Origin of the sequence: Brevibacillus reuszeri (genome assembly GCF_001187725.1) — a bacterium.
Lineage (GTDB): Bacteria > Bacillota > Bacilli > Brevibacillales > Brevibacillaceae > Brevibacillus > Brevibacillus reuszeri.
Genome location: NZ_LGIQ01000009.1, coordinates 141,410 through 199,080, shown reverse-complemented (window position 1 = coordinate 199,080; position 57,671 = coordinate 141,410). Strand labels below are relative to the sequence as shown.

56 protein-coding genes, 2 pseudogenes and 4 riboswitches (2 of these 62 running past the window's edge) are annotated in these 57,671 nt (G+C 44.8%); of the genes and pseudogenes, 9 read left to right on the top strand and 49 right to left on the bottom strand.

All coding sequences use genetic code 11. The features are described 5' to 3' along the window. The 5 genes from ADS79_RS15500 to ADS79_RS15480 form a co-directional block, all read right to left on the bottom strand. A protein-coding gene (locus ADS79_RS15500; protein ID WP_049739339.1) for an acetylornithine deacetylase crosses the window boundary here: on the bottom strand, window positions 1-460 show its 5' end (the start). 836 nt of this gene lie to the left of the window's left edge; only the first 460 of its 1,296 coding nucleotides appear in the window; its start codon is at window positions 458-460; its stop codon lies off the left edge, out of view. Then, window positions 453-1,223 carry a thiazole synthase gene (locus ADS79_RS15495; protein ID WP_049741006.1) on the bottom strand — a complete coding sequence of 257 codons (771 nt, stop codon included), beginning with the start codon at window positions 1,221-1,223 and terminating at the stop codon, window positions 453-455. The genes ADS79_RS15500 and ADS79_RS15495 overlap by 8 nt, the downstream gene beginning before the upstream one ends. 5 nt (window positions 1,224-1,228) lie before the next feature. Further along, a complete protein-coding gene (gene thiS, locus ADS79_RS15490; RefSeq protein ID WP_049739338.1) occupies window positions 1,229-1,432 on the bottom strand; it encodes a sulfur carrier protein ThiS in 204 nt (67 codons plus the stop codon). A 241-nt stretch (window positions 1,433-1,673) separates the two neighbouring features. Then, window positions 1,674-1,784: riboswitch (TPP riboswitch) on the bottom strand. A gap of 39 nt (window positions 1,785-1,823) precedes the next feature. Next, window positions 1,824-2,207, bottom strand: a complete 384-nt coding sequence (kapB, locus tag ADS79_RS15485; RefSeq protein ID WP_049739337.1) for a sporulation phosphorelay system protein KapB — start codon at window positions 2,205-2,207, stop codon at window positions 1,824-1,826. A 41-nt stretch (window positions 2,208-2,248) separates the two neighbouring features. Beyond that, the gene (locus tag ADS79_RS15480; RefSeq protein ID WP_049739336.1) at window positions 2,249-3,460 is read right to left on the bottom strand and encodes a serine-tRNA(Ala) deacylase AlaX; all 1,212 of its coding nucleotides are present in this window, start codon (window positions 3,458-3,460) and stop codon (window positions 2,249-2,251) included. A 101-nt stretch (window positions 3,461-3,561) separates the two neighbouring features. Between ADS79_RS15480 and ADS79_RS15475 the strand changes: the two genes are divergently transcribed. Then, window positions 3,562-3,948 carry a DUF2203 domain-containing protein gene (locus ADS79_RS15475; RefSeq protein WP_049739335.1) on the top strand — a complete coding sequence of 129 codons (387 nt, stop codon included), beginning with the start codon at window positions 3,562-3,564 and terminating at the stop codon, window positions 3,946-3,948. A gap of 32 nt (window positions 3,949-3,980) precedes the next feature. Here the strand turns inward: ADS79_RS15475 and ADS79_RS15470 are convergent, their stop codons facing one another. From ADS79_RS15470 to ADS79_RS15450, 5 genes are all read right to left on the bottom strand, one after another. Beyond that, window positions 3,981-4,250 (bottom strand): hypothetical protein, encoded by a 270-nt coding sequence (locus tag ADS79_RS15470; RefSeq protein ID WP_409362431.1) that lies wholly within the window; start codon window positions 4,248-4,250, stop codon window positions 3,981-3,983. Window positions 4,251-4,309: 59 nt separating this feature from the next. Continuing rightward, on the bottom strand, window positions 4,310-5,593 hold the full coding sequence (locus ADS79_RS15465) for a glycoside hydrolase family 18 protein (protein ID WP_049739334.1): 1,284 nt from the start codon (window positions 5,591-5,593) through the stop codon (window positions 4,310-4,312). 66 nt (window positions 5,594-5,659) lie between these two features. Continuing rightward, window positions 5,660-6,001: a thioredoxin family protein gene (locus ADS79_RS15460; RefSeq protein WP_141261107.1), complete on the bottom strand. Its 342-nt coding sequence runs from the start codon at window positions 5,999-6,001 to the stop codon at window positions 5,660-5,662. A gap of 222 nt (window positions 6,002-6,223) precedes the next feature. Further along, on the bottom strand, window positions 6,224-7,114 hold the full coding sequence (locus ADS79_RS15455) for an NAD(P)-dependent oxidoreductase (RefSeq protein WP_049739333.1): 891 nt from the start codon (window positions 7,112-7,114) through the stop codon (window positions 6,224-6,226). Window positions 7,115-7,140: 26 nt separating this feature from the next. Next, a complete protein-coding gene (locus ADS79_RS15450; protein WP_049739332.1) occupies window positions 7,141-8,592 on the bottom strand; it encodes an aldehyde dehydrogenase family protein in 1,452 nt (483 codons plus the stop codon). Window positions 8,593-8,718: 126 nt separating this feature from the next. Between ADS79_RS15450 and ADS79_RS15445 the strand changes: the two genes are divergently transcribed. Further along, window positions 8,719-10,851 (top strand): helix-turn-helix domain-containing protein, encoded by a 2,133-nt coding sequence (locus ADS79_RS15445; protein WP_049739331.1) that lies wholly within the window; start codon window positions 8,719-8,721, stop codon window positions 10,849-10,851. 75 nt (window positions 10,852-10,926) lie between these two features. On the opposite strand, the gene ADS79_RS15440 is transcribed toward ADS79_RS15445, so the two are convergent. The 5 genes from ADS79_RS15440 to ADS79_RS15420 form a co-directional block, all read right to left on the bottom strand. After that, a complete protein-coding gene (locus ADS79_RS15440) occupies window positions 10,927-12,423 on the bottom strand; it encodes a long-chain-fatty-acid--CoA ligase (protein ID WP_049739330.1) in 1,497 nt (498 codons plus the stop codon). 90 nt (window positions 12,424-12,513) lie between these two features. Continuing rightward, window positions 12,514-13,773 (bottom strand): MFS transporter, encoded by a 1,260-nt coding sequence (locus ADS79_RS15435; RefSeq protein WP_049739329.1) that lies wholly within the window; start codon window positions 13,771-13,773, stop codon window positions 12,514-12,516. Between the two features lie 32 nt (window positions 13,774-13,805). Then, window positions 13,806-15,278, bottom strand: coding sequence for a serine hydrolase domain-containing protein (locus ADS79_RS15430; protein ID WP_049739328.1), 1,473 nt, complete (start codon window positions 15,276-15,278; stop codon window positions 13,806-13,808). 26 nt (window positions 15,279-15,304) lie between these two features. Then, window positions 15,305-16,603, bottom strand: a complete 1,299-nt coding sequence (locus ADS79_RS15425) for a CapA family protein (protein WP_049739327.1) — start codon at window positions 16,601-16,603, stop codon at window positions 15,305-15,307. Between the two features lie 45 nt (window positions 16,604-16,648). Further along, a complete protein-coding gene (locus ADS79_RS15420) occupies window positions 16,649-17,536 on the bottom strand; it encodes a MurR/RpiR family transcriptional regulator (protein WP_049739326.1) in 888 nt (295 codons plus the stop codon). A 431-nt stretch (window positions 17,537-17,967) separates the two neighbouring features. After that, a riboswitch (cyclic di-AMP (ydaO/yuaA leader) is annotated at window positions 17,968-18,126 on the top strand. Between the two features lie 7 nt (window positions 18,127-18,133). Here ADS79_RS15420 and ADS79_RS15415 point away from each other — a divergent pair. Further along, window positions 18,134-18,721: a CAP domain-containing protein gene (locus ADS79_RS15415; RefSeq protein ID WP_049739325.1), complete on the top strand. Its 588-nt coding sequence runs from the start codon at window positions 18,134-18,136 to the stop codon at window positions 18,719-18,721. Window positions 18,722-19,055: 334 nt separating this feature from the next. Here the strand turns inward: ADS79_RS15415 and ADS79_RS15410 are convergent, their stop codons facing one another. The 4 genes and pseudogenes from ADS79_RS15410 to ADS79_RS15405 all read right to left on the bottom strand — a co-directional run bounded on the left by ADS79_RS15410 (window position 19,056) and on the right by ADS79_RS15405 (window position 21,082). Continuing rightward, on the bottom strand, window positions 19,056-19,802 hold the full coding sequence (locus ADS79_RS15410) for a hypothetical protein (RefSeq protein WP_049739324.1): 747 nt from the start codon (window positions 19,800-19,802) through the stop codon (window positions 19,056-19,058). A gap of 79 nt (window positions 19,803-19,881) precedes the next feature. Beyond that, entirely contained in the window at window positions 19,882-20,094 is a 213-nt protein-coding gene (locus tag ADS79_RS36675; RefSeq protein WP_084765906.1) for a matrixin family metalloprotease, read from the bottom strand. A gap of 21 nt (window positions 20,095-20,115) precedes the next feature. Then, window positions 20,116-20,526 (bottom strand): annotated as a pseudogene (locus tag ADS79_RS36670) (NUDIX hydrolase). Window positions 20,527-20,764: 238 nt separating this feature from the next. Next, window positions 20,765-21,082: a hypothetical protein gene (locus ADS79_RS15405; protein WP_049739323.1), complete on the bottom strand. Its 318-nt coding sequence runs from the start codon at window positions 21,080-21,082 to the stop codon at window positions 20,765-20,767. A 547-nt stretch (window positions 21,083-21,629) separates the two neighbouring features. Here ADS79_RS15405 and ADS79_RS36665 point away from each other — a divergent pair. Then, window positions 21,630-21,863, top strand: a complete 234-nt coding sequence (locus ADS79_RS36665; protein ID WP_420835286.1) for a DUF7674 family protein — start codon at window positions 21,630-21,632, stop codon at window positions 21,861-21,863. Window positions 21,864-22,025: 162 nt separating this feature from the next. Here the strand turns inward: ADS79_RS36665 and ADS79_RS34400 are convergent, their stop codons facing one another. Next, window positions 22,026-22,235: a hypothetical protein gene (locus ADS79_RS34400; RefSeq protein ID WP_084765904.1), complete on the bottom strand. Its 210-nt coding sequence runs from the start codon at window positions 22,233-22,235 to the stop codon at window positions 22,026-22,028. Window positions 22,236-22,719: 484 nt separating this feature from the next. Between ADS79_RS34400 and ADS79_RS15400 the strand changes: the two genes are divergently transcribed. Continuing rightward, window positions 22,720-23,133 (top strand): hypothetical protein, encoded by a 414-nt coding sequence (locus tag ADS79_RS15400; protein WP_049739322.1) that lies wholly within the window; start codon window positions 22,720-22,722, stop codon window positions 23,131-23,133. Between the two features lie 458 nt (window positions 23,134-23,591). Beyond that, a complete protein-coding gene (locus ADS79_RS34395) occupies window positions 23,592-23,675 on the top strand; it encodes a YjcZ family sporulation protein (protein ID WP_084765902.1) in 84 nt (27 codons plus the stop codon). A 465-nt stretch (window positions 23,676-24,140) separates the two neighbouring features. Here ADS79_RS34395 and ADS79_RS36125 read toward each other — a convergent pair whose 3' ends face one another. The 3 genes from ADS79_RS36125 to ADS79_RS35335 form a co-directional block, all read right to left on the bottom strand. After that, window positions 24,141-24,347 (bottom strand): hypothetical protein, encoded by a 207-nt coding sequence (locus tag ADS79_RS36125; RefSeq protein ID WP_049739321.1) that lies wholly within the window; start codon window positions 24,345-24,347, stop codon window positions 24,141-24,143. A 49-nt stretch (window positions 24,348-24,396) separates the two neighbouring features. Beyond that, window positions 24,397-24,648 carry an ATP-dependent DNA ligase gene (locus tag ADS79_RS36545; RefSeq protein WP_307725644.1) on the bottom strand — a complete coding sequence of 84 codons (252 nt, stop codon included), beginning with the start codon at window positions 24,646-24,648 and terminating at the stop codon, window positions 24,397-24,399. Window positions 24,649-24,723: 75 nt separating this feature from the next. Continuing rightward, window positions 24,724-24,876, bottom strand: coding sequence for a fibronectin type III domain-containing protein (locus tag ADS79_RS35335; protein WP_161807296.1), 153 nt, complete (start codon window positions 24,874-24,876; stop codon window positions 24,724-24,726). 1,065 nt (window positions 24,877-25,941) lie between these two features. On the opposite strand from ADS79_RS35335, the gene ADS79_RS15390 reads away from it, so the two are divergent. Continuing rightward, a complete protein-coding gene (locus tag ADS79_RS15390) occupies window positions 25,942-26,343 on the top strand; it encodes a MerR family transcriptional regulator (protein ID WP_049739320.1) in 402 nt (133 codons plus the stop codon). Between the two features lie 13 nt (window positions 26,344-26,356). Beyond that, complete coding sequence (locus ADS79_RS15385; protein WP_049739319.1) at window positions 26,357-27,313, top strand: aldo/keto reductase; 957 nt, start codon at window positions 26,357-26,359, stop codon at window positions 27,311-27,313. A 518-nt stretch (window positions 27,314-27,831) separates the two neighbouring features. Here the strand turns inward: ADS79_RS15385 and ADS79_RS15380 are convergent. The 15 genes and pseudogenes from ADS79_RS15380 to ADS79_RS15315 all read right to left on the bottom strand — a co-directional run bounded on the left by ADS79_RS15380 (window position 27,832) and on the right by ADS79_RS15315 (window position 45,390). Next, on the bottom strand, window positions 27,832-28,473 hold the full coding sequence (locus ADS79_RS15380; protein ID WP_049739318.1) for a CPBP family intramembrane glutamic endopeptidase: 642 nt from the start codon (window positions 28,471-28,473) through the stop codon (window positions 27,832-27,834). 95 nt (window positions 28,474-28,568) lie between these two features. Continuing rightward, complete coding sequence (locus tag ADS79_RS15375) at window positions 28,569-29,006, bottom strand: MarR family winged helix-turn-helix transcriptional regulator (protein WP_049739317.1); 438 nt, start codon at window positions 29,004-29,006, stop codon at window positions 28,569-28,571. A 1,279-nt stretch (window positions 29,007-30,285) separates the two neighbouring features. Continuing rightward, complete coding sequence (locus tag ADS79_RS15370; RefSeq protein ID WP_049739316.1) at window positions 30,286-31,554, bottom strand: aconitase X; 1,269 nt, start codon at window positions 31,552-31,554, stop codon at window positions 30,286-30,288. Between the two features lie 29 nt (window positions 31,555-31,583). Further along, complete coding sequence (locus tag ADS79_RS34955) at window positions 31,584-32,006, bottom strand: aconitase X swivel domain-containing protein (protein WP_049739315.1); 423 nt, start codon at window positions 32,004-32,006, stop codon at window positions 31,584-31,586. Between the two features lie 35 nt (window positions 32,007-32,041). Continuing rightward, the gene (locus tag ADS79_RS15360; RefSeq protein WP_049739314.1) at window positions 32,042-33,757 is read right to left on the bottom strand and encodes a gamma-glutamyltransferase; all 1,716 of its coding nucleotides are present in this window, start codon (window positions 33,755-33,757) and stop codon (window positions 32,042-32,044) included. Window positions 33,758-33,821: 64 nt separating this feature from the next. Then, window positions 33,822-35,447 (bottom strand): peptide ABC transporter substrate-binding protein, encoded by a 1,626-nt coding sequence (locus tag ADS79_RS15355; RefSeq protein ID WP_049739313.1) that lies wholly within the window; start codon window positions 35,445-35,447, stop codon window positions 33,822-33,824. A 37-nt stretch (window positions 35,448-35,484) separates the two neighbouring features. Continuing rightward, window positions 35,485-35,889 carry an acyl-CoA thioesterase gene (locus ADS79_RS15350; RefSeq protein WP_049741003.1) on the bottom strand — a complete coding sequence of 135 codons (405 nt, stop codon included), beginning with the start codon at window positions 35,887-35,889 and terminating at the stop codon, window positions 35,485-35,487. A 163-nt stretch (window positions 35,890-36,052) separates the two neighbouring features. Next, window positions 36,053-36,997: a 3-hydroxyacyl-CoA dehydrogenase family protein gene (locus ADS79_RS15345; RefSeq protein ID WP_084765896.1), complete on the bottom strand. Its 945-nt coding sequence runs from the start codon at window positions 36,995-36,997 to the stop codon at window positions 36,053-36,055. Between the two features lie 91 nt (window positions 36,998-37,088). After that, window positions 37,089-38,048, bottom strand: a complete 960-nt coding sequence (locus ADS79_RS15340) for a beta-keto acid cleavage family enzyme (protein WP_049739311.1) — start codon at window positions 38,046-38,048, stop codon at window positions 37,089-37,091. 448 nt (window positions 38,049-38,496) lie between these two features. Then, entirely contained in the window at window positions 38,497-40,119 is a 1,623-nt protein-coding gene (locus ADS79_RS15335) for a sigma-54 interaction domain-containing protein (RefSeq protein WP_409362439.1), read from the bottom strand. Window positions 40,120-40,961: 842 nt separating this feature from the next. Next, entirely contained in the window at window positions 40,962-41,309 is a 348-nt protein-coding gene (locus ADS79_RS15330) for a hypothetical protein (protein WP_049739309.1), read from the bottom strand. Between the two features lie 63 nt (window positions 41,310-41,372). Beyond that, window positions 41,373-41,591 (bottom strand): annotated as a pseudogene (locus tag ADS79_RS36120) (IS5/IS1182 family transposase); the annotation flags it as partial. A 133-nt stretch (window positions 41,592-41,724) separates the two neighbouring features. Continuing rightward, window positions 41,725-43,248 carry a carboxypeptidase M32 gene (locus tag ADS79_RS15325; RefSeq protein WP_049739308.1) on the bottom strand — a complete coding sequence of 508 codons (1,524 nt, stop codon included), beginning with the start codon at window positions 43,246-43,248 and terminating at the stop codon, window positions 41,725-41,727. 405 nt (window positions 43,249-43,653) lie between these two features. Then, window positions 43,654-44,811: a GNAT family N-acetyltransferase gene (locus ADS79_RS15320; RefSeq protein WP_236699995.1), complete on the bottom strand. Its 1,158-nt coding sequence runs from the start codon at window positions 44,809-44,811 to the stop codon at window positions 43,654-43,656. Between the two features lie 225 nt (window positions 44,812-45,036). Next, the gene (locus ADS79_RS15315; RefSeq protein WP_236699994.1) at window positions 45,037-45,390 is read right to left on the bottom strand and encodes an SH3 domain-containing protein; all 354 of its coding nucleotides are present in this window, start codon (window positions 45,388-45,390) and stop codon (window positions 45,037-45,039) included. A gap of 168 nt (window positions 45,391-45,558) precedes the next feature. Here ADS79_RS15315 and ADS79_RS15310 point away from each other — a divergent pair, with 168 nt between their 5' ends. Further along, on the top strand, window positions 45,559-46,029 hold the full coding sequence (locus tag ADS79_RS15310) for an SgcJ/EcaC family oxidoreductase (RefSeq protein ID WP_049739306.1): 471 nt from the start codon (window positions 45,559-45,561) through the stop codon (window positions 46,027-46,029). A 200-nt stretch (window positions 46,030-46,229) separates the two neighbouring features. On the opposite strand, the gene ADS79_RS15305 is transcribed toward ADS79_RS15310, so the two are convergent. The 11 genes from ADS79_RS15305 to ADS79_RS15260 form a co-directional block, all read right to left on the bottom strand. Beyond that, on the bottom strand, window positions 46,230-46,706 hold the full coding sequence (locus tag ADS79_RS15305; RefSeq protein WP_049739305.1) for an acyl-CoA thioesterase: 477 nt from the start codon (window positions 46,704-46,706) through the stop codon (window positions 46,230-46,232). A gap of 20 nt (window positions 46,707-46,726) precedes the next feature. Then, complete coding sequence (gene metE / locus ADS79_RS15300) at window positions 46,727-49,015, bottom strand: 5-methyltetrahydropteroyltriglutamate--homocysteine S-methyltransferase (protein ID WP_049739304.1); 2,289 nt, start codon at window positions 49,013-49,015, stop codon at window positions 46,727-46,729. Window positions 49,016-49,283: 268 nt separating this feature from the next. Next, window positions 49,284-49,480, bottom strand: a riboswitch (cobalamin riboswitch). Between the two features lie 151 nt (window positions 49,481-49,631). Next, entirely contained in the window at window positions 49,632-50,966 is a 1,335-nt protein-coding gene (locus ADS79_RS15295) for an SMI1/KNR4 family protein (RefSeq protein ID WP_049739303.1), read from the bottom strand. Between the two features lie 134 nt (window positions 50,967-51,100). Further along, on the bottom strand, window positions 51,101-52,051 hold the full coding sequence (gene nrdF, locus ADS79_RS15290; RefSeq protein WP_049739302.1) for a class 1b ribonucleoside-diphosphate reductase subunit beta: 951 nt from the start codon (window positions 52,049-52,051) through the stop codon (window positions 51,101-51,103). Between the two features lie 20 nt (window positions 52,052-52,071). After that, window positions 52,072-53,103 carry a serine hydrolase domain-containing protein gene (locus ADS79_RS15285; RefSeq protein WP_236699993.1) on the bottom strand — a complete coding sequence of 344 codons (1,032 nt, stop codon included), beginning with the start codon at window positions 53,101-53,103 and terminating at the stop codon, window positions 52,072-52,074. Window positions 53,104-53,171: 68 nt separating this feature from the next. Further along, window positions 53,172-55,256 carry a class 1b ribonucleoside-diphosphate reductase subunit alpha gene (gene nrdE, locus ADS79_RS15280; RefSeq protein WP_049739301.1) on the bottom strand — a complete coding sequence of 695 codons (2,085 nt, stop codon included), beginning with the start codon at window positions 55,254-55,256 and terminating at the stop codon, window positions 53,172-53,174. Next, window positions 55,243-55,602, bottom strand: coding sequence for a class Ib ribonucleoside-diphosphate reductase assembly flavoprotein NrdI (nrdI, locus tag ADS79_RS15275; RefSeq protein WP_049739300.1), 360 nt, complete (start codon window positions 55,600-55,602; stop codon window positions 55,243-55,245). Before nrdI ends, nrdE begins: the two co-directional genes overlap by 14 nt. Window positions 55,603-55,826: 224 nt before the next feature. Further along, window positions 55,827-56,028: riboswitch (cobalamin riboswitch) on the bottom strand. Window positions 56,029-56,089: 61 nt separating this feature from the next. Then, window positions 56,090-56,428: a DUF2085 domain-containing protein gene (locus ADS79_RS15270; protein ID WP_049739299.1), complete on the bottom strand. Its 339-nt coding sequence runs from the start codon at window positions 56,426-56,428 to the stop codon at window positions 56,090-56,092. After that, the gene (locus tag ADS79_RS34950) at window positions 56,425-56,658 is read right to left on the bottom strand and encodes a hypothetical protein (RefSeq protein WP_141261161.1); all 234 of its coding nucleotides are present in this window, start codon (window positions 56,656-56,658) and stop codon (window positions 56,425-56,427) included. Before ADS79_RS34950 ends, ADS79_RS15270 begins: the two co-directional genes overlap by 4 nt. 144 nt (window positions 56,659-56,802) lie before the next feature. Continuing rightward, the gene (locus tag ADS79_RS15265) at window positions 56,803-57,315 is read right to left on the bottom strand and encodes an ACT domain-containing protein (protein ID WP_049739298.1); all 513 of its coding nucleotides are present in this window, start codon (window positions 57,313-57,315) and stop codon (window positions 56,803-56,805) included. Between the two features lie 31 nt (window positions 57,316-57,346). After that, on the bottom strand, window positions 57,347-57,671 hold the 3' portion of the coding sequence (locus ADS79_RS15260) for a hypothetical protein (RefSeq protein ID WP_049739297.1). 8 nt of this gene lie beyond the right edge of the window; the window shows 325 of its 333 coding nt (coding positions 9-333); the start codon falls outside the window, past its right edge — the gene reads right to left on this strand; it ends in the stop codon at window positions 57,347-57,349.

Below are 57,671 nucleotides of genomic sequence, written 5' to 3'. Positions count from 1 at the left end.
GAAAGATTAGATCACCCTGGAGCTCAATTCCATGCTCGCGAAGCATTTTAATCGCAAACAGCGAAGCAGCCAGACCGCCTTTCATATCGGCTACACCCCGACCGTAAAGACGCCTATCCTCTCCTCTAGTCAAGGAAAAGGGTGGATACGTCCAGCCGCTATCGTCTCCCACTTCAGCCACGTCCATGTGCCCATTGATAATGAGGCTGTTGGCATTGCTTGGAGACATACCCCGGAGACGACCGACTACATTGTCATCCCCAGGATATACTTCGAAGCGATCAATCTCGAAACCCATTTCTTGTAGTTCACCTGTTAGAAATGTCTGTGCCCCATCGCTGTTTCGCGCAGGTGGACTCACAGTCGGATACGAAATCAGCTCTTGCAGTAACGCGAACATCTCTTCTTTTCGGCTAGCAATCGAGGTTATTGCTTCCTGTAGACGATTCACGCTACTCAATCATCCCTTCTGTTGGGCTGCTCGCTGACGCGTAGCGTTTTTTCGCGATTCTTCCTGCCAAAAATCCTTTGCGCCCTGCTTCCACACCGAGCTTCATCGCTTCAGCCATCAGCACAGGATTGTCTGCGAGAGCAACTGCTGTATTCAGCAGGACTCCATCGGCTCCGAGCTCCATCGCTTTTGCGCAATCCGCAGGAGCACCGATTCCCGCATCTACGATGATTGGCACTTTCGCTTCCTCAATGATAAAGCGCAAATTATTTTCATTCACGATTCCTTGACCGGAGCCGATCGGAGAAGCCCCTGGCATTACTGCATGGACGCCAACCTCCTGAAGACGTCTAGCCAGAATCGGATCGTCATTGGTGTAGGTCAAAACGATAAAGCCTTCTTCTACGAGAATTTTCGATGCTTCCAGTGTTCCGATCGGATCAGGCAGCAATGTTTTTGGATCGCCAATTACCTCCACCTTGATCATGTCACACAAGCCGGATGCTTTCGCCAGTCGAGCGATACGCACTGCCTCTTCCGCGGTATAGGCACCTGCTGTATTGGGCAGGAGGGTGAATTTTTTCAGATCGAGCTGTTCCAAAAAGTTAGGCTCTTGCGGATTTTCCAAATTCAGTCGGCGAATCGCAAATGTGAGAATCTCTGCTTCTGATACCTCCACCGCTTTCCCTTGTGTATCCAAATCCGAAAATTTACCGGTACCCAAAAACAAGCGAGAGCGGAATTCGTAAGATCCAATTTTCAATGTATCCATGATGATCATCCTCCTCCTACAAAGTGAACAATTTCTATGCGATCCCCGTCAGCAATGGGTGTCGTCTCGTACTGGGAACGATCGATGATGTCGCCATTTTGCTCCACCACGACAATCTTTTCTTGCAGCTGGTAAGAAGCAAGCAGCTCACGCAATGTACTAATTTCCGCAGCCAGCTCTACTTTTTTTCCGTTCAGTTGAACAACCATTCTATTCCTCCTTCTGTTGGCATTTTGTGGATTGTCGATGCATTCACTCCTGCCAAGAAAAAACGACTTCCCCCACCTGATGGATGACATCCAGTCAGATAGAAGAAGCCGAATAAACAGTACACCCTAAAGCGAATGGTAATAAAAAAACCATCCGCCTTGGATGGTTGAGTTTCGATCCTCTCGAAGAAGTACTGTTTTGAGTATTTCTCTACTCAAAAAAAGACATCTCCTAGTGATAACGATTCGCTATACCTCTTCCTCCGCTGGCATGACCCAGGTCAGGTTCAACGGTCAGTAACACATTCGTTACAATCTCAGCCAACATTGCTCGGCCCCCGTTTGGTAGTTAACCTATTCAATTGTCTTGCTCGATTAATACAGTACCACTCTATTTATTATTTGTAAAGGTTTCCTTGTGCATTGCTTCCAATTCCACCAGGCAACGATCGGCCCAGACAGACATTTTTTTCAGTTTGTCCATCTCACGTTCCATCGCCACTCGAACAGACTCCTTATAATCAGGAATCGCCCCGTTATAGCGGATTGGTCCGACTGATGGTGTCATGAATTTTTCTTGGTAAGACAGTGCCGGGCGTTGGTGGAACAAGGGTACATCCACTTCAAATGATGTATGCAGGTCGCCCTGAGTAGGGAATTTCGTGACTGCCAGTACCTTTACCAACAGCTTGCTATCATGGTTTTCCAGCACTTCCGTAATGTACTCTCCCGTTTTTTGTGTGACGCGTACAATATCTCCCGGGTTCCACATCATCCTTATTTCCTCCTCTATGAAACGTATGGTTTGTTTTATGATTATGCTTTTAGAGCTGTTTCCAAAAGCTTGCGTGCGTGTGCAAGTACATCTTCAGCTGGGAGTACAGGCTGACCTCCACCTTGAGCCATGGCTGGATTCCCGCCACCTTTTCCTGAGATTAGTGGCAAGGTTTCTTTTATTAATTGGTTGACAGCTACATCAGCGGCTTGCCCGCGAGCGAACACCAGCTGCAGCTTTTCCCCTGTCGCAGCCAGCAAACATACTGCATCGGGTGCCTCCGCAGTCATCATTTGGGCGAACTGCTGAAGCTCTTGGATCGTTCGGTCGGTAAAGACATGCTGGATCAAGCGAACATTGCCAATGGCAGTTGCAACTGCGAGCTGCTTCTGAACCTCAACCTCAAGCAGCAGCTTTTCCTTCTCTGCAAGGGTTTGCTTCAGGAGATCCCGCTCTGCAATCACTCTCTGCGTCTGCTCAACCAGCTCTGCTTCACTTGTGAGGAATTGACGCGCTAGTTCCCGAACAGTCGATTGCTTGCGAGTGTAATCACGCAAAGCACGCCAGCCACAAATAAATTCCAGGCGAATATTGCCGCGATGGCGTTCCCAGCCCAAGATTTTGATCATGCCGACTTCACTTGTCCGTGCTGGATGGGTTCCGCCGCAAGGATTGTAGTCAAAATCAGGAATCATGACGACTCGAATATTTTCCGTTACGGTGGGCTGTTTTTTCAATGGGAGGCTAGCTAGTTCTGCCTCATCGACAAAGCGTGCAATGATCGGGTGGTTTTCAAGAACGACCTCGTTCGCTCGTTTCTCTACCTGTGTCCACACCTCGTCCGTTAATTCATCCAGTCGTACATCAATCGTGACACGCTCTTTGCCCAAATGGAATGCGAGCGTTTCCGCTTGTACGACTTCAAGGAAAGCTGCTGAGAGTATGTGCTGCCCTGCGTGCTGCTGCATATGGTCAAATCGGCGCTCCCAATCAAGCTGTCCTGTTACTTCAGTAAGCGCTTCTGGCAGTTGAGCTGCCAGTCTGTGATGCACTTCGCCATTTATTTCTTCGACATCCAGTACTTGCGTATCGCCAAGCACCCCCAAGTCACACGACTGTCCGCCGCCTGTAGGGTAAAAAGCTGTTTCACTTAGCACGACATAGGCAGTACCGTCTTCCTCGGTTCCACGTTTGGCAATTTGCGCAGAAAATGTCTGGATATAGGCATCTTGATAATACAATCGATCCTTCATCATGACTCCTTACCGTATGGAATCGCTCCACACTTGTCTTTTACTACAGCGTTTTCTATAGCTGATGGTTGCTAGTATAATAGAATCTGGAGGTGTTATCCTTGACCAAAAAACTGTTTACGCTAGAAGAAGCCAATCATCTGCTACCATATATACGCGAAGAGCTCTCCTTCTTACAGGAAGCAAAACGCTCTTTCTATCATCTCTATCAGCAGCGCGAGCAGATCAAAAGACAACAGCCTGAAAATGAACAGGAGCTGTTTACTCTCGAATGCCAATTGGAGTTTATGGAAATGGAAGCCCAAATGCATATTACGCAATTGATTACAAAAGGAATCCAGGTCAAAGATATCGACATCGGATTGTTTGACTTTCCGGCGATAATCAATGGTGAGGAAGTCCTCTTGTGCTGGCGGACTGGTGAGGATGCCATTACGCATTATCACGGTCTTCACGATGGCTTCGCAGGCCGCAAGCGAATCGACTGAATCCGTTTCCTCTGATCCTATCGCTCGAGGGATTAGCCTAATAGCAAATCCATCTGCTCCTCGCGTTTCAAGCGTTCCTCGGGGCTTGCTAAATCGTATTTCTTCAGCAGGTGGAACCATTGGTTCAGGCGCTCCTGTGATAATTCGGTTTGAAATAATGCTTGCAGCTGCTCTACTCTTGCACTTGGTAAAAATGGAGCTTGCTCTGTCAGCTTCTTATGTACATCCTCCACACTATGATCGAGCTTGCACTCACTCATGCTTCCGTCCCCCTTCATCATGATAGGCTTTACCGTCATCATACCATGTTTCTCCTGGCGAAAAAAAGGCGTACAAGCCTTCGGGACTGTACGCCTTTCCTCTATGCTCTTTTCCGTACACGGAAGTTAGATTCAATCAACAGCCAGTTTTGCGGAAATGGCAAACCCAATTTCCAGTAGCTGACGCCCCGAAGTCCCAGCTGTTTAACCAAATTAAACTTCGCTTGAATGGAGCGTGCGTCTTCAAACCAGACCTGATGCTTTTTATTCTCATCGTCCGTATATTCAAAAAATGGAGCCTGAGCACGGTAATCATATTGGATATGCACATTGTGTTTGGCTGCCAAAGCGATTGCTGCCTGTGGACTCAGTGCTTTTGCGGTCGTTCCCGACTGATACGGCAGCGTCCAATCGTATCCGTACAGATTTTGCCCCATCAATATTTTTTCAGCGGGCATTTCTGTCAGGGCGTATTGCAATACCCTGCGTACGGGTCCAATCGGAGAGACAGCCATTGGCGGTCCACCACTATATCCCCATTCATACGTCATGATGACCACAAAGTCTGCAAGCTCTCCTATCGCCTTGTAGTCATGAGCTGCATACCATTTTCCTTGTTGCTGCGCACTTGTCTTCGGCGCTAACGCGACGGACATCATCAAGCCTGCCGCATGTGCCCGATCTCGTGCTTTCCGCAAAAAACGGACGTAGGCGTCCCGATCCTGTGCTGGCAGCGCCTCCATATCAAAATGAATATCGCCCATGCCTAGTTCTTTTGCCGTCTGGATGATCGTATCAAGCAGCTTGTTTTGCAGCTCTTCATTATTCAGAATAAGACCGCCCAGCTCTGAGCTAAATTGATCCTTTTCCAAATTGGTGACCACCAGCATGAGTAACACATGGTTGTCTTTCGCGATTGCTTGAAAATCGTCCAGAGCAGGACGCTGCAGTGTTCCATCCCGTTTAATTCGGAAGCTGAAGGGAGCCAAGTAAGTAAGATGAGGTGCCGCTTGCCGTACGTCAGCTTCCAGCACGGGCGAAACGGTGCGTTTCGGCTCCGCATACGCATTGAAGTCAGCCGCTCTTCTCGGACGAGGCGGAATGTAGAGTTTTTGACCGATTTGCAGTGGTCGATATTGAGAAATCCCATTGACTCTGGCGAGCTCGGCTGCACTTATTTGATACCGCTGTCCGATTGTATACAGCGTATCTCCTTGTCTGACCCAATAGTAACTGCCTTCAATCGGGATAACCATCGCCTGTCCGATGACAAGATTGTCCGGGTTCGGCAATTCATTCGCTTTTTCAATCGCCGCTGGGGTGGTACCGTATGTTTCGGCGATGCTGGACAAGGTTTGTCCGCTTTCCACCACATGGATTTGCATATGCCTCCTCCTTCACACGATGTCTCTCTTCTTTAGTTATTCAGCATGAAGGAAATAGGTGTATGTCTAGACCAAAGGTTTTAGTACCTCATACAAAAAAGCAACAGATTGAATGGCAAAATGCCTTGCTACCAGCTCGCCTTTTTGAAACAACAAAAGAGCTGGAACACTCGTAATCATCAGCTGTTCTGCCAGTCCGTGTGCAACGTTGATATTGAGCTTTTTGATCACAATGGCGGGCAATGCCTCACTCGTAACCTCTAGCATTCGTTCTGCGAGCTTGCAGGTTCCACACATGGGTGTAAAAACAAACAAAGCAAATGATTGTTCTTTTTTTATGCAATCATGAAGCTCTGCTGCGCTGATTTCTTGCAAAGCGTTTCTCCCCTTCTTCGGTTCATAGAACATGATGCTCTATCCTAGCCTCGGCGCTTCTGTCTGTCAAGGCGGCATTCAATACTATCTTCCTTTGTTTTTTTATAAAAACATCAATAAAAGACTTTGTGCATCCATAATAACTACTTAATCTCCAATGGTCAAATCCAAGTAACATGCGTTTCACCACGCATCCTTGAAAACGAAAAAGTCGACAGCCCCAGAAAAAGAACCGTCGACTAACCTCGTATAACCTTATCGTGCAACCGTTGCCTTTGCCAGCTCTTCCGTTACCGTGCAAACTGCGGAGGAATCCCAGCTTCCTTTGCCTTGTGCTTTTGCTGCTTCATACATCTGCGCAACGGTAGAGCCAACCAAAACGGGTACTTGCTGCTCGCGAGCAGTGGCAGCATACAACTGCAAGTCTTTGTGCATATGATCTAGCGAAAAGACTGATTTTTCATAGGTGCCATACAAAATATTGGGGCCAAATACGGAGAGAACCCGATTGTGAGCAGAGCCTTTATCAATCACAGCCGCCAGCTTGTGTGGATCGACTCCTGCCTTTGCGCCAACTGTCAGTGCTTCTCCCAAGGCAGCTGTAATCACGGCGACTACTGAATTGTGGCAGAGCTTGGCTACCTGACCCGCTCCTGATTCTCCCAGATAGAAAATCTCTTTTCCGATCAATTGCAGATATGGCATAATTGCTTCCAGCTTGGACTCTTCTCCGCCAACCATGATCGTCAAGGTTCCTGCCGCAGAACCCGCTGGTCCACCGCTTACCGGACAATCGAAATAGTAGATTTGTTTTTCCAGTGCCTTTTGGTTCAATCGCTTGGCCGTCGCTGGATCGATCGTGCTTGTATCGAAAACGTAGCTGTCCTCTGGCAGCGCTTGGTAGAGTCCGTCCTCCCCGAGCATCACCTGCTCGGCAATCGCAGGACCCGGTAAAGAAGTAAATACGATACGGGTGACGCAGCCCACAGCCTGCGGTGAAGCTACAACATGTGCTCCTTGCTCCTGTGCCCACTGCTGTGCGGCTGGACTTGGATCGTATGCGTAGACATGATAGCCTTTTTTCAATAAACTGCCAATCATTCCCTTGCCCATTGCTCCAATGCCAATGACTCCAATCGCTTCCATACTTGCTCCCCCTACCTTCTCAAGGCTTATGCGCGAATATAGACAGTTTTGGTCTCAACGTAGAAATCGAGTGCCGATTCTCCTTGCTCTCTCGGACCGAGACCAGATATCTTTTTACCGCCGAACGGGAATTGCGATTCAAAATGCGTAGAAGGCATATTGACGTGCGTCACACCTGACTGGATGCCTTTTACAAAATGGAATGCCTTCTGCAAGTCGTTCGTGAAAATCGTGGATGACAAGCCGAACTCCACCTGGTTGGCAATCTCCATGGCATGCTCGAATGATTCCACATCAGTGACTGCGATCACAGGACCAAAAATTTCTTCTTTGGCAATTGTCATCTCCTGCGTCACACCTGTAAAGACCGTTGGCGCTACGAAATAGCCATTTGCCAGATCCCCATCCACCAGACGTTTACCGCCGCATTCCAGTACGCCACCGTCCTCGATTCCTTTTTGAACGTAATGGAGATACAGATTTAGCTGATGCTCGTCCACGACAGGACCATTACTGCTTTCCGGATCGAACCCGTTTCCAATCTTCATGCTCTTCGCACGTTCGATCAATTTGGCTTTCACTTGTTCGGCTACCTCTGGAACTACCAACACGCGACTCGTTCCCGTGCAACGCTGTCCATTATCAAAAAATCCACTGGTCACGATGCAATCAATCGCAAGGTCTATGTCTGCATCCGCCAAAATAATCGCCGGGTTTTTGCCGCCCATTTCTGCCTGGATTTTGCCTCCACGCGCTCCTACTGCTTGTCCCAATGCCAAGCCTACTTCGGATGATCCAGTAAAGGAGATTCCTTTGATCAACGGGTTATTCGCTAGCTCATCACCGATGACGGAGCCTGGTCCCGTTACCAGATTGACTACTCCTGCAGGTACACCCGCTTCGATCAACAGCTCGACCAGCTTGACACTGATTAACGAGGTGTTGCTCGCTGGCTTAAATACAACCGTATTCCCTGCAATAATGGCCGGGACGATCTTCCACAAGCCGATTCCCAGTGGAAAGTTCCATGGCGCGATGATTGCAAAAACGCCGATTGGTTCACGAACCGTATAGCCAATGACTCGTTCATCAAAGGAAGGAACGGTTTGCCCTGTCAAACGGGTAGCCTCACCTGCCAATTGCTTCATGGATGTAATGGTTTTATTCACTTCACCGCGTGCTTCCCGCAATGTCTTTCCTACCTCACGGGTAATCGTCACAGCCAAATCCTCTTTCTGCTTTTCAAGTAATTGAATTAAAGAGAAGAGAAACTCACCGCGCACAGGCGCAGGTGTTTTTGACCAAGTATCAAAAGCACTGGCAGCAGCTTCAATCGCTGAACGTGCATCTGCTCCATCAGATTTTTGAAAGTATCCGAGAACCTCAGCTGTTTGTGCAGGGTTGGTACTGGCGAATACTTGTCCTGTATGGCTTGCTACCCATTCTCCGTTAATGTAGTTCTGGTATGTCGCTGTCATTTGATCCCCCACCTACTCTTTGTTCTTATAAGAGTATTGTATAAATTCAAAATACTTCATACAATGTGGGTACACACATAGTTATTCTTTTATTTATGTGTATTTCTCTATAAGGCGGGAAGTGATTTGAAAGCCTTTGCTTATCTGTTATCCCAATTGCGTCAATACTTTGCTGACACCTCTTTTTCCATCTGGCTGCAAGGCTCTCGTGATCGCCATCTTCAGCTCTACTTTCTCTTCGCTTTACATCCTGAGGCAGAGAATTTCATTATGCAAAAGCCTGATGAAGTGTCTTTTGCATCTGGCGTAGATCGTTTTCGTTTGGATGAACAAGCTGGTCTCTACTATTTGCGCTTCTTTTTTGCTGAAGAAGGACAGGCTGTGGTCATGCTGGAAAATTCGGAGTCCATACAGCCATCGCTTACACCTTGGCAATGGGAGATTCTTTGGCTCGCTTTTCAATTATTTATAGCAGAAAAAACGATCCAAACGAAAAGTCAGGAATGGACCAAGCTCCTGCAAGGGATTCATTCCATTTCTGCCACGCTGGATGTCGAGAGCATTATTCGTGAAATTATCGGAAATGCGCTGGCCGTTATTCCAGCAGCTGATGCCGGGTTGTTACACCTCTATGATGAAGAGATTGATCGACTCGTTCCGAAGGCAACCGTCGGATTTCACGACACCGTCTATCAAAATTTCAAATTACGCAGTGGCGAATCGATTGCCGGAAAGGTTTTTCAGGATGGACAGCCACGCATGTACCGAACCAATCCTGAAACTTCGCTGGCGATGATGGATCTATCGTACGATAACTTTCACTCACTGAATGATGCCAAAGCGCTTCACAACCTGAGCGGTCTCTTGTGCGTGCCTATATCTCTGGAACAAAAACGAATCGGTGTGCTTGTGCTGCATCAGTTTCATCAGGAAAATGTGTTCTCAAGCTACGATCTCGCCCTTCTCCAAGGCTTTGCTGATCAGACCTCTATCGCCTTGCAAAACGCGAGGCTATACGCTGAGTCACGACAAGCCTATCAAAACATGGCGGCCATCAGTGAACAGCTGCGAATGAAGCATGATGATTTGGTCAAGCGCAACAAAATTCACGAGTCCATCAAGCAATTATCGTTGCAAAATAAAGACACAGGAACGATCGTGAAAGCCCTCGGGAGAATGACTGCCAAGCAAGTCTTTTTTGCAGACTGGCTGGAGCAGCGATATTATCCTGCGGACAGTTCGATCATGTTTAGCTGGGATGAACTTTCCACATTACTTGCTGGAAAAAGGCAGCCTGTCTCTATCCAGTTGGTTTCGGGCCATAAGAATAAAAGGCAGCTCTGTTACGTATATCCGCTGACAAATGGGAGTGTATTTCTCGGCTGTTTGATCATTTTGATCAAGGATCGTCATCTGTCCGAGCTGGAGCGTGTGACGATTGAGCAGGGAAGTGCTGTTCTGACACTTGATTTGGTGAAAAAACAATCGCTCAGCTCCGTTCTGTACAAGCGTACCCACGACATTTTTCAAGAATTGATAGCCAGTAAAGGGAGTGAAATGCTGGAACGTGCCAGAGCCTTTGGCTTGCCGCCACATGGAGATTTTTTGGTCGTCTATGCTTATTTGAGCCCCTCCAAGGACTTGTCCCTGCTCGAAGCCAACATTCACCGACTTGTCACGCGCTGGAAATGGGAGTTTGCCAACAACCAGGTTCTTGCTTACGGGTTTCATAATCACGTCACGATTCTCCTTACCGCTTCCAATTCATTGGAGGTAAAGGAGATGATCGAACGACTCTCGGATGCTGTTCAAGAATGGGAGCTGGAAAAAGAAATATCGCTGTCAATTGGAGCCGGAAGCGTTGTCACTGATTTGGAGCAGATCGGAAAGAGCTTTGAGGAAGCGAAAAAAGCAGCCCATTATTTGGCGAATCGCGGTCGATCTGGTGTTGTGAGGTATAGCGATCTCGGGGTCAATCGCTTGATGCTGAATCAATCTCGGGAGGATATTGATGCCTTTATCCATGATGTCTTTGCCCCACTATGGGAGGGTCAGGATAAATTTCAGGAGCTGGAAAACACGCTCTTGACGTATATGAAGTGCAATCAGTCCCCGCAGCAGGCAGCGCGAGATTTGCACATCCATGTAAATACACTCTATCAGCGATTAAAACGGATTGAGGAATTGCTTGCGATTGATCTGCACCATCCGGCCGATTTGCTGAAGGTGCAGCTGGCTTGCCATCTGCGCGAGGAGTAAACTGTGCGTGCTTTTACACAAAGAAAACCAGTTTAAAACAACAGGCTGTTTTAAACTGGTTTTCACGTACCTTTCTTACTTTCGCAGGGAACGGCGCAAAATTTTTCCTGTACTGTTTTTGGGTAGCTCTGTTACGATTTCTATCTGTCTCGGTACTTTGTATTTTGCTAGTTTGTCCTGGCAAAAGGTTACGATTTCTTCGTTGGAAACTGCGACTTCCTTGAGCGCCACGAATGCTTTGACAGCTTCACCATGCACTTCATCTGGTATGCCAATCACAGCTGCTTCGATAATCGCCGGATGCTGATAGAGCACCTCCTCTACCTCTCGCGGGTAGACGTTGTAGCCATCAACCAATATCATATCCTTTTTCCGGTCGACAATATAAAAGTAACCCTCTTCATCCATCCGTGCCAAATCACCGGTATAGAGCCAGCCATCCTTGAGTGCGGCATTCGTCTCTTCCGGCAATCCGAGGTACCCAATCATAACGTTTGGACCTTTGACCACGAGCTCGCCGACATCTCCACGAGGCAATTCATTCCCTTCTGGGTCAACAACCTTGTTGATGACTCCCGGGATATCGACTCCGATCGAGCCGGGCTTGCGTGTCCCTCGCAGCGGATTGAACGCGGTAGCCGGCGCCGCTTCAGACAGACCGTACCCTTCCAAAATAATCCGTTCATACTTGGCTTCAAATTTGTGCAACAGCTCGACGGGCATGGCAGCTCCACCAGAGCAGCATAGTCTGATCGAAGCGAGATCCTCTTTTGTTGCCGTAGGAACCTGGAGCATGTAGTTGTACATCGTAGGAACTCCGGCAAAGCAGGTCGCCTTTTGTTCACGAATAGTCGTAATGACTTCAACGGGGTGAAATCTCGGGATAATCAACATCGTTGCCCCGTAACGGACAGGGCCATTCAGACAAACGGTCATGCAAAACACGTGGAACATCGGCAAGACAGAGACCATTCGATCCTGTGGGGTCAGCTCAAAAAGGATGCCCATCGCTTCGGCATTGGATGCCATGTTACGGTGAGTGAGCATGGCTCCTTTTGGCTGTCCGGTAGTACCAGATGTATACAGGATGACAGCGAGATCGTCCTCACTCATTTCTGGTGTTACGAAGTCCGCCTCCTGCTCCTGAATGATCTGATCGATCGTCAGCTCATCACCTACCGGTTCAGTGTAGATGAACAGCTCTAAATCCTGCAGACCTTCCTTAACCGATGCCACCACTGGTTCCAGTGCAGCCAAGGCAATCACTGCTTTTGCTTTGCTATTCGCCAAAATAAAGCTGATCTCTCTAGGTGTGTAGATGGGATTCATCGGGACGACAGCCGCTCCCACTCGAAGAATAGCGTAGTAAGCGCTTACAAAGTGCGGGCGGTTATCCAACATCAAAGCGACAGAGTCACCTTTTCCTATACCGCGTTTGGCAAGTCCTGCAGCCAAATAATCAACCTGCTGCTCCAGCTCTGCATACGTTGTGCTCTCCCCCAAAAATATGTAGGCTGTATGGTCTGGGAAGTTTTGAGCGCTCTGCTTTAAATTCTCATCTAAATGATACATCACACATCTACCCCCTTTTGAAAATTGTAACATTGGAAATAATCAGTATAAAGCATTTCTTTCCAAAAAGAAGGAATTTGTAAAATTTTGTTAAGAGGCATTTGTCATGGGCGGATTGAGCTCATTCTTTTGTTCATTGCGCTTTGCAAACATTAGGAATAATGCACCGCAGACGACAAACAACAGCGCGTTGACGATCATGGCATTCCCAAAGCCTGCACCGACATTACCTGCTGCTTGGACAATCGAGCCTGTGACGAGCGGCGAAATGATTCCTGCCAACGTTACGAGACTGGACAGGACACCCACGAGTAAGCCTGTTCGCTCAGGCAAGAGGCTGCTGACAATAACAGATGCGGCTGTACCAACTGAGAAAGCAAATCCTTTTCCCAGACAAAGAGCAATCAAAACAAGGGCGGTCGATTGCAGGAACGGTACAGCGAAGAAGCATATTCCTCCCAAAATAATGGAGGTTCCTCCGATAAACACATACGACTTGCGGTAGCTACGATGCTTTTTATAGAGACGATCGCCCATCCAGGAAATCAAAATCGTCATCAAGCCTGCCAATAAACCTGTACCTGCGATCGCATAAGCCATTTGCTGATTCGAAAGTTCAAAGACCTTGACAAGATAGACTGGCTCCCACACAGCTGCAAAGGTCGTTCCCCAAATTTGAGCGAAATAAATGAGAAAGCTGAGAATAAAAGTAGATGAAAGCAGGACGCCGGAAATATCGGACCATTTCGCTTTTGGTAGAGATGACGTGTCCATTTTCGTAGGATTTACACTAATTTGAGGTCTTTCCTTGCCGATAAAAAGCCAGATGATTAACCAGACTAAGCTGAGCGCCCCCATGAATGCCCAAGCAAATCTCCAGCCGTTTGAATCGATCATGGAAACGAGTAGGGGTGCAGAGGCAACAGCTCCGACGAAAGCTCCAAAGTTTACGGTTGAATAAACCAGACCGCGCTTTTCTTCTGGAAACCATTTGTTTAAGTGACTGACAACCGTCGCCCAGAAGGGGCCTTCTCCAATCCCAAGCAGCACCCTTGCCACTACGAGCATCGGCAAGCCCGCAATCGCATAAGCACCAAACTGGATGACCGTCCAGGAAATCGCCATAATCGCGAGCATTTTTTTCGTGCCAATACGGTCAGACAAGGCAGCTCCCAGGATTCCGGCGATTGAGAAGAACCAGAAAAAGCTGCTTCCGACCAGCCCCCACTCCTTTTGCGAGAGAGAAAATTCCTCCATAATCGGTACAGCCGAATAGCCTGCAATGGTTTTATCCGCGTAATTAATCATGTAAAGCACAAATAGCATGATCATCGTAATTCTGGCCATCATGGGAATCACTCCATTCGTTCACAAAATATCAATCAGATTCGGGTAAACATGATCTCATTCGCGCCAATGGACGGCTCCATTTTCGCAGACAAGCTGACGATTGCTCCTGTAGGATCTGTGTGAAAGGTAATCGGAATCATGAAACGATACGTTTCCAGATACGATGCCACAATTTGATTTTCACCAATAAGCTCCAAGGAAAAGTGCATGTCATGGTATCTCATGCACAGAGTACCTGCTTCCTCCATTACGATAATCTGTCCATACCCCAAATGATGATAGGTGCCAACAAGCGATACGGGCAATACTTGCCGCGGTTTATCCACTGGTTGGTTTTCGCTCATCGATCTCACAGGTCTGAGCGATTCCGCATTCTTTCGTTGCTGCTCTTCTTCGATTTCTGCTTCCTTTTTCAACCGGTTATGCCAATCAGCCTGTTTTCCGCCTAGGAGTCGATCGTATGCTTCATAGGTAAGAACAGCCGGCAAGCGGGAATTGTCTACTTGACTAAGCACGACAACTGCACAATTTCTCTCTGGAATAAAACTGACGAGCGAGGAAAAGCCTTGTATATTACCCGCATGATAGACCATCTTTTCCCCGCGATAGATTTGGATGAACCATCCGAGTCCTACACCCGTGATCGGAATTTCTGGGTATGGAACTGATCTGGAACCACTGAACATATGAGGTGTACGCAGCTCTGCGTGCCTGCGCGAGGGCAGAAGCTGTCCATGCAAGTCTGCCTGCGAATGTAACTGGTATTTCAGCCATTTGGTCATATCCTCAAGCGATGAAATCATCGAACCAGCTGGACCGATTACTTCGTTGTTCAAGTATGGTACTTCTACCACTTGGTTTCCTATGCTCATATACGGACGAGCCACTTCCTCGACCTGTTGAGCGTCTGCCAAAGAAAACCGTGTACTCTCCATCCCAAGTCGATCCAGGATTCTTTCCCTGGTGAATTGCTCCCACGTAAGGCTACTTATTTTCTCGATGACAAAACCAGCAGCTGTATACATCAGATTCTGATATTGATACGCAGCTCGAAAATCTTTGGTGGGCTCCAGGTAGCGCAGCCTCTCCATGAGTTCAGCTCGCGCAAATGGAGTCTGGTACCACACGAGATCGTGACGTGGCAGCCCTGTACGATGGCATAGCAAATCACGAACGGTAGTGCGGTTGGTGGCGATCGCATCATAAAGGCGAAACTCTGGCCAATACGTCTGAAGCGGGGTGTCCCAGTCCAGCAAGCCATCCTCAACCAGCATAGCCAGACCAAGTGCGGTAAAAGGCTTGGTGGCTGAGGCAATGGGAAAAAGCGTCTGTCGTGAGACCTGCTCTTCTGATCCTAGCTGGAGGTGTCCAAAGCCCTTGGAAAAGATGACTTCCGTGTCTTGGATGACAGCCATTGCACAGCCCGGCACATGCCATGCTTTTCTTTTGTCGTCTACGTCCTCCATCCATTTTTCCACAACCTCATGATCTAGCAGCTTTGACAATTCTCTCCCCCCTTTTTTTCGTATCTTTATCCTAAAATGACCCGACCGATCCCTCCTTCGATTTGGATTTCAGTACCATATGGCGCACTTAATGCCTGAAGGTTTTCTAAAATGAGTGTATCGGAACTGATGCTGGGCCACCCCATCCGATGTACAGGCAGCTCGAAGCCAAGTTCAATCGGGTGCAGCTCGATCTCGACCAGTTCTCCGTCCTTCATTTTCCACAGCGGAATGACAGATTCCCAAACTTCCCGATGGACGCATAATCCTCTGGTGTAATTTGCACTCATGGCATTCAAGGCGTCGGCCACATTATGCGTATGATCCAAGCCGTAATGCTCATAAAAATCGGCTGGTTGACTTGTCACGGCTTCCGTTTGAAAAATAAAGTCTCCCAGGCTATAAAAAATTGGCCTGTTCTTGTAAATTTCGATACCACGCAACAGATGCGGTCCGTGTCCCACGACAGCGTGTGCACCAGCATCAATGCAGGCTTTTGCAAAAGTCGGCAGGAAATCAGCCGGCACTTCCTTGGCATCGCCCGCCATCTCATGCGCATGAATGCTCATAATCACATAGTCTGCTCGCTGTTTGGCTTCTTCGATTTTTCTAACGATTCGCTGTAAGTCTCGCGGATGTGGTTGTGTGCTTGTTCCTTCCTCGTCACTTACCACGAAGCGAGAGCTTCCAAACAGAAAGACATCTGTTCCAGAATCATTCATGAAGCCTTCCTCGATGAGCAGCTTGTTGAAGGCATTGATGTCGGTAGACTCTGAAATCGCTTGAAGCTGTCTGAGCTTCTCCTCCTTCACATGGTGAGTCATGATATAACGCATGGGGTTGATCCCAGGCCTGCCGATACTATCCGGTCGTTGTTCACCTGCAGCCCACCATGGATGGAAGGTAGAGGTGGCAGCGATCAGAGCTACTCTGGCCGATTCACATTCCAGATACCGCGGGGCACTTGCTTCGGCAAGATTCTTGCCGGCTCCCGCGTGAACAAAGCCGTATCCATTCAGATTTCGTTCGGTCGCCTCTAACCCACCATACAGATAATCAAGCGTATGATTGTTAGCCCAGCCGATCAGGTTAAAGCCGTAATCCTTCATAACCTGGAGAACCGATGGCGGCGACATCGCCCAAGTACCACCACTTTGAGCACTCGGATAGCCTTCATTTTCATGAACGGTTGTTTCCAGATTGGCGATTCGTACATCTGCGCGATGCAGCAAGCGGGACACTTCATGAAATGCCTGGTCCTTGTAAGGCAGATTGCGCGTAATAAAGCTGTCACCCGTTGCGGCAAAAAGAATCGGTTTCGTCATTTTTGAGTGCTCCTCCTTATGGGCTAGAATTATTGGCGTGTAACATCAAAAGATCGAATAATCATCTTCCTCATCACCGACGAAGGAATACAGCTTGGAGCTGATTTCGTCGTAGTGCTGCAATCGTTTTTGCACGTTTTCCGAATCGTGAACCATTACTCCTTTGATCAGAACATTGAGGATGGAAAAGAGCGTCGGCATGCCACTTGTTGCAACAGGCTGCGGGGTCGTGATTTTCAACAGCAAGTCGGCTGCTTGGCTGATCGGTGACAGCTCTCCCTCCGTAATCGCCAGGATTTTGGCTCCCAGCTCCTTGGCAGAATGGACCAGTGCCACTGTTTCACTCGGGTGCCGCGGGAAAGAGATCGCAATGACGAGCCATTCCTGATCTCTCTCTGTGAGAAAATAGTCGGCATTGTCTACTGCTCCGATGTATAAATGCGTATTGCCCTTGATCGCATTCAACGAGGAGAACAACCATTTGGCAGGAATATGACACCAGCGGAAGCCGACAACCACGATGCGGTTTGCTCGAATAATATGATCGATGGCTTGCTGCAGGAGGCGGTAGTCAATTTGTTGCAAGCTTTGCTGCAGGTAGGCGATATCGGTTTCAATCACCTGATGGGCGAAATTGTCGCGGCTCAGTGCGTCTTCAGAATCGCGGTATTTTTGAAATGGCCCTTTTTTTTGCTCTCCTATCACAAGAGATTTTTTGATTTCATCCTGAAGCTCGGTGTACCCGGAATACCCAAGAGCGTAACAGAAACGGATAACAGTAGCCTCGCTCGTATTCGTCAGCTCCGCGATTTTCTTGGCTGTATGGATCGCGAGTAAGCCAGGCTTTTCAATCGCGATTTTGGATATGATTTTTTGGCTGGCGGTTAGATTGCCATACTGCTTCCGAATTCGTTCCTTCACATGCTGCTCCATGGCAGAAGCTCCTTTGTCGTCATTTGTGGGTAATTTTGAGAATAGTATATCTTTTGAAATAAAACACTTCAATACCTTCTGAAAAATGTAGTTTATCCTTCATTTTGATGTGTAATCCCTGCTGGCATTACCTATCTTTTCTCGCGGTTCTACTGATATATCGAGCTAAATAGTCTGTATATTTTAGACTGACGCCACTAAATAAAACAGCGACCATCTAAGAGCTAAATATAGCCTTAGACTGACCGCTGTTTTTTTGAACGAATGATATTCGTTATTGGAATGCGCATGAAGATGACATACGGTATGGAGTAGCCGACTGGTTTCAGGTCAGTCTCCACCCTTTCAAGTAAACAAAAGATATTCATATTAATCCTACCAAATTTTATGGGTTTCTTTCACCGGTGAATCTCTGTTATTCTAGGTCATGCCAAACAAAACAGCCGAAACTTCTTCTCGAATGGAAGTGCGGGGGATCTTTTTTTACTTGCAGATGAGAGATCTGCATGGGGTGAATCGCCAAAGTGCGTAGGGTTGTTTCCTCAATCCGAATCCGTCAACTAACCTCGTAGGCCAAAAAAAGGAGACGATGTGAATATGAAACGCCTTGGTACTATTGCAATCGCGACATTGGGATTGGGATTTGTTCTTTCCGGCTTTTCTAACACAGCTTCTGCCGCTACCACCTATCCGCAATGCGGGTATCAACCATATATGCAGCCTGTCCAACCGCAAATGCAAGCACCTTATGCAGCGCCAGCGAATCAACAGCAGCCAATTCAACAGCCAGTAAAACAAGCTAACCAACAGGTGGATGCTTCCGCGGTTGGGAAGCAAATAACTGATTTGGTCAACCAAGAGCGTGCAAAAGCAGGTCTGAAGCCAGTGGAACTGGATGCTTCCCTGAACAAAGTTGCACAAGCAAAAGCGGCTGACATGTCGAGCAACAACTACTTTGACCATACAAGTCCTACGTATGGCTCTCCATCTGACATGATGAAACAATTCGGAGTATCTTCTATGACCGCGGGTGAGAACATCGCCATGGGTCAACGCACCGCTGAGGAAGTCATGAACCAATGGATGAACAGTGAAGGACACCGTCAAAACATCATGAATCCTTCCTTCGCCAAAATCGGTGTAGGCTTTGTGAATGGATACTGGGTACAAGAATTCATCGGATAATGAAATTGGATCTAAATGCCGAGTCCTTTAGCGGGGGCCCGGCTTTCTTGTTTTTTTCCAGATAGGCAGATACTTGCTGTATTTCAGCAAAAACATTATTTAACTGTGGCGCAGGCTAACCACTTTGCCAGAAAACGGTCACAGTATTTTTAGTATTCACGTAGATAGAAGTGTCATTCGTTGAAAGAAGATTGGTGATCTTTTCCTTGTCGATTTTCTTCAACTAATGTGCCTGTTAGTTTAATAAAATCCGAGCTCTCTTCTTTACTTAATTTCTCTTTTGTTAAATGGCGGGCAAGTTGTTGATTTTTGACCAAAACAAAACCCACAAACACTAAATGTGGGTTATATGCCTTTTATTACGGTTATTGACTATACGTTCAACTTCGTATATAAGCTCAGAGATATTTTCTCCTGAATAATTTTCTTGCAGGAAAAAAAGATTACTATGTTTATTACCATGTTTTATTACTTCCGATGAAACTTGGGATACAAGGGTTTTCTCGTCATTAATCTTTATTTTTCCTTGAACTGACCCTACTATGTTATAAACGTCATCGCGGTTTTCTGTTAAGAAAACAAAATATTTATTTCCTTCTTTCATAGGAATACTTCCTTCAATCCCTATCGTTATTATTCCAGGTTCACCAAGATCATCCTTCAATTCAGATCCTGGCTTTCCTGAGGTATATTTGGACGCTTCTCTTTCATCGAATTCCCCTCCAGTTTCCAGTACAGATACTGTATCACCTATCTCTACATCACCTTTATAGACTCTAGTTAATCTTAATTCAGAGACTGTATATACATCTAGTCTTTCATAATTAGGGTTACTTTTTTGAGAAATAACCTCAGCTTCAGCTATGATATCTGCATTTTCAGCAAGACCCTCCACGTCAGTGAATGTCTCGGCAAACATTGCTTCACCAGAAACTATTCTATAATCTGAATCACTAGAATAAAGAAAATTTTGTTTTTTTAAGTCACCTATATAGTAAACAGCAAGTCCTGCAATTGTTATAAAACCAATAGAAGCCAATGCTATTTTTTTTGTGGATTTTATATTCTTAATGCCAATCATTAGAATTCTCCTTTCAAACACTTGATAAATTGGTTGAAAAATAAATTAATTAGGCGAATAATTTTTATTCGTTTAATGGTCAATACATTGCTATTGCAGCGTTAGGAGCATCAGCATCGGGAAAATAGATTCCCCATTTAGTCCATTTTTCAATATTCTTATACATTAGGGTAGCACTGTCAAAATCAATATGAGCGATTCCGATGGCATGACCAATCTCATGAGCCATTACAGCTTGGAAACAAAGTTCTTGTTCTCGTTCAATCGGTAAATTATAGGCTTCACTATCCAGTTTGAACTTATCGAAATCATTTTATCTAAGAATTTGTGTCCATTGATACGATTCTTGATATGGTTGGACTTGTCTATCCCTCTCCAATTGTGCAATATAACTCAAAATAAAATCTTTATCTTCAGGGAAGGAGAAGTCAAGGTCTTTTATTTGTTCAGCACTTTCCAAGCAACTTCATAGATAAGTCCATCGGGGTCTTGGTTTGTTGGTTTTCCATCAGTAATCTCCACCCAAAGTATGTTACCTCGTATCCCAAGAGACCAACTGCCCCTTTTTTGTTATTAATTTTATTAACTACCCTACATTAACCATTAATATCCAGTCTCTTCGTAGACTTCCCTGATACAACAATCTTCTAACGTTACTTCGTTTTCTTTACCTCCTGATGGCACCGTCCATCGCTTTTCCTCTTGGTTTACCTTGTAATACCATGAGTAGCTGTCTATCTGAATTCACACATATGGCTGCCGCCCCAAGCCATTTATTTTTCTTTTTCTGTAAATCCTTACAATTTCCTACCTGCTTTGTTAATACGTACTCCACGTAAATCTGCCCTTTAGATTAATGATTTACAGCCATTCGATCAAGGTTTCCACCTACACCGCTTTTTTGAATTTCCTCAGATGGAACTAGGGACCGAATGACACCGTGCACCAAAATACGGAGTTATTCATTTAGTAGTATTAGAAAATATCAGTTCTCGAAGTTGCGTTAAAACGCTAGGTAAGTATTCTTGTGGATGCAAAAAAATCGCTGCCAACACACTTATTGGTATGACTGCAATCCAAATCAAACTTTTGAATACAGTTGATTTTAATTTTTGAGTGATAAGCAGAGAAATTAACAAGATAGTAATATTAAAAAATAATGTTATTGGAATACTTACAACTCTTCCTAGACCTGTATATGGGAAGTATTCGATTAATAAAAGCATGGTAACTATACTTGGAATCATGGCTAAAAAGAAAGTGATTACCAACCGCTTCATGTGATGATCTCCTAATCTGGTTCGCTTGACGTCTTATTTGCATACTACGATTTCCATAATGAGGAATTCGTGAAATAAATTAATCTATCCTGCCCGTAGTAAGCAAAAGGCTGACGGTATTAACACCAGCAGCCTCTAATTGTGTTAGTACCACTATCGATCCCGTCGTATTATGAGGTCAGCCAGTTTTTACTGGTTGACCTCTTTCATTGAAGAATTCGTACCATTACGGTAGCCGGGGTAGAACGGTCGAACCCGTGGGAGTCCTCATCCCGTCGCAAAAACTGTTCACCCCCTACTTGTAGAAACCATATCTAGGCTGGTTGGGACAAAAAGATCTCGCATCACTAGCGATGCTGTGGAACTGCGAGCAGTCATTAGGGGTTGCCGGCAATAATTCTTTGGAGAGGGAGAGATCTATGAATCCAGTCATTGGTCTGGATGTATCAAAAGGGCAAAGTCAAGCCCAGTTATTAATGTGATAACATTTTCGAAACACCTTTGTTGGAGTGATAATCGAATGATACAATAACAAGAAGTTATAGACTTGTTTTTATCTGCCTGTCCTTCTTATAAAGAGCGATGGCTAACATACGTTAGAGACTCATATGAAGATGGTGAAGAGCGTCTGCTTTATGTCGATATTGGAGATTTCACTAGTCACGTTGTGGATCTTTATCAAAAGAAAATGCTCAATGAGTTTCCTTGCATATTCAAGGTTGTGGAGAACCTCCATACCAATGGTGACAGTTATATTAGATGCGACAATTGGATTTCTTGAATCCTTACAAAATCATTCCTCACATGTTGAATTAGATCCGGAAGTTTTTGTTTGTTACTTACATCCAGTCTTATTACGATGGTGGGATGCACTGAATCGTTTTTGGTCTGGAAAAACCCCTTATATTGGTTTTGAAGACTGATTTTCAAATTACACATTTTGTTAATACAACTTAAATAGCCTTTTATCACAAGCTGAGCAATAAGCTACCTTGCCGCTTTTGTGCGATAAGTGTTCGTACATATCGCCGTTTTCGCGCTCCGATCTATCAAATCCACCATGATACCTAACCGATCCAGAAACCTGCGTCTTTGTGTAATATCCTTCATCCGATCCGCAATGCGGACATTCTGCCAATTGAGTTTTACTCATACGAACATCCTCCCTTTACTTAATGAGCATTGTGAAAAAATGGACTACACGTTGTAGTTTTCCTTAGTCAAAAGTCCATTCAAAAAACAGTAATCTTCATATATTGTCAAATAACAAGTTAACCAAGAGGTTGTGATGATGAAGAAATTTCTTCAACATTTAGATTCCATCACTGATATTACTGTACTTGAAACAATGCGAGAATCATTCATTAAGAGCCCCTGCAGCTGATTAAAATCGGCCAAAACGTTTGAAGATGTACAAACAAATTGAATTAATAAACGGACGAATCACGTTTCTGGAGAAAACCCCTATTCGTAAAGGCGTAATAGATTCCGCTTGCATATACTAATCCCCGTTCTACTGTGAAATTTGTACCATCCAGTCCTTCCTCCTACGAGAGGATTTTTTTGGTGGTATATTCCTCACCGCATTTAACAACTCGTATGAGCAATTACCATGTTAGGTGGGAGGAAGAATATAAATGGACTCCTTTCAAAAAAATGATAGGTTAACACAAAATTCATCAAGTAATGGAAAAAAGAAACAGTCAACTAATCGCTCATCAAGTAACGGAAAAAAGAAAAAGTCAACCAATCGTTTATCAAGTAATGGAAAATGGAAACAGTCAACCAATCGTTCATCAATTTTGCATTGCCTCAATGGCAAAAATTTAGAACACATTGTGGCAATTCTTCTTTTAAGTGGCAAGTTAAGAGTAGATTCTGTTCAATTATTTAGACAAGCTACGATGATTGTCAGCTTAACGGGAAAGTACATTACACTAGGCGATTTGAGCAATAAAAATGTAGATAACATGCTGAAATTTCTTAACGAAAATGGAAATATGACTGTAGATGATATTATTAAGGCACTTAAAAAGAAAATGGAAAATTGATGACTTTTTTATATAATTGGTCTTTCCGCTCAACCAACAAAACCCTAACAACCTGAATTAACGCACCCATGTTTTTTTGAGGTAACACAAACTGTTTTCCAGCTGCATTTCACCGTGTCGCCAATTTCCCCTCGAAAACATATGATATTTTAAGCTAATGAAAATACTGTTCCATTAGCCTCCTACCTCTTGGACGCCACCCACCCTGGCGTCCTTAATTATTTACGACTACTGCTATGGTAAGTCTTATCGTCAGAGACTTTATACAGCAGTCCCTTTGCAGAAATGCGGAGGGACTTATGTTGTTCACTCTACACAATGAGCATTGTGTAAATCACCGAAGAATTACATTTTTTACACCCAATTTATTTTTCTTGTACAAACGCCCTTACATAGTTAATTATATGACATACCTTAATTTGGGGGTTATCCTCAATCACAATTAAGGAGTGATTTTAATGAGCACTGGCTTTTTTGATGACTTTTCTTTAATTCTGGTTCTCTTCGTCCTGTTAGTAATTGTTGCTAGCAGTTGCGAATAATTTTCATTGTTTATGGGCGGCTTTATAAGCTGCCCTTTTTTATTTTGAAAAGGCAGAAGAGGAAATAGAGGTATAAGCCATGAATGAGAGCCAAATTCCCCTCACCGTCTCTTTGCTTCGAAACCCAAAACATACCCGTCTATTTTGGTAGTTTAAATTAAATAGTGCTACATATCTTGGAACCAGGGGAAACTGAATAATAATCAATCTTCCACCGCATTCGTACCACGATGAAAAAATGTGCCTAGCAAGTGCATGGGAAGCCGCTTAGTAGATAACTGTGAATTAAAAAAAGCTCACCCACTTGCTAGCCTAATCTACCTGATTTAAAACGAAATCTATGAACACTGGAGATCGTAGCACACCGCTTTTTGTCCAGTTGCGAATTTGACGCGGGCTTTGATAAGTGGCTGAACGTATATAAAATCAAGATCCTCACCTGTAATCAAAAACATAGCAACACTGTTAAACGCCTGCTTGTGGGTGGAGGACTCCAAGCTCGATCACACCTACCGGTCGTCCGTTCACATGCGCTAGCCATCCGAAGCCACCCTTAAGCCAGCCTGCAATGCTGACATCTGCATACGAATAGTTGATGATCTTTACGAAATCGTCTGTACGCTTGCCAGCATAGTAGCGACCGTCTTTTCTTTTGGCTACTACGCCTTCCAATTTCCTTTTAATGATCCTTCGCCCCGCCCATTAATGTAAGCAATCTTGCTCATTGTTGCCGTATCTGTGATCGCGCAATCGAGAATCGACTTGCGCTCATCAATGACAGATCGCGCAGATCAGTTCCATCAAACTGCAAGGTGACCAGCTCGGGATACTTCGACGTCACATCGTTGTTGTGCCGAGTGAACAGGCGAGTCTTTCCGTTACTTCGAGATAATTCCAAACGATGACCATCGATCTTCGGTTCGAAAACGTATTGAGCGTCAGAAAATGGCTTATCTATCTGTTCAAGCAGCATCGGCCGTTCGTTTCGAGGCGGGTTCATGGTCTAGTTGAAAAAATACCCCCGGGATTTCCCGAGGGCCGTTGATGGTTATAGCACTTCAAACGTGATAATATTTGACTTCCCTTGATTCTGTCCACCAGTCACGACAACGCGAAATTGATAGGTATTTCCTGGCTCCAACTGAGCGACTCTTGCCATATGCTTGGGAACCCCATTATAGGTGAACACAAAAATATCCACTGGTAGGTAGGCTTCCTCCCATGTTTTCCCGTTATCCGTAGACTGAATTATTTTTTCTGATTCGGCTCCTTGTGGAATCGAGTAGTAAAAATTGACGTACCTTCCATAAGTAATGCTACCTCCGTACGAATCTAATTTAACATCATTAATCGGTGTCGTATCGCTATTCTCGTCTTATTCCCTTCCCTAATCGAGGGTATTCGAACGAGCCTACACCGTGCAGGCGACTTTCATCGCACACGGCGTTCCATCAACGAATAAGAAGGTTTTTACAACGGGCACCTTCAGCTTAACCTAGCAACACGTGCTGGTAACCTATCCAAAGTTAATGCATTTTATCAGGGAGTCACATCTGCAGCTCCCTATTAATTTAATATAGAATACCCCTTAGGATATTTCCTAAGGGATACTCTAGTAAATGAGATGCTTTAAACTGGTGGTAATGCAGTGACAGTGATTTCATTAGAATATCCGGCCTTACTACCACCTACTATTAACAATCTGTACTTCACTGGTGTTCCTATGAACGCTGGTGCCGAGGCTGTAGTTGAATTTGCGTCTAATGGGAATGTCAAATCATTCCACACACCATCTTCTTGAGACTGTTGTAACACTACGCTAGTAGCACCTACTGGCTTACTAAATGTGAAATTAATCATCAATACATATTGCGAATAGTCCAGATCTGAAATTGGAGTTACGCTATTCTCGTCTTATACCTTATGGTTTTATAACGAGTCTACACCGTGCGGGCGACTTTCATCGCACACGGCGTTCTATCAACAGATAAAAAGGTCTCCTTTCGTCGTCTGAAACTTACAACGGGCATCTTCATTCTATCAAGCTACCCTCACCTTTGCCGCATCATCAATGTGCTTAGCGTGACCAGCTTAATCGAGTGACCCACATTTCTTATTTTGATTGTGCGTTTATCCGATGGCGGCGTTGTCACTGTATCTGATAGAAAAAAGGAAAACATACCCATTTCGCTCTTCCATTTGCACTGTTGACTTTGAGTACACTCTAACTTGTAAACTAAACATAAAACAAGGGAGGGAGCCTCTCATGGGTGATCAGCCATTAACGATTCAACAAGCAGCCGTTAGAACAGGACTTAGTGTTCATACTCTTCGCTATTATGAAAAAATAGGATTAATGGAACCGGTGGCTCGAGGGGAGAATGGCCATCGCTCTTACCACACACACAATTTGGAATGGATCGAGCTTATCGCTAGGCTTCGTAATACCGGAATGCCTATAGCAGATATGCAACGGTTTGCCGATCTGATGAGACAAGGTAACGACGGCATTGGACAGAGAAGACAATTATTGCAGGAGCATGAGCAGACACTTCTGGCGCAGGTAAAGGATCTACAAGACACGTTGCGGGTATTACGAGGAAAAATTGAGTACTATCAAGCGTGGGAAGCAAGGCATTCAAAAGAAACGAAACAAAATACCGAATAAGGGGAAATTTCAGATGAGGAGTTTGCCGTTAGGATCGACAGGACTACAAGTCAGTGCGCTTGCTTTAGGCTGCCTAAATTTTGGTTCCAAAACCGACCAAATTACTTCTTATCGATTACTGGATCACTATAGAGATGCTGGTGGTACTTTTTTAGATACAGCAAACAATTATGCCTTTTGGAATAAGGGATGCGTAGGTGGGGAAAGTGAATTGCTGCTTGGGCAGTGGATGAGAGAACGCCACAATCGATCACATATGTTTGTAGCAACCAAAGTAGGAGCAAAACCACTTTTTCCAGGTGGCGGATTTGAAAATAAAGAAGGCTTGGGAAGGAAGGCCATTGAACAGGCCTTAGATGCAAGCTTGCAACGTCTGGGCACCGATTATATCGATCTGTATTATGCTCATATAGATGATGTCCATACGTCACTCGAAGAAACTCTAGAGACTTTTGACTCCCTCGTCCGGTCCGGAAAAGTAAGGACCGTCGGTTGCAGTAATTATCAGCTTTCTCGAGTCATAGAGGCAAGTAATATTAGTAAGGAGAAAAATATTGTCTCATACTCATGTATTCAACAACGCTATACTTATCTTCACCCTAAATCAGATGCTGATTTCGGCATTCAAGTTAGCGCAGATGTTGAGCTGCTGGAATATTGTAGGCGTAATAAAGATATTGTCATGTTAGCCTACTCTCCCCTGTTACATGGTGCATACACCAGACAAGGTGAATCGTTTCCAACCGCTTATGAACACCCTTCTTCCAAAAAAAGACTTTCCGTTTTAACAGAAGTTGCTACCGAGGTAGGTGGAACGTTGAATCAAATCATTCTTGCATGGATGCTCCAACACTCACCGCCAACGATTCCTGTCATAGCTGCTAGCAGCTCCAAGCAACTCCAAGAAAATTTGGACTCCCTAACCCTTCATTTAAGTCAGGAGCAAATGCACCGCCTGCATCAGGCATGAGTACGGCTTTTGTTCACAACCGCCTCCTTTCTACAGGCGGTTTTTCGTTTGGTAGTCAGGCGGTATGAGTTGCTGTTAGAAATACTGTAGTTGCCTCGTGGCGTATCTGGTACTCACCATTTTTCAAGACACAACCAACTCCCTAATAACCACTATTCAGAGCCTGTGCGATTCAAAATACAATTCGTACTTTTATGCTTTCCCCACCAGATGCCCCATGTCTTTCCATCTATTTGAGAATTTCGGCAAGTTTTGAATCTCTCCATCAAGAACAAATAATCAGGAGGGAATTTACTGATATCGTAACACACGCCTCCGCACCCCTACATCAAACTCATGACCTACTTTCAAGCGTTTCCTCTCTGATCTCGCATATCACCCTGAGTAGGACTTGCTCTTACTACTTTTTTCTAATCGTTTATTGGACACCCATTCAAGGATTGTAAAAGCCACTGTGTATGGATGAATTATGGCTTTATTTCGACTGTGAGTGAGTATACTTCCTCTTGTGGACGAGCTCATTTGGATTTTTCAAAGCCATACCAGACGATGTGAAACAGGATGTGACAAATGATAGCGGATAACAAGCCACTTTTCCAGAATAGCCACCCGCAGCAAATACCTACAATGAAATTCGCTGAAATTGCATACGTAAGCAAGGGCAGTGTCAGCTTTCCGACGGTTTGCTGGGCTCCAGGAAGGTGAATCAAAGCGAACAGCATTGAGGACATCGCGATCGCTAGCCAATTAACCAAATTCGCATCACTGTTGGCTAACCACTTATTCATGCTCCAAACGAGAGTGCTCATGAGTCCCCAGCGGAAGATCAGCTCTTCGACAATCCCACCATATAATACCCTCGTATCTAATCCTACAATTTGTCTTGCCCGATCAATCTTTGCAATCACGTTTTTATCAGTGACCTTTACGAGATAACCGTAGTAATAAATCAGATGTAAGGCAGCGCATAGGAGGGAAATAAGGAAGGTCATGGTTCCAATCTCAGAAAGCGTTGGTGCTGAAAAGCCAGCATCCTTGTATAACCAGGCGCCAGCCAGAACACTTGGGATAACGAGCACCATGTGGCTCACGAAACGAACGAAATACGGGATGTCATCACCACCAGTATCTTTGATTAGTATCGGCTCTTTTTTTAGCATCGCTAGCACACCAGGTAATGCCAAAGAGAATAAAAGTAATGCCAGAAGCTAATCCATGCCCCAACTCCCCTTTGCAACGCCATATTAGGCTCTCGTTATTTCGATTTTTCCGCAAGTATCAAGTCATGCAGTCTGTTCGTGAATCGCTGGAAATGGATAATTTCTTCTTCTTCCAATTTCGAAAAGTATTTTTCTATGACGACATCGTCGAGTGATTCGATCTCTGCATACATCAGTTTCGCCTTTTCTGCCAGCTTGACAAATGTCTCACGCCGGTTTGCTGGATTTACTTCACGTTTTACATAGCCATCCTGTTCTAGCTTGGCTACCAGCTGGCTTGTAGAGCTAAGTGACATATTCAAATGCTTGGCGAGCTCACCAATTGTGATCTTTTTATGCTCCTGTACTTGCTGTAGAAGGATGGATTGCTTTGGGGTAATTTCAAAATGGTAGAGGGCTTGAAAATCCTCTGCTAATAAGGCATTGATTTTATCCATCATTTTGAGTGTTTCTTTTATCGTTTCTATCTTCATCAGAGAAGTACTCACCTCACAACACTTTAACAACTTAAACTGTTTATTTATATTGAATATTAAATCGACGGAAATGTCAAGTGATGCCATCATTGTTTACCCCACATCCCTTACACCCTGAATAAATTAGGTGGGTGCCTATGCCAGGCTCCACTTAGTGCCCACTATTTGACAAAATTACTAATGTCGCAAAAATAATGCAAGCTGTGAGCAGGCTCTGTCCCTTTTGCCTGAGCATCGATGTGCAATATGGGCAACGAGTAGTCTTGATCGGAATCGAAGTAATGCAGTGCGGGCACAGTGTTTGCATCATTACATCATTATTCCGGGCCGTTGATATTTGATCTCTTACCTTATACCTTGGTAGGAGTATGAACGAAAAGTAAAATACGGAAAAATTGTATTGATATTTTCAGTCGTCCAGCTAACAAAATTATGTAGACAAAATAAGTATTGGCTTTGAACCTGATTAGTGTGAGGCACCCTCGTGAGCTATAAGCGGGGATGGTAGTCTCTGTTTACATGGGAAAAGCACAAAGGGGAGCATGCATGATGCATCTCCCCTCATTTCTCCTCAGCGGCTTCCCATAAATATATTTATAAATATCTCGGATGATTCAATAAAAACTGAAACGAGTTCCGTATGTCGTCTGCTAGCATCTAGCGGAATTTTGACGGATCTGATCTCGTTGACGTGTCATTTAAGGAGTCCCCTACCATACCTTCAAAAACGGTATTGCCCAACTGATCAGCCCGTTTAATCACACCAGTGTACAGCCCTAGTTTGTCCTGGAAATATTCGTATATAAGGATTTTGTTATATCAGAACAAACTCGCTATCGCATCAACACGAGCAGCGGAATACCCTTACTCAGCAAACAGCTCCTCTGCAGCATCAAGAATCCGGTCTTTTGTTCTGGCTGCATCATACGTCTTTTTCTTCTTTTGCATGATTTTAAACAGCTCCATCTAATTTCAACTAACTAGTTGGATTATCTGTTTTTGCATTTCATTTATCAAGTATAGCTGGTCGATAAGAGAGCGGCACTCAACGGAAACTATTCGTTAATCATGACGAGATTGGCTCGCGAAGTTGAAGAATTTTAAGTCTTTATTCCAAAGGTAACATAACTAAGACCCGTTATATTTGTCCAAGTAAGGGTACTCGCAGCTTTAATAAGCTCCGGAGTTGATCGTCATCAGGCGAACCACCCGGGTACGCCGCCATCCTGCTTCAAGAAATGGGTTGGCATCTCCACCTTTCCAATCAGAAACGAGTTTACGGTATTTTAAGCCAATCAGGAATGGAGATCTTCGGGCTGCTTGTGATCGCTGTTTGCACACAATCGTCCATGCCCCCAAAATAAATCTCTCGATCGACCAATCCTGGACCGTAATGTGCGAACTTTCCCGAATTCGTCATGAGTGTTTTGCAATCATGGGGAACAGTGGTAGAAATCATGCAAAGGCAAATGTCCATCAGGAAGGTCGCGCCAAACGCTTCGATTTTTTTTGCAACTCCAGCTTCTTTTGCTTTTTCATACACATAGTGACTTGTCGTAATGAAAAATCTCACATCGGGATGGCACTGTTTGCCCTCCACCAATTGCGCCAATTCCACACATTCTTCAAATGAAAAATGGGGGCTGCCCATCAAGACGAGATCAACTTTCTTTTCTGATGCGGTGGATAATTTTCGCCAAACATCCGCGATCTCGTCCGGAGAAATTTGCCAATGGTTCAATGGCGGGTAACCACCAAATGCCTCTTCCAACGTTGAAGCTTCCGGTGTGATCCTGATCATATGAAACATGCCCACTGCCCCACCGGTGGCAACTGCGGCACCAAATGCTTTTAATTGATCGGCTGATGGTTTCTCCTTTATTCCGCGGATTACAGGAACACCACTCCCGACACGACTTCCAATCAGATAACCCAAGACTGGATAAAAGGTGGAATCGATCTTCTCGTATTCCGGCATATCAATCAGCACTGTACCAAGACGGGCTTTGTCAAGGTGAAACCCTGCTAACGGAGCCCTTCCGGTAAGAGCCGCACAAATGTCCATAAAGTCTCCATATCGATTCGTACGCGCGCCGATCACACTATTCGCATAGACAACCGCGTTCGATTCAGCCCAGGCGATATGCTCCCCAAAAACAGGGGCCTCTGGCAATTGATAAGGCGAACACGTAAAAGTCGGTTTCGCACCCATGCGCTCATAGGCAGTCGCCAGCCGATCTGCAAGGTGTGCGAATGCTGGGTCTACACCTTGAGTTCTCCAAGCTTTCCGGTCAATTGAGATGGCGTTCATACTTGTTGGCACATGCACCTGACCTCCAGCGTCTGCCAGCATCTCAGCAAATTGCAAACTTGCTTCTCCCGTATAGATACACCCATCGATGTGTGCTCGCGTAACATCAATGAGCTGTTTTGCCCCTTGAACCTCCGCCATTCGCAACAGGATTCTCATTGCCATTTGTCGGGCAGTGCCTTCTGCTCCAGCAAGTAGTTCTCTATCTCGTTGTGAAAGTTCAATTTCCCCCATAGATGAAACCTCCCTGCCCAAAGTAATACTCAATAACGAAGCATGACGATCCCGTCTTCTTCTATGCAGGCGGTTGATGCAAGCAATGCCTGCTCGAATGGAGCTTCATCTAGTACGATAATGGGCAGTTGCATGGAGAAAATCTCCTCGGCGACAATACCACCTAGCGCTACGATTTCATCCGTTTCAGCTAACAAAATTGCTGAAGGAGCATGCCCCGAAACAATCGCATCCAATAGAACACCGCTTCCGCTGCAAGATCCGCGTCCTTTTGGCAGAACAAGGATGTGATTCGCAAGCGAAACACCGCAAAGAGGATGATGACGATCCACAACCACTCCGGTAGCCGGATTGAATCCACCCCAAAAGCTTAACGGTACATTTGTTCCGATAATCGTTCCTTCTGCCTTTCCCTTTGTGAGGATACGTCCTTTCGTCTCAATCATTGCCATGATTTCCACTTCCTTTGCCGAGGAGCACAAACCGATTATTTTATCCCATCAGCAACTCCGCATCTTCTCGGATCAGCAAACGTACACAGCTCACCCGTATCTTTGTCGAGATAGCATATCTGGAACGATCCCATGTGATAATCCCATATGCCAGATACTTTCATTTGCAATCCCAATGCCATGAGCTCTTTTTGCACTTCTTCCGGAATTCTGTCTTCGATAACGATTGATCCACCTTCTTGAAGACCAAGCATTCGTGGAGCTTCTACCGCCTCATAAGGCTCCATTCCAAAGAACAGGTAGTTACATAGTACCTGGGCTACTGATACATGAACGTTGCCTGGTGTACCAAGCTGCATTACAGGCTTTCCGTCCTTTAACACCATAGTGTTGCCGATGACGCACCTTATTCTGGCCCCTTTTGACTGGTAGTACTGCATGTGGCTTGATTGTACATTAGGTAGGGCGTGTGAGCCCACCATTGGAATTCCTTTTACTACCTGTCCGGGTATCCCGCCAGATTGCAATGTGTTCATCATTTGTACCCAGTTTCCTTCGCTGTCGACAATACTTAGTTCACAGCTTCCCGAAGGTTGATCTTGATGACTGTTTTGTCTAGGAGTTGGCATTTTCCCTGCACCTGAGAATCGATCTAAGAATGATACTCCACCACTAAATCCTGTAGTAAATCTGGTGTGATTCGTCAAATCTACTTTGGGTTTCATCCCTTCTATAAGTCTTGCAAGATTTTCGTGAAATTGTCCGTCTAAAAATGTGTTCACATCAAAGCTTAGAACCTCTGGATCACTACTATATCCACACATTGTTTGTGCTAATTTTAGCGTATGGGCCATGTAGAAGATGTGGTCCGCCGAATACGGTTTTACTTTTTCGATACCCAGTTTTTCCAAAATTCCAAGAACTAATGCTAAAAAAATCCCTTGCTGCTGTGGCGGTGCTAACGAGACGATTTCATACTCACCGATTTTAAATCTGAGCGGCTCAATCCATCTGGCCGGTGTTTCTGTCATATGCTCTTTTGTGATCATCCAGCCCATGTCATTTGCCTTCTGAATAAATGCCTCTGCCCATCCACCCGTTATCATATAATCTGGGCCTTCTTCCGCTACTTTTCCTAGAGTTTCAGCCATTTCTTTTGAAGCGAACTTCTCTCCTACATGAGGAAAGCGACCCTTGGGCATATAAAACGCTCTACCCTCCGGAAAGAATGTAACAAAATCTTCTTCGAAAACATTCAGTTCAAATTCAAAGCATGAGACATGATGCCCGTTTTCCGCCCACCAAATCGCCTCTTCACAAAGCTCTGCCCATGGTTTCGTCGCAAACTTTTCATATAGTGCTTTTAAGCCGGGCATAAAACCAGGAATAACCGATCGCGGTGGTATCGTCGCATATACACCCATTCCTTGAGGTACAGGCATATGTGCCGGCAGATCTGATGGAAACGTTCCCATTGAATCAAGCTGATAATATTTGTCTTCTTTTGCGTTATAGCATAGAAAGGTAACAGTACCAGTATGATTCGTCATATAAGGTTCGACCGCTGCCTGAACCATACATCCGGCAATTGCGGCATCAACGGCATTGCCTCCTTCCGCCATCACTTTTAACATCGTGTGAGTGACGACCGCATTATCCGAGCTTGCTGATGCCCTCACTCCTTTAATGACCGGCTTTTTACCTGGAAGCCATTTGGGGTCAGATAAATTAATTTCTCGTGGGTTCATCATTATTCTCATATCCTTTCGATTTTAGATGGTGTAATACACAACATGCATGATTCAAATCATTCACTCACTCTTTGTCCGCCCACTTCCAATCGACTTTTCCCAGTCCATCGATTAAAACCCCTTTTACTTTGGGGTTATGCACAAAGGAATACGTGTAGTAATAGACTGGCGCGACTGGCATTTCATTCATTAGAATTTGTTCTGCTTGAGCCAAGAGTTGCTTCCTTTTTGCCGGATCAGGTTCTATTCCCGACCGATTTAAGAGTTCGATATATTCTGAGTTTTCCCAATGCGGAGCATTGTTAGGAGCATTTTTTTCTTTGAACAATTCCAAGAAGTTGATCGGATCGTTGAAAGCCCCTGACCACCCCAAACGCCCAACCTGAAAGTTCCCTTGTGCCATATTCTGCAGGTAAACTTTTAACTCTTGATTTTCCAATTTCACTTCCACACCGAGATTTTTTCTCCACTGATCTTGGGCCGCCTCAGCCACCTTCTTCTGAATTTCCGCAGTATTGAATAAAAGTGTTATCGGTGGCAAGGTTGAAATCCCCAGTTCTTTCATCCCCTCGGCCAACAGTGTTTTTGCTGTTTCTGTATCATTATCTGGAAAGTAACCGTCTGCTTTTAGCGCCATAGTTGGCGGCAATACTCCCAATGCCGGCTGTTGACCTCCTTGCAATACGTTGTCGACAATCGTTTGCCGATTGATTGCATACGCAAATGCTTTACGGATCTTTGCATTGGTAAATGGGACTTTCTCCACATTAAAAGCAAACCAATAGGTTGCAGCAAACGGCTGACTCGTTAGCTTGCCCGACTCCTTCAGTGCAGGCATGGCATCGGTTGGCAAGAAGCTCATGGGAGAACCTGCCCAATCAATATCGCCATTTTCATACATAGACAGCTCAGTGTTTTCATCCTCAACCATGGAAAAATTGATTTTATCTAGTTTTACAGCGCTTTTATCCCAATAATTCTCGTTCTTGGCCAAAATCATTTTGTTTTTATGATCCCATCCTTCTATCTTGAACGGTCCGTTTCCGATGAGCGTTTTTGCTTCGGCAGCCCAGTTCTGATCGCTTACGACGGTCTTTTTGTGAACGGGGAGGTAAACCGTGTGAGCAGTCAGTTCAATAAAGAACGGGGTCGGGTTTTCCAGTGTAACTTGCAGTGTGCGATCGTCAATGGCTTTTACACCGATTTCATCCAGGCTTGCCTGACCCTTGTTCGCCTTTTCCGCATTTTTGATGTAGTACATGAGGAATGCCGCTTGAGCAGCGGTCTTGGGATCAAGTACACGCTTCCATGCAAATTCAAAATCGTGAGCAGTTAAAGGATCGCCATTACTCCACTTTGTGTCGCGAAGTGTAAACGTGTAGGTTTTCAAGTCTGGGGAAATATCGATTTTTTCAGCCACGGATTCATGTGGCTTGCCATCTTCCCCTGTGCGGGTCAAACCATCAAAAAGAGCTTTTGCAATGGCCATAGCAGTCGTGTCGAATGCTAAACCTGGGTCAGCCGTGGGAGGTTCGGCATGCAAATTCCAGTTTAAAACCTTAGGTTCTGTTGAATTTTTCTTATCATTATTTGCTGTCGGTGTCGCTTCTTCCTTTTGATTGCCACATCCAGTTAGTGACGTGCCAAGTACGAGAATGAAGCAGACCAATACAAATAGACTCTTCCTCATACACAAGCCCTCCGATAGGATACTATATTTGTTTCTCTCATTCTTCCAATCCCTCGAAATGGACAGCTATCTCAGCCAGAATAGTGACGCTTATTCTGTTTCTAAGGTCAAAGCAAACTTCTGTGGCAGTTGCATCAATAACAATTTCTCCGTGTTCATTTAGAATCTCTTGATAAAAGCTAAAACTTTTCTTTCCCCTTCGCAGTGGTTTCGTCTTGATTGATAACCTCTCACCCTGTCTTGCTTCTTTGCGATAATTGATGCCTGCATGAACGACTACAGTGCTTATCCCTCTCTCTGCTTGCTGATTGTAATTGATCCCAGCTTCTCTGTACCACTCTTCTCTGCCACACTCCAAATACTGCATATACACAGCATTGTTTACATGTCCGAGGAAATCCAGATCAGTGACTCTCACCCTTATTTCCGTTGTTACTTGCATGTCCACATCGCCCTTTCGTTCTCCAATCAGGTTACATTGACGTCGCTTTGAAGTACGGACTCAGCAACATTGGAAACGTAAACGCTGTCATCTTTTGAATCAACTTGGTTCCAACATTCCCGACATTCGTTTCCCCTTCCAAATGTCTCTGAAACTCTTTTTTTCAATAACATTTTTTCGAAAGCCACTCAGCTTCTTTATATACTGGATTTGGATACTGATAAAATCCCTTCCCGGTCTTGACTCCAAGGTGTCCTTTTGCAACCATTTGTTCCAGTTCCTTCGGGGGCTTATCTGATTCATCACCAGTCTCGAAGTAGTAATTTTGTTCAATATCTCTTACAACATCAAGCCCAACCTGATCCATCAACGCAAAAGGGCCAAATGTTGTATGAAATTCCAGCATCCAGGCTCGATCAATCATTTCAGGGCTGCTATACCCATTCGCCCACAGGAACAAGCACTCTTTTTTGACTGCCCGCCAGACACGGTTAAAGGAAAAGCCTTGAATCTCTTTATGTGTTTCAAAAATAATACACTGCAGTGAATGTAAAAATTTCTTGGCAATGAATTTGGTGTTTTCAGACGTTTCCGAGTTATACATAAATTCAACAGGATCGAGCTCAGGTGGGCCCATATTATCAGGCGCTCCCAAATTGATATTAAACATGCGATCCTTTCGGCTGACATCGGCTCCAATTTTCGAACTGCACATGGACGAGCTATTCGTTGCCAGCAAGGTTCTCTGAGGGGCCAACACGTCTATTTCCTGCCAAATTTTTTGTTTTAATGCTAGATTTTCCGGAACAGCTTCAATCACAATATCTGCATCGACCACACATTCAGCCAGAGTACTGCACACGTGAATTTTTTGATACTTTTCCTCTGCCTGCTCTCTTGTCAACAAACCTTTATTTACATAGGTCGAAAACACATGCTGTATATTGTTGAGTGCTTTTTTCAGACTATCATTTGATACATCGTAGACATATGTAACTTTATGAGCCGATGCACAGCGAAAAGCTATCAGCCACCCTTGGGCTCCCAGCCCCACTACTCCCACTTTCTCGACTAAACCCTCTTGCATAATATTCTCCCCTCTATTCATGTAGTTACCTTCTCCATCTAGGCTTTACTCCGTCTTTCAACCTTTCACCCTATTTGCCGCGAACTTTTGCATTCATACGGACACCTAGCGCTTAGTACGTTTTGGGAATAGCAGAAATACCTAACATTTCCCGTGCTTGGGCTGGCGTAGCTATTTCACGATTAAACTCTTTGGCTATGCGGACGATTTTTTCAACAGCCTCTGCGTTGCTTTTCAGCTTTTGGCCACGTTTTACATAGATATTATCCTCCATCCCTACCCTTACATGCCCCCCCATCATTATACTCAAGGTAGTCAAGGCCCATTGATATTTCCCGATTCCAATCGTACTAAACACGGTATCATGAGGTAACTCACTGATCAGATTAAGCAGGTTTTGAGGCGTAGGATAAATCCCAGTTTGCGTTCCCATGACAAATTGAACAAAGTAAGGAGGTTTGACTAGTCCTTTCGTAATCATTGTTTTGACAGTCCAATAATGCCCCGGTTGATACACTTCCAACTCTGGTTTAATCGATTTTTCTGCCATACGAGAGGCAAAACTTTCAATAACTCCATAAGTAAAAGGAATAACACCATCGATTTCTAATGAATCACGAGCATGTTGCAAAGGCGACCTTCTTTCAATGAACTTCACTCTTTCCATAAACGGCCCCATATTTAATGTAGCGATTTCTGGATTAGCCTCCAGGACGTTTAATCTGCCTTCCATAGTAGACTGAAACCCCAAGCCGGTAGAATTGTTGATGATAATCTCTTTACATTTGCTCCGAACAGCGCCATTAACCTCCAATACCTCTTCCGGGTTTTCGGCATTTTTCCAAATACAATTGCGGTCTCTTGCGTGAATATGAACGATACTGGCCCCAGCATTATAAGCCTCATACGCTGATTGGGCGATTTCCGCCGGAGTTTCGGGAAGATTAGCATTCACTTCCTTACCTTGAATACCACCATTTACAGCGCAAGTAACAACTAACGGGGGTAATTTTCCAATTCGTTCCATCCAATCATAACTATTGGCGAAATTCCAAATGTAATCGTTATCCATTTTTCTCACTCCTTCATGTTTGGCTATCTGCTGTTCTTCACCAGTTTTTTCAGTCAGACTTGGTAATCACCACCTGATATAAGAGATTGAACGGACAATCTGGTATTCATGGACAGGTTTCAATTACCACGAAAGAACTGTCAAATTGCAAAAGTAGCAATTCATGTGCCAACGTTTATTTACGGACAAAACGCAACCGTGTCTCACTATTTCTTTTGAGCATGTTCAATTTTATGAACACTTCCTATCAATTCACGTTCAGAAATCGGCACACTGTTCAAGTATCTTTACAGTTATACTGTTACCTGCAGAATAGAGATTCATGAAGTGGATTGACCTCCGTGTGTAAAAATAAAAATGGCTTGATAGAAAGAAAAAAACTGACGTCTTCGAAAAAAGACGCCAGCTTTTTGCAGCTAAATTCAGATACTGTTTGAGGAAAGGCAGATTACATAATTCCTAACTTCTTCATTCTGTTGTATAACGTCGTTCTAGAAATGCCTAGGCGTTTGGCAGTGGATAATCGATTGCCATTTTCATTCAGTAACATTTGACATATAACTTTGTGTTCGTATTTTTCTAATTCATCTTGCAGAGTAGAAAGTGTATCCGTAAAGGTACTGTTGTCAGTAACTATCGAGGGGCCTGAGTCGTCACTAAGATGAACATGCTCGTTGGTGCTAATCATTTCGTCTGTCGAGAAGACGACTAGTCTTTCAATACTATTTCTAAGCTCTCGAATATTTCCAGGCCAATCATTATGTAAAAAGTCTTGGATTAATTTTTGGGAAATGACCTGAATCGGCTTATTATACCGTATCGAAAATTCGTATAAAAAATGGTGGACTAATTCGATAACATCATTTTTACGTTCACGTAAAGGCGGCACTTTTATTGTGATAACATTTAGACGATAATAAAGGTCTTCTCTAAATTTTCCTTGTTTAACGAGGTCGATTAATTCGCGATTGGTTGCTGCAATCACACGAAAATCAGCCTCTATTTGCTTTGTGCCGCCAACTGGATAAAATCTCTTATCTTGTAAAACTCTTAATAATTTGACTTGCAAATCCAATGGCATATCTCCGATCTCGTCAAGAAATAGCGTTCCCCCTTGAGCTAGTTCTAGCTTCCCCTTCTTTCCAGTATTGATGGCACCGGAAAATGCCCCTTTTTCATATCCAAATAACTCGCTTTCAAATAATGAAGGGGGGATCGCTCCGCAATTAATTGGGATATACGGAGCACCAGCTGATTCTCTGGAATCGTGGATTGCTTTGGCAATTAACTCTTTTCCTACCCCGCTTTCCCCGAGAATAAGAATGGTTGCGTTCGTAGCAGCAGCTTTCTTACTCATTTCGATTGTTCTTGCTATTTCTTGACTACTCCCTTTAATCCCTTGAAAAGGATCGTTGGCCGGCTTTAATTTGGTTACTTCTTGCTCCAAATGCTGGACCTTTCGAATCGAGTTAAATAATTCCTGATTTAATCGAATCTGGCTGGTAATGTCCGTGTCAACGGATACAACTCCAATGATCTTCTGTTTCAAGCGAATCGGATTGTTATTTACTAAAACGAATAGATCAGAGCGGGGTTGATGTTGATGCCTATAAAATGGCTTACCGTTTTTTAGTGTTTTCAGCATCTCCAGATTATTTACGTCAAAGTAATCTATAATTTTTTTCCCGATAATCTCTTGATGACTTATGGAAAATATTTTCTCGGCCTCTTTGGTCCAAATTTCAACAGTCTCTTGCTCGTCGATCACACAGACTGATGTGTCAATCGTATCTAATATCGTATCAAAATAGGCTTCCAAATATTGATAGGAGTCGTACAATTCCTTCAATACACTCGAGAAATGCAAATAACCGATAGGCTCTCCTGACTCATTTAGAAGTACTAGTAATCCATATTCGCTTAGCAAGGCAATTAATTTCGAGATCTCTTCGTTCTTACAAATGCTTGCTGTTTTTTTTAAGGGAAGGGAATGAACGGATAAATTCGTGGAAGGATGAGGCAGAGGTGAATCGATATAAAAGAACTCGCCTACATTATTTTTAACGAAAATGACTAAGTCAGTGTCCCCGTTTTCTGCAAGAAGCTTATCTGTTAGGGGACATTCAAAAACTTTAAAGTTACTTTTGATTAATTTATCAATGCTCGAAAATTTGTGCTTCACAAAAATTCCCCCTTCTACTAGTAACTAGTTGCTCCTGAATAAGTCCATTCCAAATATGGTTTCGGGGAGTGGCGTTCCTCAGGGGGCGGCTTCCCCCGGATTTCTATTTTCGCATTAGTTTTGAAGCATTTTCGCCGCTCTTTCCAGGATATGGGTCAGGATTCCGAAGCCGACCTAGTTTTTGAACCGGCAACCCCCCCGTACGTAACCTTCACACCATCCAGCAGGAGCGTAACATCTGTCGAATGATGGATATCGGATTCTAAGACACCGTATCAGTCCGAGACATGTTATTTGGAGAATAACAATTCCATTTTGAGGTTGCGAATTCCTTTTTTCTTTTGCCCATAAACTCATTTGAAGCGAGAAAACGTAAGGCAACTGCCCCAATTACTATTAACATTCTTACCCCTTTTTCATTTAAAATCAGTTCTCCAGCTCATGAATCCTTATCTACAGATGACCATTCTCCTCAATTTCTGGGAATGCAAAATAACCCAGATAGAGAAGAAAAGACGAATAACCATCTCATCACCCCATCTGGGTCATAGCAAAGTTTCTGAAGGCTTTTTATTCTAACACGCTCGACTTTACTTGGCAAAAATCATTTTAAGAAAATCTGAACATCTATGATACAGTATTACTCCCCTGTCATCCTAAAATCAAAGAGATACCCTATTATTGGGTACCTCTTTATTACCTATTCTTTTTCAGATGGTTTTTCAAAATTATTATTGTCCGTATTGTTCTAATTCTTCGAAAAGTGCATCGCCATTTTCTTTAATGCCATCCCTATATTTAGCAGGTATTTTACTTTCACAGCGTGTAAACCAATCATTAAAAACCTGTTTCCATTCTTGTATTTTTCTTTTTTCTAACAACAAGTTGGCATCTGTAGTGTATTTATGGGAAATCATTAACAATATATCGATATTTGCCAGAAGTGGTTGAGCAATATTATCATTTTTTTTCATCCAATCAGTTACGCTCTCAATTGTCGAAATAGAAAGCTTAATATAATCTACTCCAACATATTGTGCCAATTCATTGCCTTCTGGTGCCGTACTAAATATTTTCACTTTATAACCCTCCTCATGGGAGTTGAAAAACTGAGCGTCTCTTTTTAATAATAAACCAGCCGTTGCAAGTTGCCGCTGCTCGCTTGTTTGGCTTTCCTTTGGCGGTCGACCTAAAGCCGGTCCGTTTAGCCAAATGCCGTGCTATTTGCCGCAGTTCCGGTTCTCGCATGTGCGTTAGATTTGATCCGCCTGCACGACCGCCGGATAGTATCCCATGCGGCTGCGGTACTTACCCATCGTTTCGGTGAGTGTCGTGCCATCGTTGAAGTTGTCCCAAGGCATTCAATCAAGGAATGACGCTCGTCACTTCGAATACAAGATTTCGTTGCTATTTCTTGTGTCTTGTTTAACAAAAACAGTATTATCACCATGCAGTTCTTCCAGCTTGACTGAAAGTAGGAAAACACCGGGAGATCTACAGTTGGTATATTGATTTGTATTTATTTTCTAAGTACTCCACCAGATAGGAAGCATTTGCAAGCTCTCCTGTAACATCCTGCAGCAACTCATTCGGACTTTTCAGCTTGCCATACTGATAAATTTTGTCAACGAGCCACGAGCGAATCGGTGTAAACTCGCCGTTTTCGATGTGTTCATCGAAATTGGTGATCGCTTTCTTCAACGTGTGCAAAAATTGGGCCGAATAAACGTTGCCCAGGGAGTACGTAGGGAAATAGCCGAACAACCCGCTCGACCAGTGTACGTCTTGAAGTACTCCCTCCTTATCCGTCGGCACTTCGATCCCCAGATAATCACTCATTTTTTGCTTCCAAATCTCTGGAAGATCAGCAACCTCATACGTCTTGTTGATCAGGCCCTTTTCTATTTCATACCGAATCATAATGTGCAGGTTGTATGTAAGTTCATCGGCTTCCACACGGATAAGCGAAGGTTTTACTTGATTGACTCCACGATAGAACTGCTTCGTATCCACATCTGCAAACTGAGTAGGGAATTCAGATGTCAGATCCTTATAGAAATGATTCCAGAACGGCCGGCTGCGGCCGACCACATTCTCCCAGAAACGAGATTGAGACTCGTGGATGCCCATAGACGTCCCTGTACCTAAAAGCGTTCCAAACAGGTCAGGAGAGATGTTTTGCTCATACATCGCGTGTCCAGCTTCATGGATCGTTCCAAACAGCGCCATATTAAAGAAGTGAGGATCAAAACGAGTGGTTATCCGTACATCTCTGGAGCCAAACGTGGTACAAAAAGGATGGACACTACGATCGAGACGGCCTGCCTGGAAATCGTACCCAAGCTTCGCAATGATCCTGCGTCCAAACTCTTCCTGTTGCTTCTCATCAAAGAACTTGGTCAAGAAAGAAGTATCCGGTTGATGGGCGGAATTGGAAATAGCTTGTAGCAAAGGCACCGTTTTCTCACGTAGAAGCCCAAACATCTTATCCAGCTGAGAGACAGTCATCCCTGTTTCGTAATGACCTAGCAAAGTATCGTACACATTGTCACCCTTTTTGCCCCAGTAGTCGATAAACTCGATCTGCATGGCAACGACCTTCTCCAGATAAGGACGAAACATAGCAAAGTCGTTTTTAGCACGCGCTTGTTCCCACACGGTTGCAGATTGCGTGGTTAGTACAACATTCTCCTGATACCGGTCTACGGGGATCTTTTGATTTTTCTCAAATTCTTTCTTGCACTCCAGAACGCTTCCTCGTGTGACAGGGTCAAGCGAGGCCAAAGTATCAGGCTCGATTAGGTCGGCAAGATAGCCTTCCATTTCTTTAGAGGTTAAGAGTTTAAAATGTTCCCCAGACATAATACCAATCATTTCTGCGCGGGACTCCATACCTTTACTCGGTCCATTCACGCGCATATCCCAATCGAGAACGGCTAGTGTATGACCATAGCTCACAATTTTTTTGGCTAATTCACGAAAAGCGCTAACTTGTTTTTCCAATACGGATGACGTCATGTGAATCCTCCTCTTGTTTCGTTAATAAAGGCTGTAAAAAACGATTACCCTTGGAACAGTTACTAGTGCTCTTTAACGATGACAAACTGAATGGCATTATTTAATAACAATGTTATCTCTCCAAACAATTCTGTTTTCTTTTTTTAGGAAATTCGACATCTTTCTGTATGTTCCTCTTAATTCACAGCCTGAGCGCATCAGTACTTTCTTTGAATGTAATTCTAAGAATTATGTAAACATTGATCGAAATGATATAGTTTACTAGCCGAGGGCAACTCTATATCTTTCTTTGGTTCAGAAGGGTCTCAAAATAATAATCCGTAATCCCATTTTCGCGAAGAAGGAACTCCTTTGACTTCAGGAGTTCCTTTCCTACGAGGTACTTTCAATTGCCGTAATTTGATCTTATATCGATTTTGCCAAAATGCGTCTGATCTGTTCACTATTTTCTTCTCTGTAAATGCAGTCGTGATAATGAGGCTGAAGATAGTCGATCCAGCCTTTTTCTACTGCTGTTCGATAGTAATGGACTGCACGCTCCATCTCCCCAAGTAAATAAAACAGGCAAGCTGCATTCCAATACAGAGCAGCATCCCCATTCCAGTCCCAGCCCTGATCCAGAGCTTCGGCGTAGCACCTTGCTGCACGGGCGTAATCTTTTTCCACGCCATATTTCTGATCTCCACGCATATAGTGGTTTCCGTTTACAAGTAAATTGTTTAACGGGCGGTTCCACCCGAACAGGACTGAAAAATCTGCTTCTAGCTTAAATCCAACAGACAAAGCTGTTTTTTGTGAGCCTATATTGCTTGACCAGCATTGCCAGCCAACGCTTGTGATGCCTCGCTGTTTGGCAAGCTTGAGCGCACCTAGCGCGACTTTCCGCGCCCAACCCTTTCTCTGATAGCTGTCATCGGTTTCTATACCGAATTCACAAGCCTGATCGACGACCCAATCCGTCAGACACCAGCTAATGATTGTTGGCCCTTCGCTTGTGTCTTGAACGACTGCACAACCGAAGCCTTTTTCGGCAAAGTCATCAACAGAAGCCCAGCCCTGCAGAATTTCAGAAATCAAATCGTCCAATCCCACTAAATCCTGACGCTTCAAGAAAGAAGCATTTACTGGTACAATATCTTCCTCCAGGTGTTCATTTTGATTGATCAGATCGTGCCTATATGTCATTCGTCCGCTTTTCATCGGCAATAGCTCTTGCAATGCTGCTTCAAGTGCTGTTTCCCATAATCCGTCCTGTGGATAAAACAAGACATAATCCAGCTGCTCCTCTGTAGCCAGCTGTGGCAACAGCTCTTCCTTGAGCAGCAAAGCCGCTTCATTTAGAAACAACTTATTATCAGAACTGCCTCCGAAAAAGATTCCTTGTGGACTTGTCAAAATGGCTGCTGTTCCGTCATGCGCCAGAAACACTCTGCCTGGCAACACACCCGTAATCACACCGCGGATCGACAGATGATGTGACAAGGATGCAAATAAATGTGCCACTTTATGAAAGCTCTCACCGGAAAGCTCCATGCCCTGCTTCATTCTTTGTGCAAACATCATGATCTATTTTCCTCCCATAAGCAATGAGAGGTAGCTCTCTTACTAAATTTGCTTGCCTCTCACTTGCTTCTTGATTTGTTTGTCCGTATGCAAACATCATCACTCCTTTCAACAACGTAAAAAGATAGCATCATAGATGATTGAAAAGCCTTATGTATTTTCATTATGGATAAAATTTACAAATATTGCAAGTAGCCATTATCTTTGGATTTGGACAAAGGCTATCTAGCATTCTGTTAAACACTCCATCGGTATCCAGCCTTCTTCATCTGTACTGTTTAATTGACACCACCCCCATCCATTCAGCTCGCGAAAGAACCTGACTTGCTCTCCACCGCTCACCGTCAGTTCATGAGCACAATAAGCTTCCGTGATTACACCATGCTCTCCCTTTTTCTCGATGAATTGCTCGGGTACCCAGCCCTCCGACTGTCGGTCCAAGGTGTAGCAATATCGCCAGTTACGCCAATTTTCCGGTCCATCGTCCAGTTTACCCAATATGACCATCTGTCCAACCTCCAGACGAATTGGGTTCGGATAGTTTGATTGATGCGGAGTCCTCACGGTATATAATTTCACGAATGATATCTCCCTTCCATTTACGAACATACATTCTTATTATAAAAGAATATTTTTCATAAACGCAACCCGTAATCTGCGGCTCCTTTTTCTGTAAGCTGGGCATTTATGATATTCTTACATGCAGAGAGGCTACATGCATTTTTGCAGGAATTGGAGGAATCGTGAATGGACTTCTACTCACCGGACCAGTCTTCATCTACAGATGAAAATCGTGTGCTGGCACTGTATCAAAAGGTCATCGAGGGCTGGAACAAACGCGAAGCCGATCTTATGAGCGAGCCTTTTGCTCCAGATGGTGAAATGATCGGCTTTGATGGCACGCAATTTACAGGAAAAACAGAGATTCAGAAGCACCTGCAAGAAGTGTTTGCGCATCACCCGACTCCTTCGTACGTTACCAAAATAAGATCGATTCGGCGGTTAAGTCATGGAGCTATGATTTTACGAGCCTTGGCTGGCATGATTCCAGCTGGAAAAGCGGAGCTAAAACCAGAACTGAACGCTCATCATAGCTTCGTAGTGGTTCGGATAGAAGAAGTCTGGCAGGTTGTACTGTTCCAAAATACGCCTGCTCAGTTCCATGGCAGACCTGAACTCGTGCAGCAATTTACGAACGAATTGAAAACGATGCTGTAAGAAGCGACGGCGGTGGGCTTCCGTAGGAAAGCCACTTGGAATTTCATCTGTAAAGTTCCTTTCATCCTATTGATAAATTTATCGTTGTCTTCTTGGGTAAATGGATCTTGAGCGTGTTTTCCAGCTCGGTCTCCTTTTTCTCAGTACTCAGGGAAAAACCCTCTACCGATTTGGGCGAGGGTTTTCATAGGCAGCTCTTTCTATACTTCGGCTTTCCGCTTCTTTCTCAATTCATAACGCTCCTTCGCCTTCTCATGCTGGAGCTGCTCCTCTTCAGTCTCGGGTACAACAGCGGGGACGAGCGTCGGTTTGCCCTCTTCGTCCAGAGCAATCATCGTCAGATAGGCTCTGGCCGTCATCCGTTTGGTACCCGTTAACAAATTTTCTGATTCGACCTTAACGAATACCTCCATGGATGTACGATGTGTCCAGGTTACATAGGCTTCGAGGTTTATCGCTTCGCCTGTTTTGATTGGAGCGAGAAAATCAAAAGAATCGCTGGACACCGTAACGACCGGTTTACGGCAGTGTCGCATCGCGGCGATGCAGGCAATCTTGTCCACATAGGCCATCACTTTTCCCCCGAAAATGGTATTATGATGGTTGGTGTCTGGTGGGAAGACGAGATCTGTTAAATAAGTTCTAGACTGCTGAACGGGGCAAGATTGCACTAGCATCTGTCCAACTCCTCACGTTGTTATTGGCTTGTTGCAGACAAGCGATCGCGAACCGCACGTGTCGCTTCTACCATATTTTTCAAGGAAAGTATCGTTTCTCGACTTCCACGTGTCTTGAGTCCGCAGTCGGGATTAATCCAAAACTGCGATGCAGGGAGCACATCGAGTGCCTGTGTCACCATATTCTCCATTTCACCTACAGCTGGAACACGCGGGCTATGAATATCGTAGACACCAAGTCCGATTCCTTTGTCATAGGTGCAGGTTTCAAATACGGAAACGAGTTCCCCGTGACTGCGGGATGTCTCGATTGAAATCACATCGGCATCGAGATCACTAATGACGTCAATGAAGTCATGGAATTCGCAATAGCACATATGTGTGTGAATTTGCGTAGTTGGTTGAACGGATGACGTTGCAATACGAAATGCACTGACCGCCCAATCAATATAGCTCTTCCTGTCTTCTGGCTTCAGAGGCAGCCCTTCGCGCAAGGCTGGTTCGTCAACCTGAATCATGTGGATGCCCGCAGCTTCGAGCTCCTCTACCTCTTTTCTCAGTGCCAGCGCGATCTGCTCGCAAACCTCTTTTCTTGAAATATCATCACGGACAAACGACCAATTCAAGATGGTGGCTGGTCCTGTCAGCATGCCCTTCACTGGCTTTTCGGTCAGCGACTTGGCATAAACACTTTCTTTTACCGTCATCGGTGCGAGGAACTCGACATCCCCGTAAATGACTGGTGGTTTTACACAACGAGAACCATACGATTGTACCCAGCCGTTTTTCGTAAACAGAAATCCGCCAAGCTTTTCCCCAAAAAATTCGACCATGTCTGTTCGTTCAAACTCGCCATGTACCAGAACATCCAATCCAATATCTTCCTGAATGTCAATCCATTCCTTAATTTGCTCCTGAATGAAGGATTCATACTGCTCAGGTGACCAATCACCTTTTTTAAACTGTTGTCTGGCCTTGCGAACCTCTGTCGTCTGTGGAAAACTGCCGATTGTTGTCGTAGGGAGTAATGGGAGTTTCCAAGCTTCCTGCTGGATTCCTTTGCGCTCATGAAATGGTACATTTCTCGTTGCTGTCGTTTTATCCAGTTCTGCTAAAGCCTGCTTCACTTCCGAACGATTTCGTGCTGGAGACGACTGCAATTGCGTTAGGGCAGCTTCATTCTCAGCTATCTGCTTGGAGATAATATACTTTCCAAATCTGAATCCTTGGACTAATAGTTGCACTTCGCCCAATTTTTCGTCTGCAAATGCTAACGTCTTTTTAACCTCTTCAACCAGATCCGTCTCTCTCTCAACGGTCACTGGGACATGCAGAAGGCTCGATGACGGCTGCAACCACAATCGATCCTGCGAAACACTCTCTGTGATACTCGTAACGAGCTGCCATTTTTCCTCCAACGAAGAGCGCCAAATGTTGCGACCATCGACGATCCCGGCTGCAAGCACTTTGTCTTTTGGAAAACCATGCTTTTTCAGATTTGACAGATTTTTTTCTACGCCTTGTACAAAGTCTAGCCCAATTCCTTGGACAGGCAGAGCGACCAGCTCCTGGTACCAATCTACTGCTTCAAAATATGTCTGCAGCATGAGCTTCAAGTGTGGGAGTGCTTGGCTCAGCTCCTGATACACACGTGCGATTACTTGCAAGTCCTGGTCAGTTGTTTCCATTACAAAAGCCGGTTCGTCTATTTGTACCCACTCTACTCCGTGCAGCTCAAGCTCTTGCAATACTTGCTTATAGAGAGGAACGATTTGCTCAATGGTTTTGTGGAAATCATCCGGTGCATAGCCTTTGGATAATTTTACGAATGTGTATGGCCCCACAATTACCGGCTTGCCCTGAAGCCCGAGCGTTTCCTTTGCCGCGAGATACGCGAGGAGTGGTTTGTTTTCCGTTACAGCAGGTTGTCTGTCACCGAATTCAGGAACGATGTAGTGATAGTTTGTCGTAAACCATTTCGTCATCTCGCCAGCAACAGCTGATTCATTTCCCCGTGCCATTGCAAAATAGGTAGCGAGCGAAACAGGACCTCCATCATAATCATATCGTTTTGGAACAAGACCAAACATCACGGCCATGTCCAGCATATGGTCATAAAATGTAAAATCATTAACTGGTATCAAATCAATTTCTTTTTCCTGTTGCTTTTGCAGATGGCGATTGCGGATTTGCTCCATTTGCTTTACCAAATCGTTTTCAGCAAGCTCCCCCGCCCAAAATGATTCCAATGCCTTTTTCCACTCGCGCTGCTCGCCGATTCGTGGATATCCCAAATTGCTGCTTTTCATGAATTTCCTCTCCATTCTCTCTCATGTTTGAGTCCACCCACATAAAAAAACCTTTACCGATGACTTCTCATAGAGGTGCGACCGCGTTTTAATGGAAGGTTTTTATGCATTCCGGAAAAGTTTAATCAATGACGCTTCCGCATGGTGAAGCACCTAAACTTTCCTACATGATAAAAAGGCATCTCCAACGATCAAAAAGAACGTTAGAAATGCCTAATAAGCACTGAGATCACAGCATCCTAACACCTCCCTATCTCCCGTAGGTTAAGCAGTGTCGTCGAAACAGGCAGGTCTCCTGACTTGAGGATCATCATCTACACACGCCTTCCCAATCCGGTTGGATCAGTGGCTTATCGCTGTGTCGATTCCCCTCATACAGTGGCGGGACCGTGTCGGATTCTCACCGACTTCCCTTTTCATCCTTGCGTGATCTATCACCAAGGAACCTGTTCCCACTCATATCCAGTTGTAAAAAGAAAAGCATGTACCCCTAAAGACTAGCTGGCAATATCCTTTTCATACAGTAACATGCAAACCTTGTTTTGTCATGTCATACTTTTACTGAAAGAGACTTGTAATTGTAAAATTCTTACGTAACAACAGGGCCACTAATGCTCTACAGTAAAATCTTATCCACCTGATCAACAATCTTTCGAATAATCGCTTTCTTGGTGTTAAGGATTTCTTCATCATGTAATCTCCCTAGAAAGCCCAGCATTTCATCCTTGCTTGGCACTCCATAAACCTTTCCTTGTGTGGAATTGTAGGTATTCTGTTCACGAATCATTTCATCTAGTCCATGTATGATGGTCAGGCGATGCCGCGGCTCCAATTCAGCCCAATGATTCAGATCGTCCCAGGACGGTTTTGAAATGGCGAATAAGGCAGCCCAGCCATTCGTTGCAGGCAATCGACAATTCTTCTCAAGCCAGGTGATCACCCGATTGGATTCAAGTGCAGATAGGTGCCGCAATGCCTCGTAGCCTTCAATCTCTTCTCCTGAAGCTTCTTCTACGAAATTCACAAGGAGCTGGTATGCTTCATCGTGAGGCAAGCACCTTGCTGTTAAATAGGATCGGTCCACTGGATCTATCGTTCCCGGCTCCGTCCATAGTTCCCTCACCCACGCTTCGGCATCTTCTTTAACTGCTTCTCCGACGATCATACACAATGCTTTGGTTTCCTTTGGCGTGCAAGTGGATAACCGTTTCTGTACGTGATGAAGAATTTCGTCATGACGAAAGGATTGAAGTGCTGAAACTTCTCTGCTGTTTACTGCACCGTGGTACAAAATGTATGGAATGATGGAATCAAGCGACCCTCTGGCATCTTCAAATCGTAGACTTAAAAAGGTTTGAAACCATCCTCTCCAACGATGTGCTATATCCGTGTTTGTTTCAATCCCGTCCGATCCTATAAAGCATTCATACTGCCACATTTCGGCACCAATACAGCCTAGCTCTGTCATCTTGTTTACGTATTCCGAAAAGGAAGCAGCAAGAAGGGTAGCTTCATCTGTCTCATGATCCCAATAGACCACGGGTGCCTCACTATCATGTTGTTCATCCAGTGCTAAATAATCACCGTTACCCACATGAAAAAAAGTGAGTTTCCCTGCTAAGCTGCTGGCGTACTCTTCTTTCGCAATATCCTCGTCCCAATATTGGAGCCACTCCAGATTCCAGCCTACTTCTCCACTAAATATCTCTCTAAACTCATCCGGTAGTATGACCTCATCGGATAGCATCCATCGAAAATAAAGATGCTTGGACCACTCCATCAGCACCTGCTTGAAGTCTTTTGGGAGCTGGATGCCCAGCTTTGCTTCCACTGAAAGAATTTCCTGTTCGGTTGCGGGCGCGTCTGCTGTGAGTTCGATGATTTCGCCATCCGTCATTTTTATACGTTCAAGTATGGAAATCCACTGTTCGGTAAGCTCACGATTATTCATGATCCCCTCCTGCTACCTTTTTCCTCTGTCAAAACGAAAGACCTGCGTAATAAAATACACACACAAAATTTTTGATCTATTTTGTGTGTGTGTATGGTTAAGTCGTATTTTGTTTTATCAATGATGATTCGTGGCTAAAATGTAAAATCGTCGTCTGAAAGCGGCTCTACATTCAGTGTACGCACATAGCCATTACCTTTTTTCGAGAAGAAATCATGCTGCTTGGTATGCGTACGAATGCCGTTTAATACGATTGGATTGACTTCTTCGTCCGGGAAAAATGGATCGAGTCCCAAATTCATCAGCGCTTTGTTCGCATTGTAGCGCACATAAGACAAAACATCCTCAGCAAGACCAATCTCGGTATAGAGAGATGTCGTATACGCCTCTTCATTTTGATGCAGCTCATGCAGAAGGGCATACAGCTCTTCTTTGGCTTCAGCCTGCTGAGCGACACTGAGGCGTTGGAATACTTCCTGCGCCAATACGCCTACATACAAGCCATGAATACTCTCGTCGCGTACGATCAGGTCAATAATTTCGCCACTGCTTGTCATTTTTCCTTGCCCTGCCAGGAAAAGCGGATAGAAAAAGCCGCTATAAAACAGGTAGCTTTCCAGGAAAACAGAGGCCACCATCGCCATATATAGATCCTTGTCGGAATGAATCTCTTGATAACGAGTAGAAATGAGGGCAGCTTTCTTTTGCAGGTATGGATTTTTCTCCACCCAGCTGAAAATATCATCAATTTCTTCGGTCGCAGCCAATGTGGTAAAAATGCTGCTGTACGATTTCGCGTGGATTTGCTCCATCATGCCCATAAAAGCGAGAACTGCTTTTCTCTGCAAGCCATCGACATGCTCCATAATTTTAGGCATGCCCACGCCTCCCTGTATGGTATCCAGCAGGGTGAGGCCACCTAATACTTTTTTGTATGTATCCCGTTCAGCAGCACTCAGCTCCATCCAGGACATTTTGTCGTCAGAGAGTGGGATTTCGTCATCGGTCCAGAACTGCATAATATTCTGGTTCCAAAATGTCATAGTAAAATCGTCGTCTGGCCTGTTCCAATTGACAGCTTTCATGTGGCGTTCCTCTTCTCTATTTACTTACTTTTTTCTATACACTGCATGATCCGATCTCCAAAGCCTCTGACATCTGCCAAATAATCATAGCCTGGAGGTGAACCAAAACTGTTAAACATACGCACAGCGACAAGCTCATGGTGTGGAATAACCAGCAAGGTCACACCAGTATACCCAAGAATTTGGTACGAATCTTTTGGCACATGATCACCGATCTCTGTCAGGTTGGCAGGCAAATCCTTCACGAACCACAAATAACCGTTTTGCGGCAAATTCTTATCCCTTAATTCCGGGCTTTGAAGAGAAGTGGCCAGCTCGAACATTTCTTTGTCAACCACTTGCCTTCCATCGATCATCCCCTGATTGAGGTGGAGGTACCCCCAATAAGCCAACTCCCGCGTGGAAACATACATATTCATCTGGTCACCAGCCGTACTCTCGCTCGTTCGCCAGCTCGTATCGTTTGGCAGCCGGATGACGTCAACCAGCTTGTCATGCATCGTGCCGTACCACCCTGATTGCGTAAAGCCTAATGGCTCGAAGACGTTCTCAGACAAAACTTGCGCAACGGTTTTTCCTGTCGTCTCTTTCACGATGCGCGTAAGCATGTCAATTCCCGCTCCGCGATAGGACCAGCTCAAACCGGGTGCGAACTCCCTGATCAGCTCATCATTTTTCATGTGAAGACCGTGGGTATGTGTCAGCAAATGCCGTAGTGTCGTCCCATTCAGCAACAGGGAATCAAGCTCCGGCAAATATTTCATCACGGGATCGTCGATGGAAGAAATGTGCCCATGATAAACCGCATAGGCAACCGCAAAACCGATGTAGCTCTTGCGCACGGATGCCACATGGAACTGCGTGTCTGGCTGAATCGCCCGCGCATGTGCATCAGTACCCTGTCTGCCCCAATACTGCTCACAAACAATAGCACCGTTATGGATGACCAAAAATGCCGCCCCTGTCCCCACAACGGTGTTATATGTGTCCTGCACGTGAATGAGTGCCTCTTGGAATCGATCGGATTCTTGCCGCTTCAACTGCATGTCCATACCCTACTCCCCCACTCTTTTTTCAACATTTTACCATTGAGAGAGGAGGAGTGGATATTCGATTATAGTTAAACCGCGCAGCTAATACACTCTTCTACTGTCAAATGTTTGGTGCGTGTGTAGTAGAGCGATTTGAGTCCTTTTTTCGCCGCATAGATGTAGTAACGTGCCAGATCACGGGTCGAAATGTTACTGTTTACATGCAGTACTGTCGAGATTCCCTGGTCCACATGCTCTTGAATTTCAGCGATCAGATCAATGACTTTAAACTGATCGATTGAGTACGCCGATTTATAGTAAAAATAATTTTCCTGGGACAAATACGGCATCGGGTAGTACGTCGTTGAATTCGCATAGGTTCTGGTCTCGATATGCTCCACGATCGGCATAACGCTGGAGGTCGCGTTTTGAATGTACGAAATGCTTTGCGTTGGTGCAATCGCCAATCGGTATGCGTGGTAGAGTCCATGCGTTTGAACCTTTTGCTTCAAGTCAGCCCACTCCTCGGTTGTCGGGATGTACATGCCTTCGAAGAGCAGCTTTCCTTTCGCCGTACGTGGCTGATAATCAGTCGTTACGTATTTGTCAAAATACGTACCTTTTGCATATTCCGACTGTTCGAAGCCAAGGAAGGTCGTTCCTTTTTCTTTCGCAATCATCATGCTCATTTCTAGTGAATAAAAGTTCATCATCATGAAGAACGTCCGGACAAAGTCCTTTGCTTCTTCACTTTCATACGCGATTTTATTTTTTGCCAGATAGCCGTTCAGGTTCATAGCTCCGAGTCCAACAGAGTGCAGCTCTCGATTCGCTTTTTGCACGCCTGGAGCATTCTCTACCTTTGTCATGTCACTGACCGATGTGATGGCTTCGATGCCTTCATGTACGGATTCTTTGATCATTTTACGTTCCATGACGTTGGCAATGTTCAGTGACGCCAGATTGCAGCTAATGTCCCGGCGAATGATATCCATTTCGCCGTAGTTCTTGATATCGGAAGTCTCCTGCATTTGAAAAATCTCTGTGCACAGGTTCGACATTTTGACAGCCCCAATATCCTTCAAGGCATGCCCTTTGTTCGCATTTGTTTTATTCATGATGTATGGATAGCCGGATTCCATCTGGATCATGGCGATTTTGGTCAGCATGTCCCGTGCGCTCATCACGACTTTTTTCTTGATGCGATCGTTAGCCACCAGCTCATCGTACATCGCGTCCAGATCCAGATCATCCATATGCACGCCGTATTCCTTGTACACGGAGTATGGAGCAAACACCGTCAAAGGCTTGTTTTCCTCTGCAAGTCTGTAAAAGACGTTCGGTACGATCAGGCCAATCGACAAGGTTTTGATTCGTGATTTTTCATCTGCATTGATTTTTTTACAATCGAGGAACTCATTGATATCCCAGCCAAAAATGTTGTAATACGCTGCTCCCGATCCTTTGCGTTGACCCATTTGGTCCGCGTACGAGAAGGCATCCTCCAGCAGCTTGAGTACAGGCATAACCCCTTTTGCTGCACCCTCAACGCCTTTGATCGGCTCGCCGCGTCCGCGAAGCTTGGACAGGTTTACTGCCACGCCACCGCCAATTTTGGACAGCTGCATGCACGTACCCAGGATATAGTTAATTGAATTCAAGGAATCATCCATTTCGAGAAGGAAACAGGAAACCATTTCTCCGCGTCGACTTTTCCCAGCATTCAAAAAGGTTGGCGTCGCTGGCTGTAGACGCTGATCAATCATCGAAATTGTCAAGCGCTTGGCTTTTTCGAAATTGCCCTGTCCCAAGGATAGAGCGACGATTGCCACCCGGTCCGAGTACTGCTCCAGGTACATCGATTTATCGTTTGTTTTCAGCGCGTAATCTTTATAAAACTTGGAGATGGCCATATACGATGCAAATTGAAAGGAAGCGTCCTTTGCCAAACGGAAGACTTCTTCTACCTCCGACTCCGTGTACGTGTCATAGACGTTTTCGTAATAGTCGTTATCGATCAAATAGTCCATTCGCTCTTTGACACTTGCAAAAGTCAAGGTTTTCTCCTCAACCTCTTTCATAAAATCAGCGACGGCTTCCCGATCCTTTTCAAGCTGAAAAAATCCGTCTTCTCCACGCTGCATCAGTTGGTTGTTCAATTCAATATGCCGCAATTGCTGCCACCCCACTCGTAAAATGTTCCACATCTTTTCCTGTACCGGACAGTTCAAATTTAGAAATGACCGGAACACCGTAAAGATTTGCAATCGTATCTGCACTTTTGGCAAAGCTCGTTCCCCAGTTACGGTTCCCGCTTGCCGATACTCCCCGCAGCAAGGAATGGTTAGCTTTCAGGAATGTCGTCACTTTTTCAGGAACTTGCCCAAACCCGGTCGTGTATGTCACCAAGATGAACGGCTCATCCAACACCATATCTGGATTAATTTCCACATAGCGCAGATTAATCTTCTGAACAAATCTGCGAACATTTCCTGTTTTTGAATCAAAAGCGATAAGCATGTCCCTCATCCTTTACTGCGTAGATATTTCGTCCATCTTGGAAAACCTGGCGTACGCCATCTTTTTTTTACAGGTCGCTGAGGTTGTCCCTTATGAAATCCTATATGTACAAATGAAAAACGCATCCGACGTTTAAAATGTCGAATGCGCATAATGATACCAGATCATTTCAATTCGCAAGCGAATTGAGCGCTCGAACACTTCCCTATCTCCCGTAGGTACTACTGTGTGTCAACGGTTAGGCAGGTCTCCTGGCTTGAGATCCAAACGTTCCATTTGGCCTTCCCAATCGACGTAAATCAATCAGTGGCATTCCCTTCTATGGAACTCTCTCCTTACAGTGGCGGGACCGCGTCGGATTCTCACCGACTTCCCTATTAAGTCTGCCAAATCTAGTTGACAAACACCTATCCGCATCAATATGTAGTTGGTAAAACTTACTTTACCTCAATATATCGTAGTAGTCAAGCATTAAGAGCAAGTTCTGTTAGGATAGCGATTCTACTAGAAAATTGACTACCGAGACGACTATCACACCCTGACCTACCCCACTGAGAAGCCCAGTAACCACTCGCAGCCAGTTCGTTGACTCTCGCCACTTCTTGTATTGTGTGAACCCATCTGCCAGCATCGGCACTTGCAATAAGACCCCTACCAAAAAGGGCAGCGGCATCAAAAAGAGTGCCGGTAACATTAGATAGCCAAGTAAGATAGCCATGCACCGAGCGCATAGCGGAATTTGTTTACCATTCAAGTAAATAGAACGAGATGGCAAGCGGTGGCAGGGAATGAAAGAGAGAAACGACAGGGCTTTGGCGATTCTCATGAGTGTCCACCACACTCCAGACAATCCGGGGTATGGCATTCCAGACAAGGAAGGTCAGGCATGCAGTCGCAGCTGCTGCGCACTCTCGATCGATACCTTTTAGTCATCACCACTAGCAAGCCCAAACCGCCCAGGATCAATATCGTTCCCCACAGAATGACTCGATTGGCAAGCAGTCCAACACCTGAAATCACACAAATCAACACAGCCATGAGCAATAGATAGAACATACCTGATACTCCTTATGCCTTTTCTATCGTCTACAGGAGACATAACATCTATAGGTTGTCCCTTTGCTCTCCAAATTACTTGGTGGCAAACACAAAAAAGCCGCCCACACGCTGCAGGCGGCGTCCTTTTGCGCCCCTTACGAATTACTGAAGGGAGATAACTTTATTGATTTGGGGTAGCTCTTCGATGGCAGACACAACGGTTGGCGTGATTTCCTCATCGGTAACGGAAATGAGCAACGCATTTTTCCCTTTTTGCTCACGAGAAACATTCATCTTGGAGATGTTGATCTCGTAATCGGCCAGCTTTCTCGAAACATCATAGATCACTCCGGGGTAGTCAGTATGATGCACCAAAAGCCCGTGCGCTCCCGGATGAATGCGGCAGAAGCAGTAGTTGATTTCACTGATATAAACCTCTCGCCAATCCTGTGCGATTGTGTATTTATTGGCTCCGACACGTATCACAGCAAGATGATTGGCATATTCCCCGGCACTGTTCTGGACAGAGACACGCTCACCTAGTCCTTCGAGCAGTTGTTTTGTGATTTCTTCTCTATTTTCGTGAGCAAGAATACTGATCGAAGCCCCCGACAGTTCGGGCTCCAGACGTCTAATCAACCCTGCAAGCTCACGCAATCCAGCAATTTCGGTCATGGCGATATCCTCACTCTCCCAGTCGATGTGCTTACTTAGGAAGAATCCACTCTTCCGGTTCTTTTTTGATAGAGGAATGGTTCTCAGAGCGGAACCATGCCGTCAGATTTTGCCCATCCTTGGTGTAGTAAATACGATAAATCGTATTCCCTTTCCCGCTGTTTTCGAATGGACTTTCGTCTAACGGAACAACGGTAATGCCTTTTGCAGCGATTACCCCGCCTTGCTTCTGGATCACCTGCTGAATCGTCGCAATATGCTCTTCATTGGTCGAAGACATGCCCAATACTGCTACAATAGCCAATAATACTGCTCCTGCCAAAAAGGAAGCAATAATGATTTTCGATTTTTTTGTT

Excerpts from the sequence above, each read along its gene's own strand:
- ADS79_RS15495 (WP_049741006.1), bottom strand. The coding sequence starts at position 1,223 with ATGGATACATTGAAAATTGGATCTTACGAATTCCGCTCTCGCTTGTTT.
- thiS (WP_049739338.1), bottom strand. The coding sequence starts at position 1,432 with ATGGTTGTTCAACTGAACGGAAAAAAAGTAGAGCTGGCTGCGGAAATT.
- kapB (WP_049739337.1), bottom strand. The coding sequence starts at position 2,207 with ATGATGTGGAACCCGGGAGATATTGTACGCGTCACACAAAAAACGGGA.
- ADS79_RS15480 (WP_049739336.1), bottom strand. The coding sequence starts at position 3,460 with ATGAAGGATCGATTGTATTATCAAGATGCCTATATCCAGACATTTTCT.
- ADS79_RS15470 (WP_409362431.1), bottom strand. The coding sequence starts at position 4,250 with ATGATGACGGTAAAGCCTATCATGATGAAGGGGGACGGAAGCATGAGT.
- ADS79_RS15465 (WP_049739334.1), bottom strand. The coding sequence starts at position 5,593 with ATGCAAATCCATGTGGTGGAAAGCGGACAAACCTTGTCCAGCATCGCC.
- ADS79_RS15460 (WP_141261107.1), bottom strand. The coding sequence starts at position 6,001 with ATGTTCTATGAACCGAAGAAGGGGAGAAACGCTTTGCAAGAAATCAGC.
- ADS79_RS15455 (WP_049739333.1), bottom strand. The coding sequence starts at position 7,114 with ATGGAAGCGATTGGAGTCATTGGCATTGGAGCAATGGGCAAGGGAATG.
- ADS79_RS15450 (WP_049739332.1), bottom strand. The coding sequence starts at position 8,592 with ATGACAGCGACATACCAGAACTACATTAACGGAGAATGGGTAGCAAGC.
- ADS79_RS15440 (WP_049739330.1), bottom strand. The coding sequence starts at position 12,423 with ATGTATCATTTAGATGAGAATTTAAAGCAGAGCGCTCAAAACTTCCCA.
- ADS79_RS15435 (WP_049739329.1), bottom strand. The coding sequence starts at position 13,773 with ATGATGGCCAGAATTACGATGATCATGCTATTTGTGCTTTACATGATT.
- ADS79_RS15425 (WP_049739327.1), bottom strand. The coding sequence starts at position 16,603 with ATGACGAAACCGATTCTTTTTGCCGCAACGGGTGACAGCTTTATTACG.
- ADS79_RS15420 (WP_049739326.1), bottom strand. The coding sequence starts at position 17,536 with ATGGAGCAGCATGTGAAGGAACGAATTCGGAAGCAGTATGGCAATCTA.
- ADS79_RS15415 (WP_049739325.1), top strand. The coding sequence starts at position 18,134 with ATGAAACGCCTTGGTACTATTGCAATCGCGACATTGGGATTGGGATTT.
- ADS79_RS15410 (WP_049739324.1), bottom strand. The coding sequence starts at position 19,802 with ATGATTGGCATTAAGAATATAAAATCCACAAAAAAAATAGCATTGGCT.
- ADS79_RS15405 (WP_049739323.1), bottom strand. The coding sequence starts at position 21,082 with ATGAAGCGGTTGGTAATCACTTTCTTTTTAGCCATGATTCCAAGTATA.
- ADS79_RS34400 (WP_084765904.1), bottom strand. The coding sequence starts at position 22,235 with ATGAGTAAAACTCAATTGGCAGAATGTCCGCATTGCGGATCGGATGAA.
- ADS79_RS15400 (WP_049739322.1), top strand. The coding sequence starts at position 22,720 with ATGGACTCCTTTCAAAAAAATGATAGGTTAACACAAAATTCATCAAGT.
- ADS79_RS34395 (WP_084765902.1), top strand. The coding sequence starts at position 23,592 with ATGAGCACTGGCTTTTTTGATGACTTTTCTTTAATTCTGGTTCTCTTC.
- ADS79_RS36545 (WP_307725644.1), bottom strand. The coding sequence starts at position 24,648 with ATGCTGCTTGAACAGATAGATAAGCCATTTTCTGACGCTCAATACGTT.
- ADS79_RS15390 (WP_049739320.1), top strand. The coding sequence starts at position 25,942 with ATGGGTGATCAGCCATTAACGATTCAACAAGCAGCCGTTAGAACAGGA.
- ADS79_RS15385 (WP_049739319.1), top strand. The coding sequence starts at position 26,357 with ATGAGGAGTTTGCCGTTAGGATCGACAGGACTACAAGTCAGTGCGCTT.
- ADS79_RS15380 (WP_049739318.1), bottom strand. The coding sequence starts at position 28,473 with ATGCTAAAAAAAGAGCCGATACTAATCAAAGATACTGGTGGTGATGAC.
- ADS79_RS15375 (WP_049739317.1), bottom strand. The coding sequence starts at position 29,006 with ATGAAGATAGAAACGATAAAAGAAACACTCAAAATGATGGATAAAATC.
- ADS79_RS15370 (WP_049739316.1), bottom strand. The coding sequence starts at position 31,554 with ATGGGGGAAATTGAACTTTCACAACGAGATAGAGAACTACTTGCTGGA.
- ADS79_RS34955 (WP_049739315.1), bottom strand. The coding sequence starts at position 32,006 with ATGGCAATGATTGAGACGAAAGGACGTATCCTCACAAAGGGAAAGGCA.
- ADS79_RS15360 (WP_049739314.1), bottom strand. The coding sequence starts at position 33,757 with ATGATGAACCCACGAGAAATTAATTTATCTGACCCCAAATGGCTTCCA.
- ADS79_RS15355 (WP_049739313.1), bottom strand. The coding sequence starts at position 35,447 with ATGAGGAAGAGTCTATTTGTATTGGTCTGCTTCATTCTCGTACTTGGC.
- ADS79_RS15350 (WP_049741003.1), bottom strand. The coding sequence starts at position 35,889 with ATGCAAGTAACAACGGAAATAAGGGTGAGAGTCACTGATCTGGATTTC.
- ADS79_RS15345 (WP_084765896.1), bottom strand. The coding sequence starts at position 36,997 with ATGAATAGAGGGGAGAATATTATGCAAGAGGGTTTAGTCGAGAAAGTG.
- ADS79_RS15340 (WP_049739311.1), bottom strand. The coding sequence starts at position 38,048 with ATGGATAACGATTACATTTGGAATTTCGCCAATAGTTATGATTGGATG.
- ADS79_RS15325 (WP_049739308.1), bottom strand. The coding sequence starts at position 43,248 with ATGACGTCATCCGTATTGGAAAAACAAGTTAGCGCTTTTCGTGAATTA.
- ADS79_RS15320 (WP_236699995.1), bottom strand. The coding sequence starts at position 44,811 with ATGATGTTTGCACAAAGAATGAAGCAGGGCATGGAGCTTTCCGGTGAG.
- ADS79_RS15310 (WP_049739306.1), top strand. The coding sequence starts at position 45,559 with ATGGACTTCTACTCACCGGACCAGTCTTCATCTACAGATGAAAATCGT.
- ADS79_RS15305 (WP_049739305.1), bottom strand. The coding sequence starts at position 46,706 with ATGCTAGTGCAATCTTGCCCCGTTCAGCAGTCTAGAACTTATTTAACA.
- metE (WP_049739304.1), bottom strand. The coding sequence starts at position 49,015 with ATGAAAAGCAGCAATTTGGGATATCCACGAATCGGCGAGCAGCGCGAG.
- ADS79_RS15295 (WP_049739303.1), bottom strand. The coding sequence starts at position 50,966 with ATGAATAATCGTGAGCTTACCGAACAGTGGATTTCCATACTTGAACGT.
- nrdF (WP_049739302.1), bottom strand. The coding sequence starts at position 52,051 with ATGAAAGCTGTCAATTGGAACAGGCCAGACGACGATTTTACTATGACA.
- ADS79_RS15285 (WP_236699993.1), bottom strand. The coding sequence starts at position 53,103 with ATGGACATGCAGTTGAAGCGGCAAGAATCCGATCGATTCCAAGAGGCA.
- nrdI (WP_049739300.1), bottom strand. The coding sequence starts at position 55,602 with ATGCTTATCGCTTTTGATTCAAAAACAGGAAATGTTCGCAGATTTGTT.
- ADS79_RS15270 (WP_049739299.1), bottom strand. The coding sequence starts at position 56,428 with ATGAGAATCGCCAAAGCCCTGTCGTTTCTCTCTTTCATTCCCTGCCAC.
- ADS79_RS34950 (WP_141261161.1), bottom strand. The coding sequence starts at position 56,658 with ATGTTCTATCTATTGCTCATGGCTGTGTTGATTTGTGTGATTTCAGGT.
- ADS79_RS15265 (WP_049739298.1), bottom strand. The coding sequence starts at position 57,315 with ATGACCGAAATTGCTGGATTGCGTGAGCTTGCAGGGTTGATTAGACGT.